Annotated in this window: 60 protein-coding genes and 1 riboswitch (1 of these 61 only partly in view); of the genes, 34 read left to right on the forward strand and 26 right to left on the reverse strand. The window is 69.6% G+C overall.

The window, feature by feature from the left end; translation table 11 throughout:
* Positions 1 to 82: 82 nt before the first annotated feature.
* Together QSV35_RS15535 and QSV35_RS15540 are read right to left on the reverse strand one after the other, a co-directional pair.
* Complete coding sequence (locus QSV35_RS15535) at positions 83 to 979, reverse strand: beta-keto acid cleavage family enzyme (RefSeq protein WP_286289709.1); 897 nt, start codon at positions 977 to 979, stop codon at positions 83 to 85.
* 74 nt (positions 980 to 1,053) lie between these two features.
* Positions 1,054 to 2,274, reverse strand: coding sequence for an ABC transporter substrate-binding protein (locus QSV35_RS15540; RefSeq protein WP_286289710.1), 1,221 nt, complete (start codon positions 2,272 to 2,274; stop codon positions 1,054 to 1,056).
* Between the two features lie 371 nt (positions 2,275 to 2,645).
* Between QSV35_RS15540 and QSV35_RS15545 the strand changes: the two genes are divergently transcribed.
* From QSV35_RS15545 to arr, 4 genes are read left to right on the forward strand one after another with little or no spacing between them, the layout of a single operon-like run.
* Entirely contained in the window at positions 2,646 to 3,695 is a 1,050-nt protein-coding gene (locus QSV35_RS15545) for an alcohol dehydrogenase catalytic domain-containing protein (protein ID WP_286289711.1), read from the forward strand.
* Positions 3,692 to 4,531 (forward strand): sugar phosphate isomerase/epimerase family protein, encoded by an 840-nt coding sequence (locus QSV35_RS15550; RefSeq protein WP_286289712.1) that lies wholly within the window; start codon positions 3,692 to 3,694, stop codon positions 4,529 to 4,531. Before QSV35_RS15545 ends, QSV35_RS15550 begins: the two co-directional genes overlap by 4 nt.
* A gap of 15 nt (positions 4,532 to 4,546) precedes the next feature.
* On the forward strand, positions 4,547 to 5,317 hold the full coding sequence (locus QSV35_RS15555; protein WP_286289713.1) for an IclR family transcriptional regulator: 771 nt from the start codon (positions 4,547 to 4,549) through the stop codon (positions 5,315 to 5,317).
* Between the two features lie 27 nt (positions 5,318 to 5,344).
* Entirely contained in the window at positions 5,345 to 5,755 is a 411-nt protein-coding gene (gene arr / locus QSV35_RS15560) for an NAD(+)--rifampin ADP-ribosyltransferase (protein ID WP_286289714.1), read from the forward strand.
* An 8-nt stretch (positions 5,756 to 5,763) separates the two neighbouring features.
* Here the strand turns inward: arr and QSV35_RS15565 are convergent, their stop codons facing one another.
* The 3 genes from QSV35_RS15565 to QSV35_RS15575 form a co-directional block, all read right to left on the reverse strand.
* Positions 5,764 to 5,967, reverse strand: a complete 204-nt coding sequence (locus QSV35_RS15565; RefSeq protein WP_286289715.1) for a hypothetical protein — start codon at positions 5,965 to 5,967, stop codon at positions 5,764 to 5,766.
* A 261-nt stretch (positions 5,968 to 6,228) separates the two neighbouring features.
* Positions 6,229 to 7,191 (reverse strand): magnesium transporter CorA family protein, encoded by a 963-nt coding sequence (locus tag QSV35_RS15570; RefSeq protein WP_286289716.1) that lies wholly within the window; start codon positions 7,189 to 7,191, stop codon positions 6,229 to 6,231.
* An 18-nt stretch (positions 7,192 to 7,209) separates the two neighbouring features.
* Positions 7,210 to 7,629, reverse strand: a complete 420-nt coding sequence (locus tag QSV35_RS15575; RefSeq protein WP_286289717.1) for a rhodanese-like domain-containing protein — start codon at positions 7,627 to 7,629, stop codon at positions 7,210 to 7,212.
* A gap of 88 nt (positions 7,630 to 7,717) precedes the next feature.
* Here QSV35_RS15575 and QSV35_RS15580 point away from each other — a divergent pair, with 88 nt between their 5' ends.
* From QSV35_RS15580 to QSV35_RS15610, 7 genes are all read left to right on the forward strand, one after another.
* Complete coding sequence (locus QSV35_RS15580; RefSeq protein WP_286289718.1) at positions 7,718 to 8,308, forward strand: hypothetical protein; 591 nt, start codon at positions 7,718 to 7,720, stop codon at positions 8,306 to 8,308.
* 64 nt (positions 8,309 to 8,372) lie between these two features.
* Positions 8,373 to 9,092, forward strand: coding sequence for a YcnI family copper-binding membrane protein (locus QSV35_RS15585; RefSeq protein ID WP_286289719.1), 720 nt, complete (start codon positions 8,373 to 8,375; stop codon positions 9,090 to 9,092).
* Positions 9,089 to 9,679, forward strand: a complete 591-nt coding sequence (locus tag QSV35_RS15590; RefSeq protein WP_286289720.1) for a copper resistance CopC family protein — start codon at positions 9,089 to 9,091, stop codon at positions 9,677 to 9,679. Before QSV35_RS15585 ends, QSV35_RS15590 begins: the two co-directional genes overlap by 4 nt.
* 218 nt (positions 9,680 to 9,897) lie before the next feature.
* The gene (locus QSV35_RS15595; protein ID WP_286289721.1) at positions 9,898 to 11,142 is read left to right on the forward strand and encodes an alanine racemase; all 1,245 of its coding nucleotides are present in this window, start codon (positions 9,898 to 9,900) and stop codon (positions 11,140 to 11,142) included.
* Positions 11,139 to 12,452: a D-arabinono-1,4-lactone oxidase gene (locus tag QSV35_RS15600; protein ID WP_286289722.1), complete on the forward strand. Its 1,314-nt coding sequence runs from the start codon at positions 11,139 to 11,141 to the stop codon at positions 12,450 to 12,452. The genes QSV35_RS15595 and QSV35_RS15600 overlap by 4 nt, the downstream gene beginning before the upstream one ends.
* Positions 12,453 to 12,535: 83 nt before the next feature.
* Positions 12,536 to 13,102: a LemA family protein gene (locus QSV35_RS15605; protein WP_286289723.1), complete on the forward strand. Its 567-nt coding sequence runs from the start codon at positions 12,536 to 12,538 to the stop codon at positions 13,100 to 13,102.
* A 1-nt stretch (position 13,103) separates the two neighbouring features.
* Complete coding sequence (locus tag QSV35_RS15610) at positions 13,104 to 14,189, forward strand: DNA glycosylase AlkZ-like family protein (protein ID WP_286289724.1); 1,086 nt, start codon at positions 13,104 to 13,106, stop codon at positions 14,187 to 14,189.
* On the opposite strand, the gene QSV35_RS15615 is transcribed toward QSV35_RS15610, so the two are convergent.
* Both QSV35_RS15615 and helR read right to left on the reverse strand, forming a co-directional pair.
* Complete coding sequence (locus QSV35_RS15615) at positions 14,180 to 15,430, reverse strand: winged helix-turn-helix domain-containing protein (protein WP_286289725.1); 1,251 nt, start codon at positions 15,428 to 15,430, stop codon at positions 14,180 to 14,182. The genes QSV35_RS15610 and QSV35_RS15615 overlap by 10 nt on opposite strands.
* Positions 15,431 to 15,571: 141 nt before the next feature.
* Positions 15,572 to 17,746, reverse strand: a complete 2,175-nt coding sequence (helR, locus tag QSV35_RS15620) for an RNA polymerase recycling motor ATPase HelR (RefSeq protein WP_286289726.1) — start codon at positions 17,744 to 17,746, stop codon at positions 15,572 to 15,574.
* A gap of 143 nt (positions 17,747 to 17,889) precedes the next feature.
* Here helR and QSV35_RS15625 point away from each other — a divergent pair, with 143 nt between their 5' ends.
* Together QSV35_RS15625 and ilvA are read left to right on the forward strand one after the other, a co-directional pair.
* Positions 17,890 to 19,113 (forward strand): AI-2E family transporter, encoded by a 1,224-nt coding sequence (locus QSV35_RS15625; RefSeq protein WP_286289727.1) that lies wholly within the window; start codon positions 17,890 to 17,892, stop codon positions 19,111 to 19,113.
* 11 nt (positions 19,114 to 19,124) lie between these two features.
* The gene (ilvA, locus tag QSV35_RS15630; RefSeq protein ID WP_419956860.1) at positions 19,125 to 20,354 is read left to right on the forward strand and encodes a threonine ammonia-lyase; all 1,230 of its coding nucleotides are present in this window, start codon (positions 19,125 to 19,127) and stop codon (positions 20,352 to 20,354) included.
* 36 nt (positions 20,355 to 20,390) lie between these two features.
* On the opposite strand, the gene greA is transcribed toward ilvA, so the two are convergent.
* The gene (gene greA, locus QSV35_RS15635; RefSeq protein ID WP_286289729.1) at positions 20,391 to 20,882 is read right to left on the reverse strand and encodes a transcription elongation factor GreA; all 492 of its coding nucleotides are present in this window, start codon (positions 20,880 to 20,882) and stop codon (positions 20,391 to 20,393) included.
* Between the two features lie 81 nt (positions 20,883 to 20,963).
* Complete coding sequence (locus QSV35_RS15640) at positions 20,964 to 21,359, reverse strand: DUF4307 domain-containing protein (protein ID WP_286289730.1); 396 nt, start codon at positions 21,357 to 21,359, stop codon at positions 20,964 to 20,966.
* A 66-nt stretch (positions 21,360 to 21,425) separates the two neighbouring features.
* Between QSV35_RS15640 and QSV35_RS15645 the strand changes: the two genes are divergently transcribed.
* Positions 21,426 to 21,713, forward strand: coding sequence for a hypothetical protein (locus QSV35_RS15645; protein ID WP_286289731.1), 288 nt, complete (start codon positions 21,426 to 21,428; stop codon positions 21,711 to 21,713).
* Positions 21,714 to 21,749: 36 nt separating this feature from the next.
* Here the strand turns inward: QSV35_RS15645 and trhA are convergent, their stop codons facing one another.
* A complete protein-coding gene (gene trhA / locus QSV35_RS15650) occupies positions 21,750 to 22,457 on the reverse strand; it encodes a PAQR family membrane homeostasis protein TrhA (protein ID WP_286289897.1) in 708 nt (235 codons plus the stop codon).
* 123 nt (positions 22,458 to 22,580) lie between these two features.
* On the opposite strand from trhA, the gene QSV35_RS15655 reads away from it, so the two are divergent.
* The 4 genes from QSV35_RS15655 (at position 22,581) to QSV35_RS15670 (ending at position 26,681) form a co-directional block, all read left to right on the forward strand.
* Positions 22,581 to 23,366 (forward strand): isoprenyl transferase, encoded by a 786-nt coding sequence (locus QSV35_RS15655; RefSeq protein WP_286289732.1) that lies wholly within the window; start codon positions 22,581 to 22,583, stop codon positions 23,364 to 23,366.
* A gap of 21 nt (positions 23,367 to 23,387) precedes the next feature.
* Complete coding sequence (locus tag QSV35_RS15660; RefSeq protein WP_286289733.1) at positions 23,388 to 24,509, forward strand: aminotransferase class V-fold PLP-dependent enzyme; 1,122 nt, start codon at positions 23,388 to 23,390, stop codon at positions 24,507 to 24,509.
* Between the two features lie 179 nt (positions 24,510 to 24,688).
* On the forward strand, positions 24,689 to 26,056 hold the full coding sequence (locus tag QSV35_RS15665) for a PhoH family protein (protein ID WP_419956855.1): 1,368 nt from the start codon (positions 24,689 to 24,691) through the stop codon (positions 26,054 to 26,056).
* A 136-nt stretch (positions 26,057 to 26,192) separates the two neighbouring features.
* Positions 26,193 to 26,681 (forward strand): hypothetical protein, encoded by a 489-nt coding sequence (locus tag QSV35_RS15670; protein ID WP_286289734.1) that lies wholly within the window; start codon positions 26,193 to 26,195, stop codon positions 26,679 to 26,681.
* Between the two features lie 67 nt (positions 26,682 to 26,748).
* Here the strand turns inward: QSV35_RS15670 and QSV35_RS15675 are convergent, their stop codons facing one another.
* From QSV35_RS15675 to xseA, 7 genes are read right to left on the reverse strand one after another with little or no spacing between them, the layout of a single operon-like run.
* Positions 26,749 to 27,405, reverse strand: a complete 657-nt coding sequence (locus tag QSV35_RS15675) for a response regulator transcription factor (protein ID WP_286289735.1) — start codon at positions 27,403 to 27,405, stop codon at positions 26,749 to 26,751.
* Positions 27,402 to 28,952, reverse strand: a complete 1,551-nt coding sequence (locus QSV35_RS15680; RefSeq protein ID WP_286289736.1) for a sensor histidine kinase — start codon at positions 28,950 to 28,952, stop codon at positions 27,402 to 27,404. The genes QSV35_RS15675 and QSV35_RS15680 overlap by 4 nt, the downstream gene beginning before the upstream one ends.
* Positions 28,953 to 28,968: 16 nt before the next feature.
* Positions 28,969 to 30,363: a class II fumarate hydratase gene (locus tag QSV35_RS15685; RefSeq protein WP_286289737.1), complete on the reverse strand. Its 1,395-nt coding sequence runs from the start codon at positions 30,361 to 30,363 to the stop codon at positions 28,969 to 28,971.
* A complete protein-coding gene (locus tag QSV35_RS15690) occupies positions 30,360 to 31,037 on the reverse strand; it encodes a carbonic anhydrase (RefSeq protein ID WP_286289738.1) in 678 nt (225 codons plus the stop codon). The genes QSV35_RS15685 and QSV35_RS15690 overlap by 4 nt, the downstream gene beginning before the upstream one ends.
* Positions 31,034 to 31,669 carry a DUF4245 family protein gene (locus QSV35_RS15695; protein WP_286289739.1) on the reverse strand — a complete coding sequence of 212 codons (636 nt, stop codon included), beginning with the start codon at positions 31,667 to 31,669 and terminating at the stop codon, positions 31,034 to 31,036. The genes QSV35_RS15690 and QSV35_RS15695 overlap by 4 nt, the downstream gene beginning before the upstream one ends.
* Entirely contained in the window at positions 31,669 to 31,920 is a 252-nt protein-coding gene (locus QSV35_RS15700; RefSeq protein ID WP_286289740.1) for an exodeoxyribonuclease VII small subunit, read from the reverse strand. The genes QSV35_RS15695 and QSV35_RS15700 overlap by 1 nt, the downstream gene beginning before the upstream one ends.
* A gap of 10 nt (positions 31,921 to 31,930) precedes the next feature.
* Positions 31,931 to 33,226, reverse strand: coding sequence for an exodeoxyribonuclease VII large subunit (gene xseA / locus QSV35_RS15705; RefSeq protein ID WP_286289741.1), 1,296 nt, complete (start codon positions 33,224 to 33,226; stop codon positions 31,931 to 31,933).
* A 93-nt stretch (positions 33,227 to 33,319) separates the two neighbouring features.
* Between xseA and QSV35_RS15710 the strand changes: the two genes are divergently transcribed.
* The 6 genes from QSV35_RS15710 (at position 33,320) to QSV35_RS15735 (ending at position 38,864) form a co-directional block, all read left to right on the forward strand.
* On the forward strand, positions 33,320 to 34,345 hold the full coding sequence (locus tag QSV35_RS15710) for a 4-hydroxy-3-methylbut-2-enyl diphosphate reductase (protein ID WP_419956861.1): 1,026 nt from the start codon (positions 33,320 to 33,322) through the stop codon (positions 34,343 to 34,345).
* Positions 34,342 to 34,872, forward strand: a complete 531-nt coding sequence (locus QSV35_RS15715; protein WP_286289743.1) for a DUF6264 family protein — start codon at positions 34,342 to 34,344, stop codon at positions 34,870 to 34,872. The genes QSV35_RS15710 and QSV35_RS15715 overlap by 4 nt, the downstream gene beginning before the upstream one ends.
* 40 nt (positions 34,873 to 34,912) lie before the next feature.
* Complete coding sequence (locus tag QSV35_RS15720) at positions 34,913 to 35,419, forward strand: sigma-70 family RNA polymerase sigma factor (RefSeq protein WP_286289744.1); 507 nt, start codon at positions 34,913 to 34,915, stop codon at positions 35,417 to 35,419.
* Positions 35,416 to 36,141, forward strand: a complete 726-nt coding sequence (locus QSV35_RS15725) for an anti-sigma factor family protein (RefSeq protein ID WP_286289745.1) — start codon at positions 35,416 to 35,418, stop codon at positions 36,139 to 36,141. The genes QSV35_RS15720 and QSV35_RS15725 overlap by 4 nt, the downstream gene beginning before the upstream one ends.
* Positions 36,142 to 36,185: 44 nt before the next feature.
* Positions 36,186 to 36,737: an MOSC domain-containing protein gene (locus QSV35_RS15730; protein ID WP_286289746.1), complete on the forward strand. Its 552-nt coding sequence runs from the start codon at positions 36,186 to 36,188 to the stop codon at positions 36,735 to 36,737.
* 59 nt (positions 36,738 to 36,796) lie between these two features.
* Positions 36,797 to 36,964, forward strand: a riboswitch (M-box (ykoK) riboswitch).
* Positions 36,965 to 37,223: 259 nt separating this feature from the next.
* Positions 37,224 to 38,864, forward strand: coding sequence for an Nramp family divalent metal transporter (locus tag QSV35_RS15735; RefSeq protein ID WP_286289747.1), 1,641 nt, complete (start codon positions 37,224 to 37,226; stop codon positions 38,862 to 38,864).
* A gap of 64 nt (positions 38,865 to 38,928) precedes the next feature.
* On the opposite strand, the gene fbaA is transcribed toward QSV35_RS15735, so the two are convergent.
* A complete protein-coding gene (gene fbaA / locus QSV35_RS15740; RefSeq protein ID WP_286289748.1) occupies positions 38,929 to 39,960 on the reverse strand; it encodes a class II fructose-bisphosphate aldolase in 1,032 nt (343 codons plus the stop codon).
* Positions 39,961 to 40,151: 191 nt separating this feature from the next.
* On the opposite strand from fbaA, the gene glpX reads away from it, so the two are divergent.
* Positions 40,152 to 41,141: a class II fructose-bisphosphatase gene (gene glpX, locus QSV35_RS15745; protein ID WP_286289749.1), complete on the forward strand. Its 990-nt coding sequence runs from the start codon at positions 40,152 to 40,154 to the stop codon at positions 41,139 to 41,141.
* 96 nt (positions 41,142 to 41,237) lie between these two features.
* On the forward strand, positions 41,238 to 41,450 hold the full coding sequence (locus QSV35_RS15750) for a UDP-N-acetylmuramyl pentapeptide phosphotransferase (RefSeq protein WP_286289750.1): 213 nt from the start codon (positions 41,238 to 41,240) through the stop codon (positions 41,448 to 41,450).
* A gap of 27 nt (positions 41,451 to 41,477) precedes the next feature.
* On the opposite strand, the gene QSV35_RS15755 is transcribed toward QSV35_RS15750, so the two are convergent.
* Together QSV35_RS15755 and QSV35_RS15760 are read right to left on the reverse strand one after the other, a co-directional pair.
* The gene (locus QSV35_RS15755; protein WP_286289751.1) at positions 41,478 to 42,734 is read right to left on the reverse strand and encodes a DNA recombination protein RmuC; all 1,257 of its coding nucleotides are present in this window, start codon (positions 42,732 to 42,734) and stop codon (positions 41,478 to 41,480) included.
* Positions 42,735 to 42,791: 57 nt separating this feature from the next.
* A complete protein-coding gene (locus QSV35_RS15760; protein WP_286289752.1) occupies positions 42,792 to 43,379 on the reverse strand; it encodes an exonuclease domain-containing protein in 588 nt (195 codons plus the stop codon).
* A 63-nt stretch (positions 43,380 to 43,442) separates the two neighbouring features.
* Between QSV35_RS15760 and QSV35_RS15765 the strand changes: the two genes are divergently transcribed.
* The 6 genes from QSV35_RS15765 to QSV35_RS15790 are packed head-to-tail and all read left to right on the forward strand — an operon-like array spanning position 43,443 to position 47,813.
* Complete coding sequence (locus QSV35_RS15765) at positions 43,443 to 44,192, forward strand: class I SAM-dependent methyltransferase (protein ID WP_286289753.1); 750 nt, start codon at positions 43,443 to 43,445, stop codon at positions 44,190 to 44,192.
* Positions 44,189 to 44,896, forward strand: coding sequence for an HAD family hydrolase (locus tag QSV35_RS15770; protein WP_286289754.1), 708 nt, complete (start codon positions 44,189 to 44,191; stop codon positions 44,894 to 44,896). The genes QSV35_RS15765 and QSV35_RS15770 overlap by 4 nt, the downstream gene beginning before the upstream one ends.
* 45 nt (positions 44,897 to 44,941) lie before the next feature.
* Positions 44,942 to 45,553 carry a dihydrofolate reductase family protein gene (locus tag QSV35_RS15775; protein ID WP_286289755.1) on the forward strand — a complete coding sequence of 204 codons (612 nt, stop codon included), beginning with the start codon at positions 44,942 to 44,944 and terminating at the stop codon, positions 45,551 to 45,553.
* Positions 45,554 to 45,608: 55 nt separating this feature from the next.
* On the forward strand, positions 45,609 to 45,989 hold the full coding sequence (locus tag QSV35_RS15780; protein WP_286289756.1) for a VOC family protein: 381 nt from the start codon (positions 45,609 to 45,611) through the stop codon (positions 45,987 to 45,989).
* A gap of 45 nt (positions 45,990 to 46,034) precedes the next feature.
* Positions 46,035 to 47,108, forward strand: coding sequence for a redox-regulated ATPase YchF (ychF, locus tag QSV35_RS15785; protein ID WP_286289757.1), 1,074 nt, complete (start codon positions 46,035 to 46,037; stop codon positions 47,106 to 47,108).
* 57 nt (positions 47,109 to 47,165) lie between these two features.
* The gene (locus QSV35_RS15790; protein WP_286289758.1) at positions 47,166 to 47,813 is read left to right on the forward strand and encodes a YrhK family protein; all 648 of its coding nucleotides are present in this window, start codon (positions 47,166 to 47,168) and stop codon (positions 47,811 to 47,813) included.
* A gap of 52 nt (positions 47,814 to 47,865) precedes the next feature.
* Here QSV35_RS15790 and QSV35_RS15795 read toward each other — a convergent pair whose 3' ends face one another.
* Positions 47,866 to 48,534, reverse strand: coding sequence for a nuclease-related domain-containing protein (locus tag QSV35_RS15795; RefSeq protein ID WP_353618984.1), 669 nt, complete (start codon positions 48,532 to 48,534; stop codon positions 47,866 to 47,868).
* Between the two features lie 318 nt (positions 48,535 to 48,852).
* Between QSV35_RS15795 and QSV35_RS15800 the strand changes: the two genes are divergently transcribed.
* A complete protein-coding gene (locus QSV35_RS15800) occupies positions 48,853 to 49,263 on the forward strand; it encodes a putative immunity protein (protein ID WP_353618986.1) in 411 nt (136 codons plus the stop codon).
* Positions 49,264 to 49,266: 3 nt separating this feature from the next.
* Here the strand turns inward: QSV35_RS15800 and QSV35_RS15805 are convergent, their stop codons facing one another.
* Together QSV35_RS15805 and QSV35_RS15810 are read right to left on the reverse strand one after the other, a co-directional pair.
* On the reverse strand, positions 49,267 to 49,695 hold the full coding sequence (locus tag QSV35_RS15805) for a pyridoxamine 5'-phosphate oxidase family protein (RefSeq protein ID WP_286289760.1): 429 nt from the start codon (positions 49,693 to 49,695) through the stop codon (positions 49,267 to 49,269).
* A gap of 121 nt (positions 49,696 to 49,816) precedes the next feature.
* Positions 49,817 to 50,698, reverse strand: a complete 882-nt coding sequence (locus QSV35_RS15810) for a patatin-like phospholipase family protein (protein ID WP_286289761.1) — start codon at positions 50,696 to 50,698, stop codon at positions 49,817 to 49,819.
* A gap of 188 nt (positions 50,699 to 50,886) precedes the next feature.
* On the opposite strand from QSV35_RS15810, the gene QSV35_RS15815 reads away from it, so the two are divergent.
* Positions 50,887 to 51,270: an MmcQ/YjbR family DNA-binding protein gene (locus QSV35_RS15815; protein ID WP_286289762.1), complete on the forward strand. Its 384-nt coding sequence runs from the start codon at positions 50,887 to 50,889 to the stop codon at positions 51,268 to 51,270.
* A gap of 7 nt (positions 51,271 to 51,277) precedes the next feature.
* On the opposite strand, the gene QSV35_RS15820 is transcribed toward QSV35_RS15815, so the two are convergent.
* From QSV35_RS15820 to QSV35_RS15830, 3 genes are all read right to left on the reverse strand, one after another.
* Positions 51,278 to 51,763, reverse strand: coding sequence for a methylated-DNA--[protein]-cysteine S-methyltransferase (locus tag QSV35_RS15820; RefSeq protein WP_286289763.1), 486 nt, complete (start codon positions 51,761 to 51,763; stop codon positions 51,278 to 51,280).
* 33 nt (positions 51,764 to 51,796) lie between these two features.
* Complete coding sequence (locus QSV35_RS15825; protein ID WP_286289764.1) at positions 51,797 to 52,375, reverse strand: TetR/AcrR family transcriptional regulator; 579 nt, start codon at positions 52,373 to 52,375, stop codon at positions 51,797 to 51,799.
* 73 nt (positions 52,376 to 52,448) lie between these two features.
* Positions 52,449 to 54,520, reverse strand: the 3' portion of a protein-coding gene (locus tag QSV35_RS15830) for an MDR family MFS transporter (protein WP_286289765.1). 7 nt of this gene lie beyond the right edge of the window; the window shows 2,072 of its 2,079 coding nt (coding positions 8-2,079); its start codon lies beyond the right edge, outside the window — the gene reads right to left on this strand; its stop codon occupies positions 52,449 to 52,451.

Raw genomic sequence — 54,520 nt, forward strand, 5'->3', positions numbered from 1 at the left:
CGACGCGGAGGCGTCGGCGCCGACACAGCGGCTGGCGCGGTTCTTTGGAGATCGACCACGGTGTCCATCTTGTTGCCGACAGTCAGCGGGCGACCCTCACCGGGAGGCCGATGATCTCGCGGGCCTCGTCCGGTGTGGCGACTTCGCGGCCCATGAGTCGGGCGAGCTTGACGACCTCTTCGACGAGTTCCGCGTTGGACCGGGAGGGAGTGCCGTCCGGCAGGTAGGGGTTGTCCTCCCAGCCGACGCGGACGTGCCCGCCGATGCTCATCGCGAGGGCGAGGATCCGCCACTGCTGCTGCGAGTTCATCACGCTGCAGTTCCAGTTGACGTTGTCGGGAACGTGCTTGGCAAGGTGGAGCAGGGAGTCCGGGGTCGGGGGAGTCCACGCACCGCCCGGCCACCCCAGGAACAGGGTCGCCCAGACGGGGTCCTGCAGGAGGCCCTGTTCGCGGATGTACTCGAGGTTCCAGAACGCGCCGGAGTAGAAGCACTCGATCTCCGGCTTCACGCCGTGCTCCAGCGCGGCGGCCGAGAACGCCTCGAGCTCGGAGCGCGGGTGGATGGCGTACTGCTCGTTGGCGGGGTAAGCCGGGTCTGGCCGGAAGTACTCGTCGTGCACGTTGAACGCGTAGGACATCATGTCCGGTCCCAGCTTCATCAGCTCGATCTTCTCCTCGAGCCGGGCGCTGGCGATGCCGAACTGGATGATCGCGTCGCGCTCGGACCGGATGGCCTCGGTGAGGTCGGACCAGCCTTGGAAGTCGGTGCGCGAGAGCTGGCGACCGTCCTCCTGGATAGTGTCCTCGAGCCGGTGCACGCCGTGGTGGTGGACCAGCGATGCGCCGGCGTCGATTGCGCGAATGTACTCGTCAGCGACTGTCTCGACATCGTCGATCGCCGGCATCCGGTCGAAACCGGGGTAGGACATCGAGCAGTCGACCGTGACGGTGATGATCACCTTGTCGTTCATATTCATCCGTTTCTCATTCGGGGGTCTGGGGTGCTGAACCGCGGTGGGAGGCGCATGGCAGCGCGCCTCCCACCGGGAGATCAGCGCGTGGCCATGTAGTCGGACCAGTTCTTCTGGATGGACTCGTTGTACGCCTTCGGGGTCAGCTGCCCGCCGAGGAGGAGCTGAGCCTGCGAACCCATGTACTGGAGCATCGTCGGCGTCGGCCAGTCCTCCCAGGTGAACAGGCCCTTGTCGTCGCTGAGCTTCTTGTACTGCTGCACCATCTGGGTCAGCAGCGGGTCGCTGATCTGTGCGTCCGCGCCGGCCTTCGTGGCAGACGGGCGGCCCGAGGCGATCTGCGCATCCACGGCCGCGGAGCTCGTGGTGATGAAGTCGAGCAGCTGCCCGGCGCACGCGGGGTTCTTCGACTTGGTCGACATCGTCCAGGGGAGGCTGTAACCGCCGACGGCCTCGTGCGTTCCGCTGGCACCAGCTGGGAAGAGCATGAACCCCGCGTCGTTGCCGAGCGCCTTCTCGACGTCGCCGAGCGCCCACGTTCCGGTGATGAAGTACGGGGCCTCGCCTTTGCCGAAACGGGCCGTCGCGTCGCTGAAGCTGGTCGCAAGAGCGTCCTTGTTGAAGTATCCGTTCGCCATCCAGTCCTGGAAGTCGGTGGAGCCCTTCAGGTGGCCGGCATCGTCGTAGTTCGATCCCGTGCGGTTGAACACCCACTGGTTGATCTGGGCGGCGGGGACGTACCAGCCGTTGAACAGCGAGAGGTTGTGCAGCGCCGGCCACTTGTCCGAGTCGCCGAGCATGACCGGCGTCATCCCCGCGGCCTTCGCCTTGTCGAGCGACGCGATCAGGCCCGCCTTGTCCAAGGTCGTCGGGTCGGTCACACCGAGCTGGTCGAGGAGCCTCTTGTTGTAGAACACGCCGACGTACTGGATCGCCTGCGGCAGGCCGACGAGGTTTCCTTCGCCGAGCGTCTTGCCGTCTGCGCTGAACCGGTTCACGACCAGGGCCGAGTCGGGGAATTTGTCGAACCAGCCGTAGTGCTGCGCATACGGGTCGAGGTTCGCGATCAGGTGCGCCTTCCACAACGCGCCGTCGATGGACCATCCACTGTTGCCCTGCATGAGGTCGGGCGGATTGTCTCCGGACATCACGAGCTTGATCGTCGACAGCGAGGACGCGAAGTCCTTCGCCTGCACGTCGACCTTGACGTTGGGGTGCTGCTTCTCGAATTCCTGGGTCAGATTCTTGAAGTTGGTGCCGATGACGTCGCCCGCCTCTGACAGGCCGACGTTCAGTGTCACGTTGTGGCCGACGTCACACCCCTTGGCAATGGCTGCCGCGTCAGGAGTGCCGGCGGGTGCACTCGACGTGGGTGAGGAGCATGCAGTGGCGACGGCGGCGACCCCGGCCACTACCCCGACAGCTGCCATGAGCCGATTTCGCTTGTTCATCATGAAACTCCAGATCGCTACTTTGCGATGTTGCGTCTGACGCACCAGTGCGTCAGATCAACGGGAACAAGGTTGAAGCTAGAACACTCTCGCGCGGCATGTCAACAGGCGAATACGGCGATCCGATGGTCTGAACGGATCGTTATCGGCGCGAAATCAGCTGTTGCGAACCACGCAACTTCACGTATCATCTGAGCACAACTACTCCCCCAGGAGGCCCGATGGGCGACGAAGCCCCCACGATGCGTGCCGCACAGCTGACGACGATTCCCGCAGCCGGCCTCGACCTGTCCACGGTCGCGCCCCCGATGATCACCCGTGATGACGACGTCCTTATCGCGGTGTCCGCCTGCGGCGTCTGCGGCACCGATCTGCACATCCTGGACGGACAGGCCTATCGCCCGCAGCTCCCGTTCACGCTGGGGCACGAGCCAGTCGGTGTCGTTGTCGCGGCAGGATCCGCAGCTGCCGAATGGATCGGCCGACGCGTCACGATGACACTCTTCACGGGCGACGGCGCCTGCGAGCTCTGCGAGGCCGGCGACGAACGCCTGTGTCGGCACCTGCGCTCGATCACCGGCGTGCTCGGCGCTCCGGGCGCTTACGCCGGCATCGTCCGCGTCCATGCGGCGCAACTGGTGCCGGTGCCGGACGCCCTGGCAGACGCCGAGGTCGCCTCGCTGGTGGACAGTGGTGCGACGGCTGCGAACAGCGTCCGCCAAGCGCTCGTGCGGGCGCCCGACCGGGTCCTCGTCCTCGGCGGCGGACCCATCGGGCACCTGAGTGCCGAGATGCTGCGCGAGGCCGGGGTCGTGACCGAAGTAGTCGAGCCGAACCCCCAGCGCGCCGGTGCCCTCGCCCAACTCGGCCACCGCGTTGTTCCCAGCATCGACGAGGCGTTGCCCGAGCCGGCGGTCATCATCGACTGCACCGGGGTGGCGACTGCATTCCAGCAGGGCATCAACGCGCTCGCGCCCCGCGGGCTCTATCTGCTTGCCGGCTACGCGACGGTGCCGGACTTCGATTTCGGCGCCGTCTCGCGCAATGAAGCAACCTTGCAGGGGATCCGATCCGGGAGCCGCGCGGACCTCGAGCACATTCTCGACCTCGCCGCATCCCGCGCGATCCGTCTTCCCGAGATCCACCAGTGGCCGCTCGAGCAGATCAACGACGCCTTCACGGCGTTGCGAGCAGGGCGAGTCACCGGCAAAGCCATCATCAGCATCACCGCCACCAACGTCGAGGCGGGCGCGGAAGGACCCAACACATGATCGTCGCCGTAGACATCGGACCCGTCATCGATCGCCCCCTCGGCGACGCTCTGGCACTCGCAGCCGAGACCGGGTACACCGCGGTCGAACTCGGCAACAGAGATGATGTCATCCCCGCGTTCGGCCCTCTGGTCGCATCCCCCGGTGAACTGGCCGACGCGCGCCGGGTCGCCGCCGCCACCGCTGAGATCGCCGCTGTCGCGGTCATCCAGGACTGGGCGGCAACCGACGAGGACGTCCGCAGGAACGCAGTCGAATGGTGGATCGACGGGATACACGCCGCAGCGAGGCTCGGGGTGAGCCGACTGAACTCCGAGCTCGTCGGCTCGCCTCAAGCCCCGATCGAATGTCGGGCGGCGTTCCTCCGCTCGATCGAACAGATCCTGCCCGTCCTCGAGCGCGAAGATATGGAACTCAGCATCGAACCACACCCGGGCGACTTCATAGAGACGACGACCGGCGCTCTCGAACTCTTCGAGGAAATCGGATCCGGCCGGATCCGCTACCTCCACTGCTTCGCCCACTTCGGATACCTCGGCGGGACGACCGCCGAGCAGATCCATGCCGCGGCCGGCCGGTTCGACCACATCCATCTCGCAGACACATTCCGTCCCGAGCGATCCATCGTCAACCCACGTGGCCTGGACTACCGTGTCCATCAGCATTTCGATATCGGTGCAGGGGAGATCGATTGGACGGAAGCGGCGGGTGCCCTCCGCATCGCGGGTTTCGACGGGCTCGCATCCGTGCAGGTCTTCGGATGGAACGAACGGGTCCACGAGTCGTTCCGGCGAAACCGTTCAGTCGTCGCCGGGATGTTCCCGGGTCTCGGGTGAGGAGGAGGACGTGTGATGAGCATTGAGCAGTCTGATGTCCCCATGCCGGCCGGCACACGCGTCCCGGAGACACTCATCGGGCGCATCATGAAGACGTACGAGCTCCTGGCTGTGCGGCCGTACACCGCTGCCGAACTTGCGCGAGAACTCGACATCAATCGCAGCACATCGCTCCGGCTGCTCTCCGAGATGATCACGACCGGCTATGTCGCCCGCGACCCCGACACCAAGCGCTACGCGACGGTGCCCTCCAGGTTCCTCAATCTGGTCGCGCAGCAAGACCCGGGCTCGGACTGGAGCCAGATGATCGACCCGATCCTCGCCCAGATCCGCGACGAGACCGGCGACTCGACGATGCTCGGCGTCCCCGCCGGCACCATGATGATCTACCTGGCCTACTTCCCGACGTTCCACGTGCTCGGCGTATCCGAGCGGCTCGGCGCGACGCGCCCCATGCACTGCTCGGGACTCGGCAAGGCGTACCTCTCCGCACTTCCGGCCGATGCGTTCGAAGAGCTCCTGGGTCGGCTCACATTCGAAGGAGGGAGCGCCCACGCGCTGAAGGATGCGACCGCATTGCGCGCCGACGTGGAGGCCGCTCGCGCAAACGGATACGCGTTCGACCTCGAGGAGACCTACGAGGGCGTGCACTGCGTCGCAGTTCCCCTGCGACTCGGCGGCAACCTCATGGGCGCCGTCGGCATCTCCAGCCCGGCCACGCGCCTCGCGATCCCCAGAATGCGAGAACTCGGGGGATTCCTGAGCCACCGTCTGGGCCGGCTCTAGTCGCAAGCCGACCGACGCGGAGGGCCGATGACCGACGAGCGTGACGAGGGGCCGTTCTTCCACGGCACCAAGGCCGACCTGGGTGTCGGCGACCTGCTGACCGCAGGGTTCCGGTCGAATTATCGGCCCGAGGTCGTCATGAACCACATCTACTTCACGGCGCTGCGCGACGGGGCGGGGATGGCCGCGGAGCTCGCGGCCGGCGATGCGGAGCCGAGGGTGTACGAGGTGGAGCCGACGGGGGAGTTCGAGAACGACCCCAACGTGACGGACAAGAAGTTCCCCGGCAACCCCACCCGCTCGTACCGGAGCACCGAGCCGCTGCGGATCGTCCGCGAAGTGCTCGACTGGACGCGTCTGTCGCCCGAGGCGCTTCAGGATTGGCGCGCGAAGCTGGCCGCGCTCGACGCGGGCGGGCGCGGCGAGATCATCAACTGATCCGGCGCCTACCTCCGCGGCGAGGGGGCGGCGTGCTCGTCCATGGCAGGCGTGCGTCGCGTAGTCATCGTCTCCCACATCGATTCCAGGACGAGGAACACGACCCAGACGAGGACGAACACGGCGCCCACCGCCCACACGGTCCACGCAGCCCTGACACGACTGCGCGCCTCTGCCACGCGATCCCAGGCGTCCAGAACAGAAAAGACCATGCAGGCATGCTAGTTGCTCACGTCGCCTCGGAGGCGCCGATCCCCGAGGTCGGATCGTCGAACCTCAGGATTCCCTCAAGGATGATCCTTGTCCCCCAAATGGGGGACAAGGATCGGTTACAGTGATCAGGACGCAACGCTCTGGGGGCGGAGCGTCGAAGGCACCGGACCCGGTGTGCACCTGGGGAGCACACCGGTCCGTGCCTAACAATCGCTGTCGAGGTCCGCACGGGCTGAGCGATGCCGCGAGTTTCCGCGCTTTCACGCGTCGTTTCCCGTCCAGCCCTTGCGGCGGAAGAACAGCCACATCGAGCCCGCGGCGACGGCCATCGTCCCGATTCCGAGCGCGAAGAACGCCCACGGACCGACCAGGATGTTGGCGATCTCCCACGTGAAGTTCATGCCGAAGAAGCCGGTGAGAAAGCTCAAGGGCAGGAAGATCGACGCGATGATCGCGAGCTGCTTCGACGTCTCGCCCTGCCTGTTCGCGACTGTCGACAGGTAGAGGTCCGTGCATCCGGCCACCATCTCGTGGTACGAGTCGAGTTCGTCCGTGATGCGGATCAGGTGGTCGTAGACATCCCGGAAGTAGTCGTGGCTGTCGGACTCGAGACCGGCGAGATCCGCGATCACCTCGATCTCGCGCGCGAAGACGTCGCGCATCGGCACCACGGCCTTGCGAAGGACGAGCAGCAGGCGCTTGAGGCGGAAGGTCTCTGCGAGCTCCCGGCGCCCGGCGCCCGAAACGATGGCGTCCTCGAGATCGTTGATCTCCTCATCGAGGTCGGCGAGGATCGGGAAGAAGCTGTCCACGATCACGTCGACGATCTTGTACACGTGGTACTGCTCGCTGCGCTTGGTCGTGTGATGCTCGAACAGCGTCCGCAGCGTCTGCAACTCGGGGAACGGGTTGCGGTGCAGCGTGACGATGAAGTCGCCGCTGAGGTGGCAGTGGATCTCCTCCAGCGGATGCGGATTCTCGTCCTCGGGCCTCGAGGCGACGCCGCCCTCGAGCACCAGGAGCGCCGTGTCCCCGTAGGCGTCGAGTTTGGGACGCTGCCCGAACTTGACGCTGTCCTCGATGGCGAGCGGATGCAGGTCGAGAAGCGTGCCGAGGTGCTTGATCTGCTCGGCGGTCAGCCCGGTGGCATCCAGCCAGAAGAACTCGTGGGTCTCACGGAGCTGGGCGATGAGGGCGTCGTCGAAGGTGTCGAGGATGCGCATGGCTGCGGCTCCGAGCGGTCAGGCGACGGGCGCCGTCAGGGGGTCGGCGGCGCGCCGGGTGCGCCCCTCGTCGGTGACGACGGCAAGCCCCTCGCGCGCCCAGTACTCGAACCCGCCGATCAGCTCCTTGACGTTGGTGTAGCCGAGAGAGGTGAGGATCAGGGCGCCGCGCGTGCTGCCGTTGCAGCCGGGACCCCAGCAGTAGACGACGATCTCGCGGTCGAGCCCCGGAGCCACCTCGGCGATGCGCGCCGCCAGCTCGCTGTTCGGGATGTGCACGGCATCCGGGATCCGTCCCTGCCGCCACGATGCCTCGCTGCGCGTGTCCACGACGAGCGGCGGGTTCCCGGAGGCACGCGCTGCCGCGAGGTCGGACGGGTCGGTCTCATACGCGAGCTTCGCGGCGAAGAAGTCGGCCGCGGACAGGGTCGTCTGCATGCGTACATCAAAGCAGGCGCGCGGCGGCTCGACTGTCGGCTCCCGCGCGCGGAATAGACTCGATGGGACGGCATCGAGGGGATCGGACATGGGGACGCGAGCAGCGCGTGCATGGCGGGGCATCCTCGCCGCCGCCTTCGCCGTCTTCGTCGCATCCCTGTCGCACTCCGCTGCAGCCGGCCATGCCGCGCCGCTGCTCGGTGTGCTCCTCGCCCTCACCGTCGCGGTCCCGGTGTGCGTCCTCCTCGCCGGAAGACGGCTCTCGTGGCCGCGCCTCGCCGTCGCGGTGGCGGTGAGCCAGTTCGTCTTCCATGCGCTGCTGCAGGTGGGCGTCGCCGACGTCGGCCGCGTCGTCCCCGGAATGCCCGCCGCGCCCCACATGCACGACGCGATGCCGGCGATGCTCCCGGCCCTCGACGCGCATGTCATGGCGACCCCGGGGATGTGGGTCGCGCACGCGTGCGCTGCGATCCTCACCGTTCTCGCGTTCGGCGCGGGGGAGCGTGCCGTCAAGGCTCTCCTCGACCTCGTCGGCTGGACGTTCCTGGCGCGCCTCGTGCAGGGCTTCGCGCTCCCGCAAGGGCCGCGCATCCTCTTCTCGATCCGGGCGCGCGTCACCGCAGCGCGCCTCCTGCTGCTCTCCGTCGCACCGCGAAGGGGTCCGCCGGTCACCGTGTGACCCCGACCTCCTTCATCCTTCGCGCGCCCGGAGGCGCTTCCGCGCGCAGCACAGAGAGCACGACATGCAGAGAAAACCCCTTGCCCGCATCCTCACCGGCGCCGCCCTCGGAGCAGCCCTCGTCCTCGCGGCGCCCCTCGCGGCCAGCGCCCACGTCACGATCGACCCGAACCAGGGCACGGCGGGCGGATGGGCGTATGTGACCTTCCGCGCGCCCGACGAGTCCACGACCGCCGGCACGACGAAGATCGTCGTCCATCTGCCCGAGGACACCCCGATCACGAGCGTCAGCTACCGCCCGACGCCCGGCTGGACCGCCACGGTCGAGACCGAGACCCTGCCGAAACCCGTGACGGTCTCGGGCAACACGATCACGAAGGCGCCGCGCACGGTCACCTTCCAGGCAGAGCCCGGGCAGGAGATCGCACCGGGGCAGTTCCAGACCTTCACCGTCGCGCTCGGTCCGCTGCCGGACACGGGCCACATCGTCCTGCCCGTCACCCAGACGTACAGCGACGGCAAGGTCGTCGAATGGAAGGCCACGCCCGCGGACGTCGCCAAGGACGACACACTCGAGCCCGCACCTGTCCTGTACATCGGGGAGACCGCTCCGGCGGGCGGTCATGATGCGGCGCCGAGCCCGGCCGCGACGGCCGCGGAGGCACCGGCGGCATCCGCCTCCTCCGACGGCATCGCGCTGGGCCTCAGCATCGCGGCGCTCGTGCTCTCGGTCGGTGCGGTGCTGTCCGCGGCGGTTCTCCTGCGCGGACGGCGACGCGAATGAGCGGCGTGCGCGCCCGCCGCGGGCTGCGGCTGGGCCTCGTCGGAACCGTCGTCGCGCTCGCGGGTGTCCTGACGTTCGCATCGTCGGCATCGGCGCACGACTCCATCGTGTCGACCGATCCGGCCGCCAACGGGACGACCACGGGGGTGAGCGCCGTGACGATCTCGTTCAGCGGCGACCTCATCGGCGGTGAGGGCGCGGAGATCATCCAGGTCAAGGGCCCCGACGGCCGGTACTACGAGACGGCGTGTCCCGCGCTCTCCGGAACGGACATGACGTCGCCCGTGGCGCTCGGGCCGTCCGGAACGTACGAGGTCGAGTGGCGGGCGGTGTCGTCCGACGGGCATCCCGTGTCCGGTTCCTACGTGTTCACGTACGCGCCGGATGCGGCGGCCACCGCAACCCCCGCAGCGGGTTCCGCGAAGCCGGTGTGCGGGGATGCGGCGCCGACCGCCGCGCCCGACTCCGCGGCGCCGGCATCCATCGACCCGGGCGTCTGGGCCGGGCTCGGCATCGGCCTCATAGTGATCGCGCTGGCGGCCATCGGCGCGTGGCTCATCGTGCGCAGGAGCCCGAAACAGAAATGATCGGGGTGTGGGGCCGACTCGGGAGAGCCGGCCCCACGTCTTCCGGGGGTGCACCGGACGCGGCCTCCTCGCGCTTTTGCGGATTCCGCCGTGGCTGTATAAAGTTGCGTGAACTGGGACACTCGTCCCAGTTCACGCAGAGGCCGCTGGACATCGCTGTCCGCGCGAGTGATCAGTGATTCGATGCTCGTACGATGAGGCCCGAGGGAGCGTATTCCATGACGATCGAACTGCTTGCTGCGTCGCCGGCGACCACTGCCACCGGAGGCCGTCCGTGGGACGACCCCGCCGCCTACTGGGGGGCGATGACCCGCGCGATCGCGGACGTCTCGGCCCCCGTCGGTGTCATCAACCTCGCCGCTCTGCGCTACAACGCCCTCGACATGGCGGTGCGCGCGGGCGGCGTGCCCATCCGCGTCGCGAGCAAGTCGGTGCGCGTGCGCGAGGTGATCGACGCTTCTCTCGCACTGCCCGGGTATCAGGGCATCCTCGCGTTCACACTCGCGGAGGCGCTGTGGCTGGCCGAGGAGCGCGACGACGTCGTCCTCGGGTATCCCACCGTCGATCGCGCCGCGATCGCGCGGCTCGCCGCCGACGAGACCGCGGCCGCGCGCGTGACGCTCATGGTCGACGACCTCGCCCAGCTCGATCTCGTCGACGCCGTGGCGCCTGCGACGGCGCGAGCGGAGATCCGCGTCGCGATCGACGCGGACGCGTCCTGGCGCGGCGGTGCGCTCGGCCACATCGGAGTCCGCCGGTCGCCCGTGCACGACGTGGGAGAGGTCGCGAACCTCGCGCGCGCGATCGCCTCCCGCCCGGGCTTCCGCCTGGTCGGCCTCATGATGTACGAGGCGCAGATCGCGGGGCAGCCGGATGCGGCGGGCGCCGATGCGAGCGTCATCCGATGGATGCAGCGGCGCTCCGGACAGGAGCTGCTCGAGCGTCGCGCCGCGATCGTGGCGGCGCTTCGCGAGATCGCGCCGCTGGAGTTCGTCAACGGCGGCGGCACGGGGTCGCTGGAGCTGACCGCATCCGACCAGGCCGTCACCGAGGTGACGGCGGGCAGCGGACTGCTCGCCGGCCACCTGTTCGACGGCTACCGCATCTTCGACCCGGCGCCCGCCGCCGCCTTCGCGATGGACGTCGTGCGCAAGCCGCTGCCGGACATCGCGACCGTGCTCGGTGGGGGATGGGTCGCCTCCGGGCCTCCGCTCGGCTCGCGGCAGGCGAAGGCCGTGTGGCCGCAGGGGCTGCACACGCTCGGCCGCGAGGGCACCGGGGAGGTCCAGACCCCGCTGCAGGGGGAGGCCGCCCGCACCATGCGGGTCGGGGACCGCGTGTGGTTCCGCCACGCCAAGAGCGGTGAGCTCGCCGAGCGCATCGACCGCTACCTGCTCATCGACGACGACCGCATCGTGGGCGAGGTTCCGACGTACCGCGGCGAGGGGAAGGCGTTCCTGTGACTCGACCTGGTGGAGAGTGGCGCAACTGGGGCCGCTCGGCCCGTGTGCGACCGCAGCGCGTGGAGATGCCCGCGAGCCCGAGCGCCGTCCAGCGCTCCGTGCAGGCGGCGGCACAGCGCGGCATGCGCATCAAGGCCGTCGGCGCCGGTCACTCGTTCACGGGCATCGCCGTCGCCCCCGGGGTGCTGCTCGATCTGGCCGCTCTCTCCGGCGTCGTCGCCGTCGATCGCGAGCGGTCACGGGTGACGCTCCTCGCCGGCACCCGGCTGCACCAGGTGCCGAAGCTCCTGGCGCCGTACGGACTCGCGATGCAGAACCTGGGCGACATCGACCGGCAGTCGATCTCGGGCGCCGTCTCGACCGGCACCCATGGGACGGGCGCCGGCTTCGGCGGCATCGCGACGCAGATCGTCGGGGCCACGCTCGTGACCGGAGTCGGCGAGACCCTGACCGTGAACGAGGACGAGAACCCCGAGCTGCTGCCCGCGGTCGCGCTCGGCCTCGGGGCGCTCGGCATCCTCGTGGACATCACCCTCCAGTGCGTGCCGGCGTTCGCGCTGCAGGCCGTGGAGCACCCCGAGCCGCTCGCGGAGGTGCTCGAGACGCTGGATGCGCGCGTCGCCGGCGCCGATCACTTCGAGTTCTACTGGTTCCCGCACACCGACGTCGCGCTGACCAAGACGCAGGCGCGTCTGCCCGAGGACGCGCGCCGGCAGCCGCTGCCGGCCGTCGGCAAGTGGATCGACGAGGAGCTGCTGTCCAACGGCGTCTACCGCATGGTCTGCGGCGTCGGCACGGTGGTTCCCGGCATCATCCCATCGTTCTCGCGTCTGGCGGTCAAGCTCACCGGCAACCGCGAGTACACCGACCTGTCGAACCGCGTCCTCACGCAGAACCGCGACGTGCGGTTCCGCGAGATGGAGTACGCGCTGCCCATCGAGAACGTGCGTCCCGCATTCGAGGCGCTGCGCGCCCTCATCGAGCAGCGAGGCTGGCGGATCTCCTTCCCCGTCGAGGTGCGCTTCGCGGCGGCCGACGACCTGTGGCTCTCGACCGCGCACGGGCGCGCTTCGGGCTACATCGCCGTCCACCGCTACTGGCGGGAGGACCCGACCGAGTACTTCCAGGCCGTCGAGCAGATCATGCTCTCGTTCGGCGGACGCCCGCACTGGGGCAAGATGCACACGCTGGATGCCGGCATCCTGCGCGACCGCTACCCCCGGTTCGACGACTTCGTCGCCCTGCGGGATCGCCTCGACCCGAAGCGTCTCTTCGCCAACACGTACCTCGACCGCGTGCTCGGTGAATAAGGCCTGAGAGTCCGGCTACAGCCTCAGGGAGTGGGGATTCTCCACCATTAGGATTCAGGGAGACCTCGAAGGAGTTCCGCGTCATGGAATGGCTGATCCCTGTCCTCATCGTCGTCGTGCTCGCGCTCGTCGTCGGCATCTACCTGTGGGCGACGTACAACTCGCTGGTACAGCTGAACGTGCGCGTGGACGAGGCGTGGAGCGACATCACCGTGCAGCTGAAGAGGCGGGCCGATCTGCTGCCCAACCTCATCGAGACGGTGAAGGGATACGCCGCGCACGAGAAGGCGGTGTTCGAGAACGTCACCCAGGCGCGTGCCGAGACGCTGTCGGCGACGGGGCCCGCCGAAGCGGGAGTGGCCGAGGGCCACATGCAGCAGGCGCTGCGATCGCTCTTCGCCGTCGCCGAGGCCTACCCGCAGCTCCAGGCGAGCCAGAACTTCCTGCAGCTGCAGCAGTCGATCGTCGACACCGAGGACAAGATCCAGGCCTCCCGGCGCTTCTACAACGGCGGGGTGCGCGAGCTGAACACGAAGATCAAGGTGTTCCCGAACAACATGTTCGCCCGTCGTCTCGGCTTCGCCGAGCGCGAGTTCTTCGAGGTCGTCGACGGGGCCGCCATCTCGGAGCCGCCGCGCGTCCAGTTCTGACGTGCTCTCGCTCGATCGGGACACCGCTCGCCGCGTCGCGGTGACCGCGCAGCTGCTCTCCGCGCGCCGCCCGGCCGACATCGTCGAAACGGTCGACGGGCTCACGATCGTCAACATCGAGCCCACCGCCGCGGTCGCCCCGAGTGCCGACCTCATCCTGTGGAGCCGACTCGGCTGGCCCTACCAGCCCGCCGACCTCGCGCGGATCGAGCAGGTCGACCGCGCCGTGTTCGAGTGGGGCGGCTTCTACCGTCCGATGACCGATCTGCCGCTGCTGCGGACCGACATGCGCCGGGCGCCGCGCTGGCGGGAGACCCGCGAATGGCTCGCCGCCAACGAGGTGTTCCGGCGCGACGTGGTGGCACGGCTGCGCGATGAGGGTCCGCTGCACGCCGCCGAGGTGCCCGACACGGCGCAGGTCTCGTGGCGCTCGAGCGGCTGGACGAACAACCGCAATGCGCAGCAGATGCTCGAGGTGCTGACCGCGTGCGGAGACGTCGCCGTGTGGGGGCGGGACGCCAAGGGGCGGCTGTTCGACCTCTCGGAGCGGATCTATCCCGCGGCTGGACCCGACGTGGCCGACGAGGATGCCGCCCGCGAGCGGGCCGAGCGGCGCCTGGGCGCGCTCGGCATCGCCCGCGAGAAGGGCGTCGCCCAGCCGACGGAGCCCGTCGATGTCGGCGGCGTCGGCGAGCTCGCGACGGTGGACGGCACAGACGGGCAGTGGCGGGTGGATGCGGCGGCCCTCACGGCGGCCGAGGACTTCGAGCCCCGCACCGCGCTCCTCTCGCCCTTCGACCGGCTGGTGTTCGACCGGATCCGCCTCCAGGAGCTGTTCGGCTACGAGTACATCCTCGAGATGTACAAGCCTGCAGCCAAGCGCCGGTGGGGGTACTTCGCGCTGCCGATCCTGCACGGCGACCGGTTCGTCGGGAAGCTCGACGCGAAGGCTGACCGCAAGGCCGGGGTGTTCCGCATCCACGCCGTCCACGAGGATGTCCCCTTCACCCGTGGCATCTCCGATGCGGTCGAGGCGGAGATCGCCGCGCTCGCGGCATGGCTAGGGCTGGAGCCGGTCTACACCTGAGCCGCGAACGTGCGCACGTCGTGCCGTGCGGCCTCGGGCAGCACGTCCGCCAGGTCGTCGGTCGCATCGCCCCACCGCGACACCGAGATGCGCTCGAGACCCCGCCAGGCAGCCGCGAGCCGCAGTTCCTCGGCGAGGCGTGCCGCCGCGTCGTCGGGCCGGCCGTGCTCCCACCACGCGGACTGCACGAGAAGCGTGGATGCGGCCCGATCGGCCTTCAGGTCGACGCGGCCCACGACGTCGTCGCCCACGAGCACCGGAAGCGAGTAGTAGCCGAAGCGCCGCTTGGGCTCCGGCGTGTAGATCTCGATCCGGTACTCGAAGTCGAACAGGCGCTCGGCGCGACCCCGGAACCACACGAGCGGATCGAACGGCGTGAGGATCGCGGACGCGTCGACGCGGCGGGGGAGCACGGCATCCGCGTGCACCCAGGCCGGTGCCGGACGGCCCGCGAGCTCCCAGCCGCGCACCGTCACCGGCTGCAGCACTCCGTCGTCTTCGAGCTCCCCGATCGCCGCCTTGAGCGCGGGCCGGTCGGTGATGCGCCAGTAGTCGGCGAGATCGGAGGCGGTGGCGACGCCGTAGGCGCGCGCCGCGCGGGCGATGAGCTCGCGCAGTGCGTCGGCTCGCGGGACGTCCGCGTCGAGGATGTGAGAGGCGATCACCTGCTCGGCGAGCGCATAGCGCCGCTCGAACCCGCGCCGCCCTGCGATCGCGACCTCTCCGAACAGGAACAGGTGCTCGAGGGCGTTCTTGACGACGTCCCAGTCCCACCACGGGCCGCGCCGCGCCTCTTTGGCGTCGTGGTCGATCTGAGCGGGCCGCAGCGGCCCCCGGGCGGCGAGCTCTGCGCGCACCCAGTCGACGATGTCGCGGTTCTCCGCGTACCAGCTGCCTCCGCGGCCGTACTTGCGACGCAGGTCTTCGCGCCGGAAGCCGAAGAGCCCCCAGTCGCCGACCGGGATGAAGGACGCGACATGCGCCCACGACTCCACGTACGGCGGGCGCCGCGCGAACAGCAGCCGATCGAGTGCCGCCGGGTCGTAGGCGCCTACGCGCGAGAACAGCGGCATGTAGTGGCTGCGCGCGAAGATGTTGACCGAGTCGATCTGCAGCACGCCCATCCGCTCGATCGTCGAGCGGAGATGCCGGGCCGACGCGACCGCCGGCCGCGGCCGCGCGAACCCCTGCGCGGCGAGCGCGATGCGCCGCGCCTCGGGGATGCTGAGGGTCGATTTCACGCGCGCCAGCCTAGCCACGACCCCCGACATCCCCCTCGTCGACTGGCCCCAGATGTACGCGCCCCTCGTTGACTGGCCCCAGATGTACGCGACACGCCCGGCGTGTCCTACTTCTGGGGCGAGTCGACGGAGAGTGACGGCTTACGAGAGCACCACGAGCTCCTGCGTGGCACGGGTCATCGCCACGTAGCGGTCGACGGTCCCCTCCAGACCGGGTGGGAACGCCTCCCCGTCGACGAGCACCACGAGGTCGAACTCGAGTCCCTTCGCGTTCTCGGGGCTCAGCGAACGGATGCGCGCGGTGTCGGGACGAGAGGGGTCGCCGATCACGCACGCGACGCCCTCGTCGTGGGTCGAGATCCAGTCGGCGAGGATCGCATCGGCTTCCGAGAAGATGCCGTACCGCACGGGCACGCCGGTCGACCGCACGGACGTCGGCACGTTCGCGTCCGGGACGACCGACCGGATGACAGGCGCCGCCTCGTCCATGACCTCCGAGGGGGTGCGGTAGTTGACGCGCAGCGAAGCGACCCTGGCCCGGTCGAGGTCGACGCGGGCGAGACGCTCCTCCCACGTCTGCGGGAAGCCGTGCCGGGCCTGAGCGCGGTCGCCGACGATCGTGAGACTCCGCGACGGGCACCGGCGCAGCAGCATGAGCCACTCGGCATCCGTCAGCTCCTGCGCCTCGTCGACGATCACATGCCCGAACGGACCGGCCAGCAGATCGAGGTCGCGGGCCTCCAGCACCGCCTCGTCGACAAGGCTCTCGGTCACGTCCTCGCCGCTGTTGGTGCCTCGCATCATCCAGGACAGCACCGACTCCCCGTCGACGTCGGATGCGACGAGGCTGTCGACGACGTCGGCCATGTACTCGCGTTCGGCGGCGAGGGTCGCGTCGCGTCCGCGCTCGATCTCGGCGGCATCGGGGGCGCCGATCCGCTGCCGCGCCGCGTCGAGGAGGGGGAGGTCGGCGACCGTCCAGGCGTGCCCGTCGGCACGCTGCAGGAGCGCGACCTCCTCCGCGGAGAGCCACGGCGCGCACTCGGTCAGATGCCCGGCATCCGTCAGCAGACGTGCCACGAGGTCGGCGCCCTCCGCGCGCGGCCACGCACGATCCAGGGCCTTGCGCATCGCCTCGTCCCGTGCGAGCGCCCGGTGCAGGGGGCGCGCCTCGAGGCCGAGGCTCGCGGCACGCGACGCGATGATCTGGAGGATGGTCTCCCACACCTGCTCGCGCGCCTCGTTGTGGGTCAGCCCCGGCTCGACGGCCGCGAACGCGGCCGCCCAGTCAGCGGACGAGATCCGGATGTCGGCCCACTCGGTCTGGATGATCATGTCGTATGCGGGCGGCTGCTCGAGGAGCTCGGCGGCGCGCTCGACGGCGCGCACCATGTCCGCTCCGCCCTTCAGACGTGCGACGCTGCGGTCGGCCTCCGGCACGGCTGTCGCGCCCTCGGCGACGAGATCGCGCAGCGTGCAGGTCTGCACGCCGTCCTCGCCGAGGCTCGGCAGGACGTCGGCGACGTACGCGACGTACGCGTTGTGCGGCCCCACGAACAGCACGCCGCCGCGCCTGCGGTCGCCCAGGTGCGGGTCGCTGTACAGGAGGTAGGCCGCGCGGTGGAGCGCGACGACGGTCTTGCCGGTGCCGGGGCCTCCGTCGACGACGAGCGGCCCTCGCGAGCTCGCGCGGATGACGGCGTCCTGATCAGCCTGGATGGTCCCGAGCACATCCCGCATGTGCGCGGTGCGGCTCGTGCCGAGGCTGGCGATGAAGGCCGACTGGTCGTCGAGCGCGGCACGCTCGGCCCTCCACGTGTCGGAGGTCCACGGATCCGGGGCGAACACCTCGTCCCAGTAGTCCACGATCCGGCCGTGCGACCAGCGGTAGCGCCGACGGCTGACGAGTCCCTCCGGGTCGCCGTGCGTGGCGGCGAAGAACGGCTCGGCCGCGGGCGTCCGCCAGTCCACGAGGAGGCGCCGGCCGGTGGCATCCGTCAGCCCCAGCCTGCCGATGTACGTGGGCTCGTCCGCGCCCTCCGCGACGATGCGGCCGAGGCAGAGGTCGAGACCGAACCGTCGCAGCATCCGCAGCGCTGCCGTCAGCCGGTGGATCTCGAGGTCGCGTTCGAGCGCAGCCTGTCCGCCGCCGCCCGGTGCGAGGCGCTCGGCGTCGAGCCGTTCCGACAGCGCGGAGATCTGCTCGTCGAGGGTGGCGGCGATGCGGGCGAAGTGATCCTCGTCGTGCGCGATGAGGGCGGGGGCGGCTTTCGCGTGGAGTCGTTCGGGGAGGTCGAATGCGGTCACTGTCGTCATGTATGCGGCTCCGGTCTCGTGGCAGACCCACGATCTTGCCCCACAGGGGGGCCCTTGCGGCAAGGCCCCCTCCCCGCGTTACAGTGGAAAGGGAAGGGTATTCATCTCCCGTGCGGAATATGTCCGCCCCCTAGACTGGGTTGATGAGCGGCCCCGCCCAGAAGCCCGACGACACGGCCCGCGGCCGGTTCCTCGACGCCTTGCGGATGCGCACGGTCACCACCGACATCTCGCCCTCGATCCCGCACGGTCTGCGCGTGGCGACAGCCTACGCCTGGCGTCTGCTGGTGGTCGCGGCGGCGGTCGGCGTCCTCATCTGGCTCGTCATCCAGCTGAATCTCCTCGTGATCCCGCTCCTGGTCGCGATCCTCATCACCGCGCTCCTGTGGCCGGTGTTCACGTGGATGCTGCGCCGCCACGTCCCGCGGTGGCTCGCGGTCGTGATCGCCGTCGTCGGCACGATCGCGATCATCGGAGGGCTGCTGTGGCTCGTCGTGTGGCAGATCACCGACCAGTGGCCGTCGGTGCAGGAGCGCACCCTCGCCGCGGTCGACGAGTTCCGCCACTTCCTGATGACCGGCCCGCTGCAGCTGAGTGAGAAGCAGATCAACGACTTCCTCGCCGAGGGCCTGAAGCTCCTGCAGGAGCAGGGGAGCGCCCTGTGGTCCGGCGCCCTCTCGATCGGCAGCACGATCGGCCACATCGCCACCGGCACCGTGCTCGCGTTCTTCATCCTGCTGTGCATCCTCGCCGACGGCGCCGGCATCTGGCGCTGGACGACGCACCTGTTCCCGCGGGCCGCCCGTCCCGCGGTGACGGGTGCCGGCGCTGCGGGCTGGGTGTCGGTCGTCAACTACGCGCGCACCCAGCTGCTCGTGGCCACGATCGACGCGGTCGGCATCGGACTCGGCGCGTACTTCCTCGGTGTGCCGCTCGCCATCCCGGTCGCCGTCCTCGTCTTCCTCGGCGCCTTCGTGCCGATCGTCGGTGCCGTCGTGACCGGCACGCTCGCCGTCTTCCTCGCCCTCGTCTACAACGGCCCGTGGATCGCGCTGTGGATGCTCGTCGTCATCCTCGCGGTGCAGCAGCTCGAGGGACACGTCCTGCAGCCGCTCCTCATGGGCTCCGCCGTGAAGGTCCACCCGCTCGCCGTCGTGCTGGTGGTCGCCGGGGGCGCGTTGGTCGCCGGCATCCCGGGTGCGCTGTTCGCCGTCCCCCTCGCCGCCTTCGTCAACGTCGTGGCGGTGTACTTGGCCGACCGCGGCTGGGAGACGGGCGATACGACCGCAGGTGCCGACCTCATCTGGAGCACGGTGCCCGTCGAGCGGCGGCGCAGGAAGACCAGCAGAAGAGAAGAGAGCGCGTGAACAGCAGCATCCTGAGCAGTATCCCCACACTGGCGGAGTTCGAGGATGCGGCGGCCGCGCTGCGCGGACAGATCGCGACGACGCCCGTCCTCGAGTCGCAGCATCTGAGCGATGTCGTCGGCGCCCCGGTGCATCTGAAGCTCGAGAACCTCCAGCGCACCGGCTCCTTCAAGATCCGCGGCGCGACCTACCGGCTCTCCCGGCTCACGGCCGAGGAGCGCGCCCGCGGCGTCGTCGCCGCGTCGGCGGGCAACCACGCTCAGGGTGTCGCCCTCGCGGCCCAGCAGCTCGGCATCCCCGCGACGATCTTCATGCCGCTCGGGGTGCCGGTGCCGAAGCTGCTCGCGACGCGCGGGTACGGCGCCGATGTGGTCCTCGACGGCGCGACGGTCGAGACGCCGCTGCGCCTCGCGGCGGAGTTCGCCGATCGCACCGGGGCCGTCCTCATCCACCCGTTCGACCACCGGGACGTGATCCTCGGCCAGGGCACTCTCGGGATCGAGATCTTCGATCAGGTCCCGGACGTCGAGACGCTGGTCGTCGGCATCGGCGGAGGCGGGCTCATCGCCGGGATCGCCGCGGCGGCCAAGGCCCGCGCGGCGGCCGAGGGGCGCCGCATCCGGATCGTCGGGGTGCAGGCCGAGAACGCCTCGCCGTACCCCGCATCGCTGCGCGCCGGCCACCCGATCGAGGTCGAGACGATGCCGACGATCGCCGACGGCATCGCGGTGGCGCGCCCGGGTGACCTGCCGTTCGCGATCATCAAAGAGCTCGTCGACGACGTCGTGACGGTGACCGAGGATGACATCGCGCGCGCCCTTCTCGTGCTCCTGGAGCGCACGAAGCAGGTCGTGGAGCCCGCCGGCGCCGTCGGGGTCGCAGCGCTCCTGGAGGGGGTCGTGCAGCCGACCGGCCCGACGGCGCTCGTGCTCTCCGGCGGCAACATCGACCCGCTGCTGCTGCAGCGCGTCGTCGCGCACGGCCTCGCGGCATCCGGGCGGTACATGAGCCTGCGGATCCCGCTGCCCGACCGTCCCGGTCAGCTCGCCCGCGTGTCGGAGCTCCTCGCCATCGCAGGGGCGAACGTCATCGAGGTGCTGCACACCCGCCACGGGCAGGGGATGCAGATCAGCGAGGTGATCCTCCAGCTGAGTGTGGAGACGCGCGGCGCGGAGCACCGGGGTCTCGTCATCCGCACGCTCGAAGAGGCCGGATTCCGGCCCACGGTCGTAGAGGACTGAGTGCACGGGGCCGCACAGGCCCCGTGCACGCTCGAATCACTGTCCCGCGTACGTCTCGACCTTCAGGACCTCCACGGCGATCTCGCGGCCGTTGGGGGCCGTGTAGGAGGTCTTCTCGCCCTCCTTGAGACCGAGGATCGCGGAGCCGAGCGGCGAGGCCTCGCTGTAGACGTCGAGCTCGCTGCCCACGGCGATCTCGCGGCTGCCGAGGAGGAAGACCTCTTCGCCGCCGGCGACGACGGCCGTCACGACGGTGCCGGACTCCACGACGCCGTTGCTGACCGGCGCCTCGCCGACCTTGGCGTGCTTGAGCAGCTCCTGAAGGGTGCGGATGCGCGCCTCCTGCTTGCCCTGCTCGTCCTTGGCGGCGTGGTAGCCGCCGTTCTCCTTGAGGTCGCCTTCTTCGCGGGCCGCCTCGATGCGCTTCGCGATCTCCTCGCGGCCGGTCGTCGAGAGCTGCTCCAGCTCGGTGGCGAGGCGGTCGTACGCGTCCTGGGTGAGGAACGTCACCTGGGCGTCATCGGACACGGCGTTCTCCTAACGTCGACGGGGGATATGCCAAGACGCCCCGGCGTTTGCCAGGGCGTCGGTTCGTGCTGTGCTGGAAGACTACGTCACCCAGCAGGTGTTCACCAAACCCGTGATCGCCTGCCCGACCGTCGGCACGATCTCGGTGAACGCGCGATGGTGGGCCGAGGATGCGGGATACTCGACGACCTTCCAGCCCACGATGCCGTGCTGCTCGTCGTCGGCCTCGATGATGCACGCGAGCGCGGATCCCGGGGGAGAGGTGATCTGGAAGGTCACCGACACGGAGTGCTGGTCCGGGATGCTGAAGCCCGTCGCCTCGGCCTCGATGCTGTTGGACGAATCGGTGATCGTGTACCAGCCGAACCAGCCGACGATGACGGCCGCGACCGCGATGACGGCGATGAGCGTGGTGCGCCGCGACCGCGCGGCGCGGCGGCGCCCGTAGCGCTCGTCGAGCATGTCCTGTGTCGTCATACCGGTGTTTCGAGGGGAATAGGCTGGAACTCCAGGCTATGCGCTCCGAGCGCGAAACGAGGACACATGTACGCCGTCACCGCCGCGATCGCACGCGCAGCCGCAGCGACCCCGACGCCGTCGCCGTCGCCGACCGACGTCGACCCGAACCTCGTGACCCCGGGTGTCGCCGGCTTCGCGCTGATCGCCATCCTCTCGGTGGCGGTGGTGCTCCTCGTGTGGGACATGATGCGCCGCATCCGTCGTGGCCGTTATCGCGCCGAGGTGCGCGAGGAGCTCGATGCGGAGGAGCAGGCCGACGCCGCCACGCGCGCGACCGACGTCGACGACGAGGACATCGACCCGCAGCGCTGAGCCGTTTCGGGCGCTTCTTCCCGCGTTCGTCGCGGGTCAGGCGGGCATGCCGAGCGACGGCACGTACGGGTGCAGCGCGATGAGCAGGCACGCCGTCCAGTGGCACAGGAACGCGAGCACCGTGCACACGTGGAAGATCTCGTGGAATCCGAAGGTCCCGGGCCACGGATTGGGCTTCTTCAGCGCGTAGGCGACGGCGCCGAGCGTGTACAGGATGCCGCCGACCGCGATCAGCACCATCATCGCCGCGTTCGCGTGGAACAGATCGACGATGTACATCACGGCGGCCCAGCCGAGGGCGAGATACAGCGCGACGTACAGCCAGCGCGGGGCGTGGATCCAGAAGACGCGGAAGAGGATCCCGAGGAGCGCGCCGGTCCACACGAGGATGAGGAGGATCGCGCCTTCACGCGGAGGCAGGGCGAGCACGGCGACCGGCGTGTACGTCCCCGCGATGAGGAGCAGGATGTTGGCGTGGTCGATGCGCTTGAGGATGGTCTTCGTCCGCGGGCTCCAGTTGAACCGGTGGTACAGCGCCGAGTTGCCGAACAGCAGCAGCGACGTCGCCATGAACACCGCCGAGGCCCACTTGGCGGGCGTGCCGTCCGCGAGGCAGATGAGGACGATGCCGGCCGCGATCGCGACGGGGAACGTCGCGGCGTGGATCCAGCCGCGCCACGTGGGCTTGATGTCTGCCGCGGCCGCATCGGCATCGGCGGCCGCCATCAGGGGCAGCTCGGGCATCTCCGGCGCGCGGACGCTGCGCTTGCTCATTATGCGAGCCTATGGCTCGCCGCATGCCGCAGCGGGTACATAGCGGCATCCTCTCAGGTGCGCGAGCGGGCCCTGGGCGGGTAGTTTTGACGAGTGACGCGCGACCGGGCAGATGAAGGCCAGGGCCCTCTCTACCGGCTCTACATCAATCGTCTGCGCCGCGGTCTGAAGCCCGAGTCGGTGCCCCGCCACGTCGCCATGATGATCGACGGGAATCGTCGCTGGGCGCGCCAGCTCGGCTACGAGTCACCCGCCGACGGGCACCGCGCCGGCGCGGCCAAGATGCAGGAGTTCCTGCGGTGGTGCGACGAGATCGGCGTGAAGGTCGTCTCGCTCTACCTCCTGTCGACCGACAACGTGCGCAAGCGCGACATCGCGGAGATCGCCGATCTGAACGACATCATCGCCCAGCTCGCCGACGACATCTCGCGCGTGCCGGGATGGCGCATCAAGCACGTCGGCCGGGCGGAGCTGCTTCCGCCCGAGCTCGCGCGGGTGCTGCGCGAGGCGGAGGAGCGCACGCAGGGCAACACCGGGATGCATGTGAACCTCGCCGTCGGGTACGGCGGCCGCAGCGAGATCGTCGACGCGGTGCGGAGCATCATCGCCCAGCACGACGCGACCGGCGGGTCGCTCGAGGAGCTCGCCGCGAGCCTCACGCCGGAGCAGATCGGCGAGCACCTCTACACGGGCGGACAGCCCGATCCCGACCTCGTCATCCGCACGTCGGGCGAGCAGCGGCTGAGCGACTTCCTCCTGTGGCAGTCGGCGCACTCGGAGTTCTACTTCGTCGAGGCCCTCGGTCCCGACCTCCGCGAGGTCGACTTCCTGCGGGCGATCCGCGACTACGGGTCGCGCGACCGCCGCTACGGCGGCTGAACGCTCTGCCAGAATGGCGGGATGACCGATCTCGACGTCTACGCCGCTTCTTTCGACGGAGAGCCGGGCTACCTCGACTGGGCCGCCTTCGGTCCGATCTCGCCCGTCGTGCGCGGCGAGGTCCAGGCGGATGCGGATCTCCTCGGCACGGGCCGACGTTCGAGCATCGACCTCGTCTCCGAGCACGAGCGCGAGGCGCGCGAAGCGGTCGCCGCTCTGCTGCGCACCGACGCCGAGCACGTGACTCTTCAGCCGTCGACCACGTACGGGCTGATGCACGCGTTCTACGGGCTCCGGGGCGGGCTGCTGATCTCGAGCGCGGAGTTCCCGGCCCTCACCGTCGCCGGCACGCGCGCGGCCTCCCTCGGACGAGTCGATCTGCAGCTGTTCGACCCTGAGGCCGGCTTCGTGACGCCCGAGGCCGTGCAGGCGGCCCTGACCGACGAGACGACGGCCGTGGCGGTCAGCCTCGTCGACTTCCGCACGGGATACTGCGCCGACCTCGCCGCGATCCGCGACGTCATCGGCGACCGGCTCCTCATCGTCGATGCGATCCAGGGCTTCGGCGTGGTCGACGCGGACTACGAGGCGGCCGATGTCGTCTGCGGGCACGGCTACAAGTGGCTGCGCGCCGGTCGCGGCACCGGATTCGCCTCCTTCTCCGACATCGCGCGCGAGCGCATCGAACCCGTGCTCTCCGGCTTCGCCGCGGTCGAGGGCGGGGCTCTTCCCCTCGACACGGTGCCGGGCCCCGCTCCGTCCGCGCAGGCGTTCGGCGTCTCTGCGCCGGATCACCTCGCCGCGGCGCGCCTCGCCTCGGCGACGCGGGAGATCGCCGACGTCGGCGTCGAGAAGATCGATGCCGCGATCGCGGTCCGCGCGACGGAGATCATCGAGCTCGCCGACGCGCACGGCATCCCCGTCGTGACGCCGCGCGAGCCGGAGCGGCGCGCCGGGATCATCGCCCTCGCGCCGGAGGCGCAGCACGCCGGATCCCTGTCGGCGTCCCTCGCGAACCACGGAGTCGTCTTCACGACGCGCGCCGGCCTCGTGCGTCTGGCGGCGCACGCCGGAACCGGTCCCGACACGATGCAGATGCTGCGCGACGCGCTCGACGCGTTCGCCTCGTCGCACGTCGCCTGACCCGTTCACCGAGCGTTCAGACACGCGAACGCGTGGCGCTACCGATGTCTGCGCGATGTCGTCGTACGTTCATGGCATCGGGCAAGGCGCCCGATCGGGTCGGCCAGCAGGATCGCGACTCGCTAGCCAGTGGTCGACTCGCCTGATGCCGGGAGAGATCCCGGGGCGGGGAGCGGGTTGTGACCACTCGAGCACCACAGCACCAGCAGCAGGCCGACATCGACGACATCCGCGAGGATGCCGCCTCCGTGGACCAGGACCTGCGCACGTACGTCCTCGACACCTCGGTGCTCCTGAGCGACCCGCGCGCGTTCTTCCGGTTCGCCGAGCACTCGGTCGTGATCCCGGTCGTCGTCATCACCGAGCTCGAAGGCAAGCGGCACGACCCTGAGATCGGCTACTTCGCACGCCAGGCCCTGCGCCACCTCGACGAGCTGCGCATCGAGAACGGACGCCTCGACTTCCCCGTGCCCGTCGGTGACGGCGGCACGCTCCGTGTCGAGCTGACGAACACGGATGCCTCGGTCCTCCCCGCAGGGATGCGCCTCGGCGACAACGACTCCCGCATCCTCGCCGTCGCGATGCACCTCATGCAGAACGGGCAGGAGGTCACGGTCGTCTCGAAAGACCTCCCCATGCGGGTGAAGGCGGCGTCTCTGGGCATCAGCGCCGAGGAGTACCTCGCCGAGCAGGCGATCGACTCGGGGTGGACGGGCATCGCGAACATCGACCTGTCCGGGGACGACATGAGCGACCTCTACGAGACCGAGATCGGCACGAGCGCCGATGTCCGCGGCCTGCCGGTGAACACGGGGCTCGTCATCCACTCCGAGCGCGGCTCCGCGCTCGGCCGGGTCACCGGCGAGGGCGAGTACCGGCTCGTGCGCGGCGACCGCGACGTCTTCGGACTCCACGGGCGGTCGGCGGAGCAGCGCATCGCGATCGACATGCTCCTCGACCCCGGCGTCGGCATCGTCTCGCTCGGCGGGCGCGCCGGCACCGGCAAGTCGGCACTCGCCCTGTGCGCGGGTCTGGAGGCGGTCCTGGAGCGTCAGCAGCAGAAGCGGATCACGGTGTTCCGGCCGCTCTTCGCCGTCGGCGGTCAGGAGCTCGGCTACCTCCCCGGCGATCAGGGCGAGAAGATGAATCCGTGGGGCCAGGCGGTGTTCGACACGCTCGGCTCGGTCGTCTCCTCGAACGTCATCGAGGAGGTGATGGCCCGCGGCATCCTCGAGGTGCTTCCGCTGACCCACATCCGCGGACGATCGCTCCACGATTCCTTCGTGATCGTGGACGAGGCGCAGTCGCTCGAGCGCAACGTCCTGCTGACGGTGCTCAGCCGCATCGGGCAGAACTCGCGCGTCGTGCTCACCCACGACGTCGGTCAGCGCGACAACCTGCGGGTCGGCCGCCACGACGGGGTCGCGTCGGTCATCGAGACGCTCAAAGGCCACGATCTCTTCGGCCACGTCACGCTCGTGCGGTCGGAGCGATCGGCGATCGCGGCGCTCGTCACCGACCTCCTGGAGGCCGGGGAGCTGGCCTGAGGGAACTCCCGGCAGAACATGAGAATACTTTCATCCTGAATCGGCACCCACCCGCTCCGAAGCGGGGGACGATAGTTTCAAGAAGACGTCCCCCGCTTCTCTACATCGCGGGGGTCGCGACTGGGGAAGGATGACGATGGCCGGACGCATCGCTGTGACCGCCGTTGCGGCGAGCACTGTGGCGATCGTCGGCGGCATCGTCGGCGTCGTCGCCCTGACCGACGCCGGTGCCCGTGCAGACGACGCCGGGTCGCGCGTCTCCGTTGCGCACATCGATGTCGCGGCCCCATCGCATCCCTCTCCGACCGTGGTGCCGGCGGACGCCGACATCCCGACGCCCGACGCCGGAGCCGTGACCGTCCCCGCCCCCGAGCCCGGTGTGGTGGCGACGAAGCAGCCCAGCCAGGAGAAGACCTCCGGCTCCGCCCACGGGCACGGATCCGCACCCGCTCGCAACGACCAGAATTCCGGGGCCGACCAGAACTCGGGCGGCCAGAACGACCAGGGCGGTCAGCACGCGCGTTCCACCACGCAGTCCGGCCGTGACGGGTGGCTGTCCCACAGCCGCCTGCGCGACTTCCTCAAGACTCAATCGCGGATGTCATCCCCAGACCGTCGCGATTGATCCGGGGCGGTTCATCCCCAGCACCGCCCCCCGGCCCCCGGCGTCCCCCAGCGTCGGGGGCCCTTCTCTACTCCCAGCGGTAGCCGACGCCGCGCACCGTGGCGATCCGCTCGTGCCCGAACTTGGTGCGCAGATACCGCACATAGACATCGACGACGTTCGATCCGGGGTCGAAGTCGAGCCCCCAGACGCGGCTCAGCAGCCGCTCACGGCTGAGGACCTCGCCGGGGTGACGCAGGAACTCCTCCGCCAGCGCGAACTCGCGAGCGGACAGTTCGACTTCGCGCCCCGCGACAACGGCGAGACGTGAACGGATGTCGAGGGAGACGTCGTCACGCGTGAGGACGCCCGCCGATCCCCGTGCGGTCTCACGGAGGCGCGAGCGGACCCGCGCGAGCAGCTCCTCGAAGGTGAAGGGCTTGCGGATGTAGTCGCTCGCGCCTGCATCCAGGCCTTCGACGGTGTCGCGCGTGGAGGTGCGGGCCGTCAGCATCACGACGGGGAGCGCCGCGTCCTCCTCACGGATCCGCCGGAGCACCTCGAAGCCGTCCATCGTGGGCAGGCCCACGTCGAGCAGGACGAGGTCGACATCGCCGGTGAGTGCGATGCGCAGCGCGTCTCCGCCGTCTTCGGCGACGACGGTCTGGTAGCCCGCGTGCTCCAGCCCGCGGCGCACGAACGCGGCGATCTGCGCCTCGTCTTCGGCGATGAGGATGACGGTCACGACGAGCCCTCCCGGATCGCCACGGTGTCGGCGCGGACGGGTGTCGGCACCGAGATCGGCCGCAGGGGCAGTTGGATCGTGAACACGGCGCCCCCGCCTGCCGTGTCTGCGATCGTGCAGCTTCCGTTGTGGGCCTTCGCGATCGCGTCGACGATCGCGAGCCCGAGACCCGAGCCGCCGATCGCACGCTTCCCGCCGGCGCGGTCGAAGCGCCGGAAGACGCGCCGGCGCATGTCCGGCGGGATGCCCTGTCCGTGATCGCGGACCCACAGCCGCGCGAGGCGGTCGTCGCACGACGAACCGAGCTCGATCGGCGAGCCCGACGGTGTGTACTTCGCCGCGTTGTCGGCCAGCTGCAGCCACGCCTGCAGGAGCCGATCGCCGTCGCCGTGGACGACTCCGGTGCCGGTGTGCTCGATGGTCCACACATGCCCGGGGATCACGGCGACGAGATCGCCGATGCGCGAGGTGAGGGCCGCGAGATCGACCGCCCTCATCGTGTACTGATCGCCTTCGACCGCGGCCAGGAGATCGATGTCGTCGACGAGGCGGGTCATCCGGTCGAGCTCGGCGATGCCGAGCTGACGCGTCGCGTCCACGTCTTCGGAGTCCGCCGGATCCATCAGCTCGAGGTGTCCGCGCACGATCGTGATGGGAGTCTTCAGCTCGTGACGCACGTCGTCGAGGAGCTGACGCTGCACGTCGACCGAGGACTCCAGGCGGTCGAGCATCGAGTTGACGGTCCGGGTCATCGCCGAGATGTCGTCGGTGCCCTCGGCAGGGATGCGGGCGCCGAGATCGGTGAGCGTGATCGCATCGGCGGTCTCATGGAGCCGCCGGATGGGGGAGAGGAGTCGGCCCGCGACGAACCATCCCACGAGTCCGATGGCGGCGAGCATCACGACCGCGGCGACCGCGTACGTCGTGATGGACGCGGTGACGGGGGAGAGCTCCGCATCGAGGTTCACGGCGCGGATGTAGAGCCCGGACTCGGGGTCGCCCGTCATCCGCACCGGGATCGCGATGTAGCGCAGCGCCCCCTGCGGCGTCGACGCCGTGCCCATCACGGTGCCGTGGTCCTTCTGCGTCTCCGACACGGCGCGATCGATGAGGGCCGTGTTCTGGGAGAGGTCGAACCCGGAGAGGGTCGAGGGCCGGAACCTTGCGCGGCCGTCGATGACCGCCACCGAGCCCTCGTTCTGGGCGGGTACGAGACGGGCGACGACAGCATGCAGGTAGTCCGACACGTTGGAGAAGTCGTCGGGGGAGAGCTTCTCCGTGGCGGTGGTCGCCGAGTCGCTGCCCGTCGTCGCCGCCGGCGCCGGCGTCGCGACGGTCTGGAGACTCCCCACCTGCGCGCGCAGTCGCGCATCCACCTCGGACAGCACGCGGTCGCGCTGCACGAGGAACGTGACGCCGCCGACGACGGCGAGTCCCACGCAGGCGACCGCGAGCATCGCGCCGAGGATCCGCGCCCGCGTCGAGAGCGGGCGCGGATTCGTGGTGCGCGGGCGGCGGAGCGCCGACGGAATGCGCGGGAGGCGCATCTTCAGGCGGATCTGATCAACCCGGGTGGGTCATGGAGAGCAGGTCGAGCTTGTCGTCGAGCTGCTCCTCGGTGATCTCGCCGCGCTCGACGTATCCGAGGTCGATGACGGCCTCGCGGACCGTGATGCCCTTGGCGACGGCGTGCTTGGCGATCTTGGCTGCGGCCTCGTAGCCGATGACCTTGTTCAGCGGCGTGACGATCGACGGGGACATCCCCGCGAAGGCGGCCGCGCGCTCGACGTTGGCCTGGAGGCCGTCGACCGTCTTGTCGGCCAGGACGCGCATCGCGTTCGAGAGGAGGCGGATCGACTCGAGGAGAGCGGTGCCCATGACCGGGATCGCGACGTTCAGCTCGAACGATCCGGATGCGCCGGCCCACGCGACGGTCGCGTCGTTGCCGATCACCCGCGCGCACACCATGAGGGTCGCCTCCGGAACGACGGGGTTGACCTTGCCCGGCATGATCGACGAGCCCGGCTGCAGATCGGGGATGTGCAGCTCGCCGAGGCCCGTGTTCGGGCCCGAGCCCATCCACCGCAGGTCGTTGTTGATCTTGGTGAGCGACACCGCGATCGTGCGGAGGGCGCCGGACGCCTCGACGAGGCCGTCACGGTTGGCCTGCGCCTCGAAGTGGTCCTTCGCCTCGGTGATCGGCAGCTCGGTCTCCGCCGCGAGCAGCGCGATGACCTTCTGCGGGAAGCCGAGCGGCGTGTTGATGCCGGTGCCGACGGCGGTGCCGCCGAGGGGGACCTCGCCCACACGCGGGATGGAGGCGCGGACGCGCTCGATCCCGAGACGGATCTGGCGGGCGTAGCCGCCGAACTCCTGGCCGAGCGTCACCGGCGTGGCATCCATCAGGTGCGTACGGCCGGACTTCACGACGTCCTTCCACAGCTCCGCCTTGGCCTCGAGGGCGACGGCGAGGTGGTCGAGCGCGGGGATCAGGTCGTCGATGAGGGCCTGCGTGACGGCGATGTGCACCGAGGTCGGGAAGACGTCGTTGGACGACTGCGACGCGTTGACGTGGTCGTTGGGGTGCACAGGCGCGCCGAGGTGCTTCGTCGCGAGGGTCGCGAGCACCTCGTTCATGTTCATGTTCGAGGACGTGCCCGAGCCCGTCTGGTACGTGTCGACCGGGAACTGGTCGTCGTACTCGCCGGTCGCCACCTCGTCCGCGGCGGCGGCGATCGCGTCGGCGATGGCGCCGTCGAGGACGCCGAGCTCCCTGTTGGCGAGCGCAGCGGCCTTCTTGATACGGGCGAGCGCCGCGATCTGCGCCGACTCGAGGCCCTTGCCCGAGATCGGGAAGTTCTCGACGGCGCGCTGCGTCTGAGCGCCGTACAGGGCGGATGCGGGGACCCGCACCTCACCCATCGTGTCGTGCTCGATGCGGTATTCGGTGTCGGTCACTGCTGCTCCTCCGGGTGTGACAGGTGACGGGTGTCGGCGTCGCCGAGGCCCACGGTGACGATGGGCACCGCGGTGCCCTCGGCCAGTCTGTAGTTGGCGCCCACGATGCCCAGGCGCCCCTCGGCGACGGCGGCGCTGATGAGCTCCGACGAGTGCAGGATGTCGGCGACGGTGTTGCGCAGGTGCTCCATGCCGACGAGCTCGGCGTCGATGTCGTCAGGGCGCGAGCCGCCGGTGGAGGCGAGCACCTTCCGCGCGGCCGGGACGATCGGGGCGATGAGCTTCCAGATGTGCGAGGGGAGCGGAGCCGCATCGATCGCCGTGCCGTCGATCGCGGCGCGCACGGCGCCGCAGCTGTCATGGGCGAGCACGACGATGAGCGGCACGCCGAGGATCGCCACCGCGTATTCGAGGCTCGCGACGATGGACTCGCCGATCACCTGGCCTGCGTTGCGCACGACGAAGAGATCGCCGAGTCCCTTGTCGAAGATGATCTCCGCCGCCAGACGCGAGTCCGAGCATCCGAACAGAGCCGCACGGGGGTTCTGGATGTGGGCGAGCTCGGCGCGCCGGTCGACGTCCTGACGCGGGTGGCTCGGCTCACCGGCGACGAAGCGGGCATTGCCCCGCTGCATCTCGGCCCAGACGCGCGCGGGGGTGGGTGGTTCGGTCACCTGCTGGCTCCGTTCATCGAGCGGATCTGGTCGGCGAGGCCCTTGGCAGCGATGGCCGTCGTGGCCGGAGACGCCGAGCCGTAGATCAGGATGCGGTCCTTGCCCGCCTGGGTGCCGATCGCGTACGACACGTTCCCGGCGCGCGCGGGGTCCGGGATGTCGTACACCGTCCACGTGATGCCGTCGATGTCGGTCGTCCCGGAAGGGGCTGCGCCCTTGAGCAGCTGCGCATCCCATGCCGTGTCGGCGCCGAAGCCCTGCGAGACGCGCACGAACCCGGGATCGGTCTTCGGCGCGTACGCGACCGTCCACGTCTCGTCGCCGTCGACGGCGGCGGAGTTCACTCGCCACGACGCGGGGACCTTGGCCACCACGACCGGGCGGTCGTAGCTGCCCTGGACCTGCTTCGCGACCGCGACGGCATCGACCGGCGCCGTCACGCCCGGATCGCCCCGGGGAACCGAGAGTGCGATGACCAGCACGACGCCGAGGGTCGCGAGGAGAGCCGCGATGAGGTTCCGGAACGTCTGGCTCGACCGGTAGATGCGGGAGGACTCTGCCTTACGAGCGGCGGTCTCGTCGGGCGTCTCCGGTCGGCCGAGCTCGGCGACGATGCGCGGTCCGGACGCCATCACGCCTCCGCCCCGGAAGCGGCCGCACTCGACTCGGCGGCGCCGCGGGCGGCATCCAGTCGTCGCTTGGCGCCCAGCAGCCACTCCTCGCAGCGAGCGGCGAGCGCCTCGCCGCGCTCCCACAGCGCAAGGGAATGCTCGAGTGTCGGGGCGCCCTGTTCGAGCTCGCCGACGACGCGCACGAGCTCGTCGCGGGCCTGCTCGAAGGAGAGGGACGCCACGTCGGGAAGGCCCTCGGTCGACGCGGTCATGGGTTCCATTCTAGTTCGGCGCCGCGGGGTCCCCCGCCTCGCCGATCTCGCCCTCGGACAGGGCGGCCAGCGACCCGCGGCCGACGGTCACGACCAGCTGCGAGCCCGCCGGAGCCTGCGTCGCGTCGCGGACGATGACGTCGCCGTCGACGAGTGCGATCGCGTACCCGCGCGCCAGCGTTGCCCCGGGGGAGAGAGCTCGGAGAGCAGCCCGCAGTTCGGCCGTGCGGCGGGAGCCGGCATCCAGTCCCCGCTCCACGAGGTCGCGTCCGCGTGCGGTCGCCATCAGGACCTCGTGCTCGCGCGACGTCAGTATCGACTCCGGGGTGCGCAGGGACGGGCGGGAGCGCAGCTGCTCGAGCTGCGCGATGTCGTGGTTCACGCGCTGCGTGAGGCGCGAGGTGAGCCGGGCGCGCAACTGAGCGACGAGCGCGCGCTGCTCGGCGACGTCGGGCACGATACGTTTCGCCGCATCGGTCGGGGTCGAGGCGCGGAGATCGGCGACGTCGTCGAGGAGGGGGTGGTCGTTCTCGTGGCCGATCGCGCTCACGACGGGGGTGGATGCCGCGGCGACGGCGCGCAGCATCCTCTCGTCGCTGAAGCCGAGGAGGGTCTGCGGGTCGCCGCCTCCGCGTGCGATGACGATGACGTCGACCTCGGGGTCGGCGTCGAGGATCTTGAGCGCGGCGATCGTCTCGGGGACGCACCGATCGCCCTGCACAGCCGCGTGGATGGTGCGGAACCGCACCTGCGGCCAGCGCAGCTCGGCGTTGCGGTGGACGTCGCGCTCGGCGTCGGAGAGTTCGCCCGTGATGAGCCCGATGCAGTGCGGGAGGAAGGGGATCGGCTTCTTCCGCGCCGCATCGAACAGTCCCTCGGCACGCAGCGTCGCGCGCATGCGCTCGAGCTTCTCCAGCTGATCGCCGAGACCCATGTGCCGCATGGCGGAGACCGTGAAGCTGAAGTCGCCGCCGCGCGCGTAGTAGTCGGCCTTGACGCACGCGATGACGTGGTCGCCGACTTTCAGGTCATCGGGGAGGCGCCGCAGCGTCGACGACCACAGCCGGAACGACAGGGCCGAATCGACCGCGAGATCCTTGATGCGCCCGTAGACGTTGCCGCTGCGCTCGTTCCACGACGTGATCTCGCCCTCGACCCAGACCGACCCCCACCGCTCGACGAAGCCGTGGATGGTGTCGTTGAGGCGCGACACCGACGTGGGTGCATCCGGCGTCGAATCGCGGGGCGCGACCGAATCGCCGGGCGGCGCCTGCCCGGGGACGGCGTCGGGGCGGAACGTGGTCATGGATGCCTCCGGGCGCTCTCCGGGTCAGGCCGGGCGCCCGACCTTTAGAATCGAGGGGTGAGCACCCCCGCTGTGAAGCTGCCCGTCCCCCGAGTGCCGGGGCGCCGCGGGCGCCTTCAGGATATCCCGGTGGACGGACGCAAGCGCGTCCTGCTGGCCTCTCCGCGCGGCTACTGCGCCGGCGTCGACCGCGCCGTGATCGCCGTCGAGAAGGCACTCGAGCGCTACGGCGCGCCCGTCTACGTGCGCAAGCAGATCGTCCACAACATCCACGTCGTCACCGAGCTGGAGGCCCAGGGCGCGATCTTCGTGGACGAGGTCGACGAGGTCCCCGAGGGCGCGCACGTCGTGTTCAGCGCGCACGGAGTGGCGCCTGCCGTCGTGAACGCGGCATCCGCCCGCGGCCTGCACGCGATCGACGCGACCTGCCCCCTTGTGACCAAGGTGCACCGCGAGGCGGTGCGATTCGCCCGCGACGACTACGAGATCCTCCTCATCGGCCACACGGGCCACGAAGAGGTCGAGGGGACGGCGGGCGAGGCCCCCGACCACGTCACGATCGTCAACTCTCCTGCCGAGGCCGACACCGTCGAGGTGAAGGACCCGTCGAAGGTCGTGTGGCTGTCGCAGACCACGTTGTCGGTCGACGAGACCATGGAGACCGTGTCGCGGCTGCGGACGCGATTCCCGGAGCTCCACGATCCGCCGTCGGACGACATCTGCTACGCGACGCAGAACCGCCAGGTGGCGATCAAGAAGGTCGCGAAGGATGCGGATCTCGTCATCGTCGTCGGCTCTGCGAACTCGTCCAACAGCGTGCGGCTCGTCGAGGTCGCCCTCGAGCACGGCGCGAAGGCCGCCTACCGCGTCGACTACGCGCCCGAGGTGCAGCAGGAGTGGCTCGACGGGGTCGCGACCGTCGGCGTCACGAGCGGCGCATCCGTCCCCGAAGTGCTCGTGCAGGAGGTGCTCGAAGAGCTCGCGGGCGCGGGCTACCGCGATGTCGAGCAGGTGCGCACCGCGGAGGAGGACCTCATGTTCTCCCTCCCCAAGGAGCTGCGCCAGGATGCCACGGGTCGCCGTGACGATCGCGCACTCGGCGGGCGGGGGCGCCCGTGAGTACTCCCGACGAGCGACCGCGTCCCGCGTACGGCGAGTACGCGACGCCGGAGGAGCAGCGGGCCCGCATCCAGCAGCCCGATGCATTCCACACGCCCGCGCCTGCGCCCGCTCCGGCTCCGATGGCGGCGCCGGCGACGACGGTGCCCCGCGTGGGCCCGATAGACCGTGTCGTGACGATCATCCTGCTCGCCTACGGCCTGTATGTCGTCGTGACAACCGCGGTCGAGCTCACCGACTTCCCGTCGTTCGCGGACATGTGGATGAAGACGATGGGCATCCCGGGCACGTTCACGCCCTCCGCCTCGGCGCAGACCTGGGCGATCGTGGGGATCGTGCTCTTCTCGATCGGGTGGCTGGTCGCGGCGCTCCTGTCGTGGCGCGCGATCGCGCGCGGCCGGCGCGCCTGGTGGATCCCGGTCGTGGCGGCTCTCGTCAGCTGGATCGCGCTCGCGATCTGCCTCACGATCCCGCTGATGGCCGATCCCGCCGTCGTGCACTGGATCAGCACCCAGTCGGGCCAGTGAACCGGCTCGGCATCCTTCTCGTGATGACAGAGTGCAGAGGATGCGGAGCGCAGACGAGGCACGGCTGACGGCGCTGTTCGACGCCCACGCCGCGCCGTTGCGGCGGTATGTCGTCTCGCTGACCGGCGACGACGGCTCCGCCGACGACGTCGTGCAGGAGACGCTGCTGCGCGCCTGGCGCACGCCGCACATCCTCGCCGAAGATCCCGAGACGCTGCGGGGTTGGATGCTGACCGTCGCGCGGCACCTCGTGGTCGATGATGTGCGCAGCGCCCGCCGCCGGCACGAGATCGTCGTCGACGAGCTGCCCGAGCGCGCGGGCGCGGACGATGCAGAGACGCTGCTGGACGGCATCCTCATCGAGGACGCGCTGCGGACGCTCACCCAGGACCACCGTGCGGTCATCGTGCACGCGTACTACCTCGGGCGGAGCGTCGCGCAGACCGCGGACGCGCTGGGGATTCCCGAAGGGACCGTCAAGTCGCGGCTGCACTACGGGATGCGGGCCCTGCGGCTCGCGCTGCAGGAACGGGGGGTGACGAGATGACGGATGCGTTCGCGGACTGGGATGCGGCGTACCTCATCGGCGCCCTGTCTCCCGCCGAGCGGGCTCAGTTCGAAGAGCACCTCGGCGAGTGCCCGTCCTGCCGCACCGCGGTCGCGGAGCTCGCCCCGACCGCGGGCCTGCTGTCGCGTGTACCCGCCAGCGTCCTGCTGGAGGGGGAGGACCTCACGCCTGCCGCCGTTCCCGCGCCCGTGCCGGATGTCGCACCCCGAGCGGCCCGGGAGGCGCTGATCCGGCGCGTCCGGCGCAGCGATCGCCGCCGGCTCGGTGTCCGCGTCGGCCTCGTCACGGCGGGCTTCGCGGTGATCGCGGCGGCGATCGTCGTGCCGATCTCCGTGTGGGGTCCGAGCGCCCCGACCGTCGTGGCTCCGTCCCCGAGCATCTTCGCAGCTCTGCCGCCCGCCGAGGCCATGACCCCCGTGACACGGCTGCCGCTGACGGCATCCGTCCGTCTCGTCGGGGTCGGATGGGGCACGAGGATCGACCTGTCGTGCCGGTACACGTCGTCGTACGGCGCGTCCGATGCGGTGTACTCGCTCGCCGTCGTCGACGAGAACGGTGCTGCGACCCAGCTGTCGACGTGGCGTGTCGTCAACGGTGCCGACGCGCACATCAGCGCGGGGACGGCGCTCGATGCGGCATCCATCCGATCCGTCCAGATCCGGGACGAGTCGGGCGCCGTGATCATGACGTACTCGCCCTGACGTCGCGGGCGTTCTGCGGCGCGCCGCGTCGATAGGCTGGCCGGATGCCTCAGCTCGTCGCCGTCTGCGCCGTCCGCCAGCTGCGTCCCGACGCGGGGAGCGTCGGCGTCACCGCGATCGACAAGATCGCCGTCGATGGACCTGTGCGCATCGGCGCGTATGGGGCGTACGGGGACGTGCAGGCGGACCGCAAGCATCACGGCGGGCTGGACAAGGCGCTCTACGCGTACGCCGAGGAGGATGCCGACTACTGGGCGGCGCAGCTCGGTCGCGAGCTCGCGCCGGGATGGTTCGGCGAGAACCTCCGCGTACGCGGCTTCGACGTCAACGCCGCGCGCATCGGCGACCGCTGGCGCATCGGCGACCGGGCGGAGGTCGAGGTCACGATGCCGCGCACCCCGTGCCAGACCTTCGCACGCTGGGTCGGCGGCGACGACGAGCGCGGTTGGGTGAAGCGCTTCTCGAGCGCGCGCCGGCTCGGCCCCTACCTCCGCGTGGTGACCGCGGGGCGGATCCAGGCGGGCGACGAGATCGTCGTGACACCCGCACCGGACGGTGCGCCCGGGCTCCTCGACGCGTACCGCGACCCGGAGTAGACGGCTCGCTGTGCGTCGCGTTGCGATGCGCAGCTCGGACGCGTAACATCGTCCCGTTAGGCGCCGATCGTTAGCTGAGGCTCCTTCGTGAACACATGCCAGCGACCCCACACGTCGAGAGACGCTCCGGGTCAGGACAGGCTTCCCCGGCTTAAGGGGTCGCCCCGATTGGCTCCCGATCCCGGGTGACGTCACGAAGTGCTGAAGGTCTTACGTGGAGAGGCTGAGTTCCTGTGGGACGAGCCTTCAGGCGCGCGGAAGCACGACCGGGGAGGTGAAGCGATGAGCGACCACGATAGTAGGGCGTTCCGCACGCCCCCCTTCGCCATCTAGGAACCGTTCGAGTTCCTCGGGCGCCGTTCCGGCCGCCCGGGCAGGCGATTCGGCCTGCCGTCTTCTCATGCGCCCTTTGCGCTGCCGACGCTATCGCGGACGCGCCACGGGGTCCGTTGTCATGCCCGCCGCCCGGCGAGAAAGCGAATCATCATGACGTCCACCATCAACATCCCCACGCAGCAGAACGCCGTCCTGGACTCGGCACACGTCGGGAACATCGAAGGCGCCTTCGGCACCATCCGGCTCGATGACGACGCGCCCCGCACGAAGCTGTCGGCGAAGCTGCGCACCCTTGTGGCGATCGTCGGCCCCGGCCTCATCGTCATGGTCGGCGACAACGACGCCGGCGCGTTCGGCACCTACACCCAGGCCGGGCAGAACTACGGCACCGCTCTACTGTGGACGCTGCTGCTGCTCGTCCCCGTTCTGTACGTGAATCAGGAGATGGTGCTGCGTCTGGGCGCCGTCACCGGAGTGGGGCACGCGCGGCTCATCCTCGAGCGGTTCGGGAAGTTCTGGGGCGCGTTCAGCGTGATCGACCTCTTCATCCTCAACGCACTGACGATCATCACCGAGTTCATCGGTATCAGCCTGGGCCTCAGCTACCTCGGCGTCCCGCAGATCCCGGGCGTCATCGTGGCAGCGGTCTTCATCATCGCCGCGGTGACCACGGGCTCCTTCCGGCGGTTCGAGCGCCTGTGCATGGTCCTCATCTTCGGTTCGCTCATCCTGGTCCCGCTCGCGGTGATGGCTCAGCCGTCGGTGGGGGACATCGCGCGCGGATTCCTCGTCCCGGGTCTTCCTGCGGGTGCGGACCTGTCGACGGTCATGCTGCTGATCATCGGCATCGTGGGAACCACGGTCGCGCCGTGGCAGCTGTTCTTCCAGCAGTCCTACGTCATCGACAAGCGGATCACCCCGCGGTTCATGAACTACCAGAAGGCCGACCTGTGGATCGGCATCCTCATCGTCGTCATCGGCGGCACGATCCTCATGTCGGTCCCGGCCGCGGTGTTCGCCGGCACTCCGCTGGCCGGCACGTTCACCGACGCGCTGGGCGTGGCCGAAGGCCTCGGGACGTACGTCGGCCACATCGCCGGCATCCTGTTCGCGATCGCCCTCATCGACGCGTCCATCATCGGCGCCGCGGCCGTCGGCCTGTCCACCTCGTACGCGCTCGGCGACACGCTCGGACTCAAGCACTCGCTGCACCGCAAGGTGTCGGAGGCGAAGGGCTTCTACGCCACGTTCGCCGGCATCCTCGTCGTCGCCGCCGTCATCGTGATCATCCCGGGAAGCCCGCTGGGCCTCATCACCGTCGGTGTGCAGGTCCTCGCGGGCGTCCTCCTCCCGTCGGCGAGTGTCTTCCTGCTGCTGCTGTGCAACGACAAGGAGGTGCTCGGTCCCTGGGTGAACCGCCGCGGGCTCAACATCTTCACGTCCGCCGTGATCGCGGTGCTCGTGATCCTGTCGCTCGTCCTCACGGCGAGCGTCATCTTCCCGGACATCACGGGACCGCAGATCGAGCTGATCCTCGGGATCGGCGCGGGGGTCTCGCTGCTCGTCGGGGTCGTCTTCGGCATCCACCGCCTGCGTCACCCGGCTCCGGTCGACCCGGATGCCGTGCCGCGCAGCGAGCGGGCGACGTGGCGGATGCCTCCCATCGCGCTGCTGAAGGCGCCGAAACTGTCCACCGGTCGGCGGCTCGGGCTCAGCGTGCTGCGGATCTACCTCCTGATCGCGATGATCCTCGTGGTGGTCCGCGTCATCCAGCTCGCCCTCGGGCACTGACCTTCGGCGCAGACGAGGGATGCCGCGACCCCGATGGGGGCCGCGGCATCCCTCGTCGGCGGGATTACGCGCCGAGCGACTTGCCGGCGGAGCCCAGCTGCTGGGTCGCCTCGACGACGCGGGCGGCCATCGCGGTCTCCGCGATCTTGCCCCACGCGCGCGGGTCGTAGGCCTTCTTGTTGCCCACCTCGCCGTCGACTTTGAGGACGCCGTCGTAGTTCTGGAACATGAAGCCGGCGACCGAACGGGTGAACGCGTACTGCGTGTCGGTGTCGATGTTCATCTTGACGACGCCGTTGGCGACCGCCTCCGCGATCTCGGCGTCCGACGACCCGGAGCCGCCGTGGAAGACGAGGTCGAGCGGCTTCGCGCCGGTGCCGAACTGCGACGCGATGCCCGCCTGGATCTCGCCGAGGAGCTCGGGCTTGAGCTTGACGTTGCCCGGCTTGTACACGCCGTGCACGTTGCCGAAGGTGAGCGCGGCGATCCAGCGGCCCTGGTCGCCGAGGCCGAGCGCCTCGACGGCCTTCGCGACATCGCCCGTCGTCGTGTAGAGCGCGTCGTTGGTGCCCTCGTGCTTAACGCCGTCCTCCTCGCCGCCGACGACGCCGATCTCGACCTCGAGGATGGCGTTGATCGCCTTGAGGCGGGGGAGGAGCTCCTTGGCGATCTCGACGTTCTCGTCGAGGGGAACGGCCGAGCCGTCCCACATGTGCGACTGGAAGATCGGGTTGCGGCCGGCCCTGACCTCCTCCTCGGAGGCTTCGATGAGCGGCAGCACGAAGTCGGCGAGGGCCGGCTTCGGGCAGTGGTCGGTGTGCAGCGCGATCGTGATCGGGTAGTTCTTCGCGACCTCGGTGGCGAACTTCGCGAACGCGAGTGCGCCGGTGGCGCGGCCCTTGACCGTGTGGCCGGCGAAGTAGTCGGCACCGCCGGTCGTCACCTGGATGATGCCGTCGGAGCCTGCCTCCGTGAGGCCCTGGAGGATCGCGTTGATGCTCTGCGAGCTCGCGGCGTTGATGGCGGGGTATGCGAAGCCGCCCGCCTTGGCGCGGTCGAGCATGTCGGCGTACTGTTCGGGGGTGGCGACGGGCATTCCGGCTCCTCGATAAGGGGTGGGGTTTCAGGACTCACCTTACCGAGGGGCGGAAGATCCACGATGTCGTGAGGGACGCGGTGTTACGCGAAACCGCGGGATCTGACCGGACCGCAAGAATGGCTGTTCTTTCGCGCGTCTGCGCGTGGGGAACCCCTGTTTTCAACGAGGCCGCGGCATACCATCAAGGCATGGTCAGCCTTACCGCCGAGATGAGCCCGCTCCGCCCCGATCGCAACCTCGCCCTGGAGCTCGTCCGGGCCACCGAGGCGGCGGCGATCCGCGCCGTCCCGTTCATCGGTCGCGGTGCGAAGGAGGCCGCTGACGGTGCGGCCGTCGACGCGATGCGCGCGTTCCTCGGCACTGTCGACTTCGACGGCACCGTCATCATCGGCGAGGGCGAGAAGGACAACGCGCCGATGCTCTTCAACGGCGAGCGCGTCGGAACCGGCCGCGGACCGAAGTGCGACATCGCCGTCGACCCGATCGACGGCACATCGCTCACGGCCGCCGGCCGCAACAACGCGCTGTCGGTCATCGCGGTCTCGGACAGCGGCGCGATGCTCGACGCCTCCAGCGTCTTCTACATGGACAAGATCGTCACGGGGCCCGCTGGAGTGGGCGTCGTCGACATCCGGCTCCCCGTCAAGGAGAACATCCATCGCCTCGCGAAGGCGCTCGGCAAGCCCGTCGAGGAGATCGTCGTCTCCGTTCTCCACCGTCCGCGTCACGAGCAGCTCATCGCGGAGATCCGGGAAGCCGGCGCCGGCACCCGTCTCATGAGCGACGGCGACGTCGCCGGCGGCATCAACGCGGCCCGTCACGGCGCCCGCACCGACATGTGCATCGGCGTCGGCGGCTCGCCCGAGGGCATCGTGACGACCTGCGCCATCAAGGCGCTCGGCGGACACATCCAGGGCCGTCTCTGGCCGCGCGACGACGACGAGAAGCAGCGCGGCATCGATGCGGGACTGAAGCTCGACGGACACGTCTACGAGGCCGACGACATGGTGCGGGGCAACAACACGATCTTCGTGGCCACGGGTGTCACCGACGGCGCGCTCGTCGCCGGCGTCCGCCGCGAATCGGACTACGTGTACACCGAGAGCGTCGTGCTGCGCGGTGTCTCCGGAACCCTGCGGCGCATCTCCTCCGAGCACCTCGTCTCGAAGTGGCTCTGATCCGAGTTCGCCATGGATGAGAGCGCCCTCACGCGCTCCCACCCCATTCTCTGGCAGAATCGTAGGGTCCCGCAGGCAGCATGAGAGGGGACCGTCATGTCAGGTACCTCCGGCGAACCCTCGACCCGCACGGGAGCGCACGCGGTCGTCGCCAACGCCGTCGACCCGGCCCGGCGACCCGATGTGCTGTTCCGGGTGCGTCGCGAAGAGGGTCACCAGGTCAGTGTGTGGTGGATGGTGGGAGCCTTCGTCGGCGTCACGCTGGCAGTCATCGCGCTCATGAACTTCATCCCCACGGGATCGGCCTGAGTCTTCAGCTGCAGCGGCCCTTGACTTTCACTCGATCCGGTCGCGGAGTTCTCCGACGTCTGCGCTGAGCGACAGCTCGTCGGCGATGAGTCGGCGCGGCGTCTTCTCGATCGTCGCGGGGACCGTGAGGGCGTCGAGCTTCGTCTCATCGATGCCGGGGAACCGCCGCGCCGTCACGAGCACGCGCGACTCCAGTGCGCCGGCGAAGCGGTTGTAGGAGTCGACGGTCCGCTCGATGGAACGCCGCATCTCGTCCGCGTGGCCGGCGAGCGTGCCGAGCCGCTCGTACAGCTGGGTGCCGAGCTCGAACAGCTGCCGTGCCTCCTGCGTGACGTCCTGCTGCGTCCATGTGTAGGCGACGGTCTTCAGCACCGCCCACAGGTTGACGGGGGAGGCGAGCGCCACGCGCTTGCCGAACGCGTAGTCGAGCAGCGACGGATCCTCCTCGAGCGCGGCGGACAGCAGCGACTCGCTCGGGATGAAGCAGATCACGAACTCGGGGCTCGCCCCGATGCCGGCCCAGTAGGTCTTCTTCGCGAGAGCATCGATGTGCGCGCGGACCGCCTTGACGTGCTTCGCGAGCAGGGCGCCGCGCCGGGCGCCCTCATCACCGGCAGCCGTCAGCGGGATCGCGCTCGCCTCGAGGTATGCGTCGAGCGGCACCTTCGCATCGACGGCGAGCGCGCGCCCGCCGGGGAGACGCACGACCATGTCGGGGCGCCCGGCGCCTGCATCCGTCGTGATCGATGTCTGCGTGTCGAAGTCGACGTACCGGGTGAGCCCTGCGGCCTCGACGACGCGGCGCAGCTGGGTCTCGCCCCACACACCGCGCGTGGCGCCCGAGCGCAGTGCGCTCGCGAGTGACTCGGTCGTCGCCCGCAGCGCTTCGCCGTTCGCACGCGTCTGCCGAAGCTGCTCGGCGACCATGCCGTACTGGTGCTGCCGGTCGCGCTCGAGGTCGTCGACCTTGAGCTGCATGGTCTCGAGCGTCTCGCGGACCGGCGCCAGCGCCCGGAGCACCACCTGCTCGCGACGCTCCCGCTCCTCGCGGGCCGCCTGATCGTCGCGCGCCTGGACCACGAGCTCGCGGTAGAGGGCCACCTGACGATGAAGCTCGGCCTGCGCCGCATCCCGAGCGGCCTCGGCGGCGGCCGCACGCGCCGTGAGCTCCGCACGCGTCGCGCTCTCGCGGTTCGCAGCTCGCGCGGCACCGGCGAACCAGCCCGCGAGCGCGCCGACCGCGATGCCGATGACGGCGATGAGGGCGAGGGTCACTGCATCCATACGAGAAGGATGCCGGTGCCCTCCGACATCCGGCGGTTCCGACGCGGCCTTCGCGGGTCAGGCCGCCAGCGGTGCAGGGACCTTGATGCGACGCACTTCGACGCCTGCGGCCTCGGCGAGCTCCGCCATGTCAGACGCTCCGGTGCGGCGCGCCGCGTCGATGACGATGTGCGCGCAGGCGAGGGCGTCGGCCGCCGCATCGTGGTGTGCGAACCCGCTGAAGCCGGCCGCGGCGGCCACCGAGGGCAGGCGGTACGAATCGAGGTCGTAGAGGCGCCGGGCCATCTGCAGGCTGCATGCGTAGCGGTACGGCGGGCAGGTGTCGCCCGTCACATCGCACGCCGCGCGCAGCACGGCCATGTCGAAGCCCGCGTTGTGCGCCACGAGGACGTCCGCGCCCGCGAAAGCCGAGAGGTCGTCGAGCTGAGCGCTCCAGGTCGGGGCGTCGCTGACGTCTTCGGGGTGGATGCCGTGGATCCCCATGTTGACCTCGAAGAACGCGTCGTGCCCGGGCGGAGGCTGGATGAGCCATCCCGCCCGCGCCACGATCCTCCCGTCGCGCACGCGCGCGAGGCCCACCGCGCACGCGGACGCGTTGCTGGAGTTCGCCGTCTCGAAGTCGATCGCGGTGAAGTCCAGTCCCACGCATCCAGCGTCGCCCGGGCGGTGCCGGTCCGGCGGGAGGCGCGCCGGGCGTAGGGTCGGCACATGGCCACACGAGATGAGATGGCGCGCTCGTTCGGGGCCGCCGCATCCACGTACGAGTCCGGACGCCCCGAGTACCCGGCTGACGCCGTGCGGTGGATGCTCGCCCCGATCGCCGCCGCGGACACGTCGATCCGGGTCGCGGACGTCGGGGCGGGGACGGGCAAGCTCACCCGCGTCCTGGAGACGCTCGGCGCGCAGACGGTCGCGATCGACCCGGACCCAGGCATGCTCGCAGCGCTGCACCAGGAGCTGCCTGCGATCCCGACGTTCGTCGGCGCCGCCGAGCAGCTCCCGCTCCCGGACGCGAGTGTGGACGCCGTCGTCCTCGGGCAGGCGTGGCACTGGGTCGATGTCCCCGTCGCGTCGAGAGAAGTGGGCCGTGTGCTCCGCTCCGGCGGGGTCCTGGGGCTCATCTGGAACTTGCGGGACGACAGCGTCGACTGGGTCGCCCAGATGACCGAGATCATGCACGGATCGAACGCCGAGATCATGATGGCGGAGGGCGGACCGACCGTGGACACGCCTTTCGACGGCATCGAGAAGAAGACGTGGGAGTGGATGCGCCCGATGACCCGCTCATCCCTGCTGGACATGGTCCGCTCCCGCAGCTACTTCATCACGGCCGATGACACGGAGCGCGTTCGCGTCGAGGCGGAATTGGGGACGTTGTTCGACCGGATCGGCGCCGTGGGCGAGGCGTCCGTCGACCTCCCGTATCTCACCCACGCGTTCCGAGCGGTGCGCATGTGAGTGCGGACATCCGGGCGGTCTGCTTCGACCTCGACGGCACGCTGCTGCGCGACGACCACGTCGACGGCGTCGTGCGCGCCGTCGCCGACGAGCTGGCGATGCGATATCCGGGAGTGGATGCGGCCGCGCTCGCGGAGGCGAACGAGAACGTCTGGTGGGACTACTGGCCCGCCGTCGGCGACGCGTGGATGCGCGGCGAAGTCCCCGGCGACGAGGTGCCGACGGAGGTCTGGCGGCGCTCTCTTGCCCAGGTCGGGGTGACCGACGCCACAGCGGCGACCGAAGCGTTCGAACTGCACACGGCGCTCGAGGGCAACGCCTTCGCTTTGTACCCCGAGGCGATGGACGTGCTCGCCGCACTCAGGGATCGCGGCATCCGCACCGCCGTCATCACGAACGGACCGAGCGGGCTGCAGCGCAGCAAGCTCATGGCCGTCGACCTCGCCGAGGGATTCGACGCCGTGCTCGTGTCGGGGGAGGTGGGCATCCAGAAGCCGGATGCTGCGATCTTCGCGCTCGCGGTGGAACGGCTGGGCGTGTCGCCGGGTGAGGCGCTGCACATCGGCGACAACCAGGTCGCGGATGTCGGGGGAGCCCGTGGCGCCGGCCTCACGGCGGTATGGATCGACCGGAACGGAGCCGCGCTGGCGAGCGAGCCGCATCACGTCGTCGACGATCTGCGCGGACTCCTGCCGCTCGTCTGACGGCACCGCGCAACACTGTCCGAGGGACGGCGTACCGTGGCCGGCGTGCGCACCCTCACCGTCTGCAACTTCGTGACCGTCGATGGACGATACGAGGACGATCACCACGACATCGGCTCGTTCTTCGAACATTGGCATCCCGACTACCACGGGGCGGACTCGTTCGACTTCTACACGACCGAGCTCATGCACGGATCGGACACGCTGCTGCTCTCGGGGAGGCGGTCGACGCTCGGGAACCTCGGGTATTGGGCAGGCGTGCGGGAGGATGCGGATGCCACCGCCATCCGCCGCGAGTTCGCCGACCTCATCCTCGGGGTGGAGAAGCTCGTGGTCTCCGACACCATCACCGAGGACGACCTCGCACCGTACGACAACGTCCGCATCGTTCGGATCGCGGATGCGCGGGCCGAGGTCGCTGCTCTGAAACACCGCGAGGGACGCGGCATCCTGGTCCTGCTCGGGCGTGTGCTGTGGAACGACCTCATGCGGGCGGGGCTCGTCGACGAGCTGCACCTCGTGACCTTCCCGCTGATCGCGGGTTCAGGGGTTCCGCTGTTCGATGCGAAGCCGGCGGTCGCGCTCAAGCTCCTCGAGACGCGCGTGTGGGAGGAGTCGGGCAACGTCCTGATGCGGTGGCGGGTCGACCCCGACTGAGGGTGCGGGTCCGACCTCCTTGCGGGTCTCATGACCCCGCGCCTAGCCTGCCGACATGATCATCGTCGGATCGATCGTGATTCGCGTGGACGACCTGGAGGTGCAGACCCGCTTCTGGACCGCGGCGCTCGATTACGTCGTCCGAGAGCCGGCTGAAGACGACTTCGTCCTCCTGCGCCCGCGTGACGCAGCCGCCCCATGCGTCTCCCTGGATGCCGTCCCCTCCGAGCGCGTCCTGCCGCCGCGGATCCACCTGGACCTCTACGCCCAGGACCAACAGGCCGAGGTCCGCCGGCTCCTCGCGCTCGGAGCGCGGAAGGTCGACTGGGATCGACAGCCCGCCGACGCCGACTACGTCATCATGGAGGATCCCGAGGGCAATCGATTCTGCGTGGTGGACGCGGACGGATGGTCCGGGTGGGATCCATCGACGTGATGCCCCGAAAGGCCGCGGCGCCGCCGCCACGTAGACTGGATGCCCGTGGCTCTCACCATCGGAATCGTCGGACTGCCCAACGTCGGCAAGTCCACCCTGTTCAATGCCCTGACCAAGAACCAGGTGCTCGCGGCGAACTACCCGTTCGCGACGATCGAGCCCAACGTCGGGGTCGTGAACCTGCCCGATCCGCGGCTGCAGCAGCTCGCCGACGTGTTCGGCTCCGAGCGTCTCGTGCCCGCGGTCGTGTCGTTCGTCGACATCGCCGGCATCGTCCGCGGCGCGTCGGAAGGTGAAGGGCTCGGCAACAAGTTCCTCGCGAACATCCGCGAGGCCGACGCGATCGCCCAGGTCGTGCGCGGCTTCTCCGACGACGACGTCGTGCACGTCGACGGTGCGGTCGACCCGCAGAACGACATGGAGACGATCAACGCGGAGCTCATGCTCGCCGACCTCGAGACGCTCGAGAAGGCCATCGCACGCTACGAGAAGGAAGTCCGGGGCAAGAAGACCGACCCGGTCGTGCTGTCGACAGCAATCGAGGCGAAGGATGCGCTCGAGCGCGGCGTCCTGCTGTCGGCGTCCGGGATCGACCTGACCCCCATCCGCGAGCTCGGCCTGCTCAGCGCCAAGCCCGTCATCTTCGTCTTCAACGTGGATGAGGCGGTCCTGACCGATGCCGACCGCAAGCAGGCGCTCGCGGCGCTCGTCGCGCCGGCGCAGGCCGTGTTCCTCGACGCGAAGATCGAGTCGGAGCTCATCGACCTCGACCCTGCCGACGCAGCCGAACTGCTCGCCTCGACCGGTCAGGACGAGTCGGGCCTCGACCAGCTCGCCCGCATCGGCTTCGACACGCTGGGCCTGCAGACCTACCTCACGGCCGGCCCGAAGGAGGCCCGCGCCTGGACGATCGGCAAGGGATGGAAGGCCCCGCAGGCGGCCGGCGTCATCCACACCGACTTCGAGCGCGGCTTCATCAAGGCCGAGGTCATCTCGTTCGCCGACCTGATCTCCCTGGGCTCGGTCGCCGAGGCGCGAGCACACGGCAAGGCCCGCATGGAGGGCAAGGACTACGTGATGCAGGACGGCGACGTCGTGGAGTTCCGCTTCAACGTCTAGTCCCGACGAGGAGTCCGGGCGACGTCGAGGCCGTCAGCGGGCCGGTAGGCTCGGGAGGTGCACAACCCTCGCCCTCGCGTCACCCGTCTGCGCCGGGAATCGTGGGGTTTCGCGATCGGATCGGCGTTCTTCGCCCTCGGCGTCATCCCGTGGTACGCGGACGCGGTGGGCGGGGTCGCTGACGCCGCAACGTTCTTCATCGGCTCGCTCTTCTTCACCGCCGCCGGCTTCATCCAGCTCGCGTTGAGCGGCCGGCGGCCGCCCAAGCGGACGTCCTCGATCGCCGACGTGTGGGACTGGTGGGCGGCGGCCGTGCAGTTCGTCGGCACCCTGCTGTTCAACGTGAGCACCGGGGCGGTGCTGCTGCGGACGATCCAGGATGCGGCGACGGCCTCGACGGGGTGGGTTCCGGATGCCTGGGGCTCGATCGCGTTCCTCATCTCGAGCTGCTTCGCGCTTGTCGCCGCCTATCGGCAGGACGAGCTGTGGGACCGCAATGCCCGCACAGCGCACGGTGTCTGGCTGAACATGGCGGGGTCGATCCTCTTCGGGTTCTCCGCCATCGGCGCGATCGTGCTGACGTCCGGCCAGCTGTACAACATCGCGTGGGTGAATGTCGGCACGTTCCTCGGCGCGGTCTGCTTCTTCCTCGCGGCCGTGCTCGCGCGCCGCGAACTGAACGCGGCCCAGCTCCAGCACGCCTGACGCGCGCGGCTCCGGCGTCGCGGACGATGCCCGGGTCGTCGCCGAGATCAGATCAGGCGTGCGGGAATCGCGCGGCGAGGAGTGCCACTGTCCGCGCGACGTCGATCGGGACCGTCGCAGAGTCGATCATCCGCTTCACCAGCAGCCTCGGCCACAGCACCTCGATCTCGTTCACGCGGAACGAACCGCCGATGAGCGGCCAATCGCCATCCAAGAAGCAGAGTGCACCCGTGACGGGAACTGCGGAGTCGTCGATCGTTCCGACCACGAGCGCGACCTGACCGCGCACTCCTTCGATGAGCTTCGTGCGGTCTCGTCCGCCGATCCGCAAGGATTCGACGCGCGGACGGAGGATCCCACCTTCGACGTCGAGGGAGGGACGCTGCCCGACGTAACGCTTCGCGTCGACCACCCACACACCTCCGGGGCCGACGACGAGGTGATCGATGTTCGCGCGGGTCCCGGGGATGCGGCGATCGTGGAGCACGCGGAAGGAATCGGGGAGGTCTCTGAGGCGCTCGGCCAAGAGCTCCTCGCCGATCGCGCCACGCTCCCACGCGCGCGTGCTCTGCGGTTCTTCGGACAATGCGAGGATGAGCCCGCCGATCCTCGGATGCGCCGCCCGGATCCGCGCATCTCGCGCCGTCGATCGCCGCTCGTACTCGCGGCGGGCCGATGCGCCCGCGATGCCGGGCTGGTGGGCGTCACCGGAAGATGACATGCACTGGACGCAGCGGACCGTGCGGGACGCGCGCTCGTAGATCGCATCCGCTCCAGGAGGAAGCGAAACGCCGCACAGCCTGCACACGCCGGCATAGCGAAGCATCATCCGTCTGTCGTCTGGCCCCAGCTCCAGAGTCATGCCGTCACCCTAGCGAACCGACACCGTCGCATACGCGATCGGGTGGCAGGATCGCAGGATGGCATCGATCCAGACACTCGACGACTCCGATCGGCGCATCCTGGCTGTATGGGCCGCGGACTGCGCGGAGCGGGTCCTGCCTCTGGTCGACGGCGAAGCACGATCGGTGGCGGTGTGGTGCAGGATGCACTCGCCCGCACCCGTGCCTACGGGCGCGGTGAGAGCACCGCGAGCGAGGAGATCGCGAAGCGGCTGCGTGCGGTGAAGGCCGCGACCGCGGCCGCGACGCCCGCCGGTGCGGCCGCCGCGCGCTCCGCCGCACAGGCATCCGCGGTCGCCCATATGGGTGCCCACGCACTCGGCGCAGCCGCATACGCGGTGAAGGCGGTCTCCCTCGCGCATCCAGACGAAGACGCGGTGGGGGCGGAGATCCGCTGGCAGACCGATCAGCTCACCGACGCGCAGCGCGCGGCGCTCCGACGGCTGCCGTTGCTCGGCACAGACCGATCGGGACCTCTCGGGACGGGGCTCCTGTCCAAGGGGATCCTGGGGTCGACGATCCGCGATATCCAAGCGCGGATCACGTGAGGCTCACGCCGTCCCATAGATCCGGACCGGCGTGAACTCGTAGACCAATCGTCGTTCTTGGACCATCCGCGCAAGGAATGCCTCCTCGTCGAGCTCTTCGCCGTACCAGGCGAGTGGTCCGGACGGGCGGTTCTGCATGACGCGGAAGAGCGCGAGGTTGAGCTCGGGGGCGTCGTCGCCGTCGAGGATCGTCACGGCGGATTCGATGGTCAGATACCGGACGCCGGGATCGAAGACGAACAGAGTGCTGCGCGGAACGCGTCGCAGCCGTTTCGTGCGGGCGCGGTCGGCGGTGCCGCTGCTGCGCAGGTGCCCGTCGACGAGCGCGACCCCCACCCGGACCGCCTTCGCGGCTCCGTCGCGACCGGTCGTGATCATGGCCGCGGCATGGTGATCCTGCAGGAATGCGCGCTGGTCGTGGTTCAGCTCCATCGGTGACCTCCGTCGGTCGAGGACGTGCCCACTCTCGCAGAGGGGTCCGACATGGGCGAGGAATGGATGCAGCGGTCCGCGACCAGCCCGCCGGGTCGCTGACGACCCGGCGGGCAGACCGTCAGCCCCAGAACTCGGCGAGTTGGCCGCCGAGTACGCGCCCCTGCTCGTATCCGCCGCGCGCGGCCGGCAGTCGCGTCGCGGGATCGAGAGCATTGGCGTCGAAGACCTCGCCGGCGCCTGCATCCGGGACCACGGTCTGAACGCGGCTCCCGCCCGCCTCGAGCTCGGCGATCTGGGCGGGGAGGTCCATGCCGAGGGTGTCGGGCATCCGCGTGCGGCCCCCGAACGGCACGAGCATGAGCACGCGGTCGTATCCGGCGGCGAGGTCGGCGTTCTCGCCGCGCCGGTAGCTGCCGTTGAGGTAGCGGTCCTCTCCGATCGGGTAGGGGATCATCGCGGACGTGCTGGCTGCGACGGCATCGACCAGCTCGACGCCGCTGTCGCGGTCGAAGACGACGGGCTCGCCGGTTCGGGCGTCGAGCGCGGTGATGAGCACACGCTGCTCCGGCCACGTGACACCTGGCAGGCGTGACGTCGTGATCTCACGCCACCGCATCCCGTCCGCGCCGTCCGACGCGTCTCGTTCGAGCGCGGCAGCGCCCATCTTGCGGCGCATGTCCGCGGCGTCTTCGGCGGATGCGATGATCGCGTTCGACCAGTCCAGATAGTTCTGGCCGGAGATTCCGCGGGCAGGTCCCCGGCGCGCTCCGGCGGGCTGAGGAGGCTCGCCGAGGATGGATGCGTAGAGCTCCGGGGGAGCTGTGTTCGTGATCTGCGCGGCCACCGTGGAGCCAGATGAGGTGCCGATGATCAGATCGGCACGGGAGACGTCGACGCCGGCATCGGCGAGACCGGCGACGAGGCCGATCGCCCAGGCGTTGCCGGCGGCGCCGCCGCCGGCGATGACGAGGGCGCGGGTGTTGTGAGGTGTTGTGTTCATGGGAGTCGCCTTTCGCGATGGTGCGTCTTCGGCGCTCCCGATGTGCGACTACCTGCGTCGCGCGATCGTGGACGGCGAGGGAGCGCCCACTGCGGATACTGCGTACATGGGTCTCACCTCCGTCCGGTCGAACACGATCGGGGATGACGTTAGCACGGGTGTCCGACCCCGCGCCTAATGTCGGAGGCATGCCGACGCTCGACGACCTGCGGAGCATCGCGTCCGCGTTGCCCGGCAGCGAGGAGCGTGCGATGACGCGCGGGGCGGCCTGGTTCGTGCGCCGCAAGCCGTACGCGTGGGAGTGCTATCCGTGGCCCAGCATCCCGGACGAGGTGCGCAGCATCGTCGCGGCGGAGCTCGTCGTGGGCATGAAGGTCGCGGACAGCATCGACGCTCTCGCTCTGGTCGAGATGGCTCCGGATGTCTTCCTGCCGCTCACATCGCACTGGTTGCAGCCCAAGATCGCTCTGCGCATGGATCGCATCGCTTCCGACCACCTCGAGGAGCTCGTGACGGAGGCGTGGCGTGTCCAGGCGCCGAAATACCTGCGACGCGAGTTCGACGAGCGATAGCCGCCGCTCAGAAGAGAGCCGGCGGGAGGACGCCCTCGTGCTCGAGGAGCCAGCGTTTCGTGGCGAGGCCCTGGCCCGGTGCGCCGCCGGAGAAGCCCCCGAGCCCGTCGGACGCGACGACCCGGTGGCAGGGCACGATGATCGGGATGGGGTTCGCCCCCATGATCGAGCCGATCGCCCGCGCCGGCACGTCGGTGCCACTGCGGTCCGCCAGTTCGCCGTACGTCACCGACTCGCCGAAGCCCACGGTCTCGTGGAGGGTGCGCAGCACCGCGTGGGTCGACTCCGGTCGATCAGGAACCGCGATCGGCACGTCGAACACCGTCAACGCGCCGGCGAAGTACGCCTCGAGCTGCCGCAAGGCTTCGACGAGCAGCGGATCATGCGGGGGAGCGGCGGGGGCCCGCATCCATCCCACACGCCTGATCGCCTCGCCGTCGCTCTCGACGCCGAGCACCCCGACGGGTGACGCGAGGGTGCCGAAGAACGTCATACCGGCACGCTACGCGCGGGCACCGACATCCGATCAGGCCGTCTCGCGGTCGGCGAGGAGCGCGGCCAGCCGACCGAGGGCCTTGTGGACCTCGTCCACGATCGTCTCCGCGCTCAGCTCGTTGCCCTCGAACGCGGCATCGCCGAACGACAGCATGACGGCCCCGACGGCGAGACGCGCGGATGACGCGTCGGTGCGCTGCTCGACGATCGAGAGCAGGTCGCTGCGGTGGCGGCTGCCCCACTCCATCAATGTCGAGGCGAGTTCCGGATGCCGCTTGATGATCCCGTGCTTCTGCTTGTTCGGGATCTCGATGCCGAAGCTCGTGATGAGCTTCACGATGTCCTCGATGAGGGGGCCGTCGCCGGCCAGGAACGCCTCGCGCGCGCCATCCGGGATCACGAGGGCGGGAAGCCCCAGGATCGCCGCGTTCTTGCTCGGGTAGTAGTTGAAGAACGTGCGCACCGACACATCCGCGGCGGCGCAGATCTCCTCGACCGTCGTGTCCGCGATGCCCTTGGCATCCGCCAGTTCCAGCGCGGCCTCACGGATCCGCTCCCTGGTGTCGCGCTTCTTGCGCTCGCGGAGGGAATCCGGATGCGGGTTCGTCATCGTCTCTTTCCGTTTCCTGCGGGTGTGCACCGACCGGACCGCGTCCGACCGGTGCACACCCATTCTGGCGCCGTCAGCTCTTGACGCGCTCCTCGAGTTCGGCGATGACCTCGTCGTCGGTCTTGTCGAGCTCCTCGAGCTCGGCGACGACGTCGTCCTCCGACATCTCACGGTCTGCGCCTTCGGCGTCGAGATCGGCGCGCTCCTGCAGGGCCGACCGCTGCCGCAGCGGCGGGGCCTTGAAGAAGAACGACAGCACCAGTGCGATCAGCATCACCGTGAGGCCCGTCCAGTAGACGATCCCCGTCGAGGAGGTGAAGCCCGTGAGGAACTGCACCGACAGCGGCTTGTCCGCGCCGTTCAGGAACGACGTGTCGCTGATGCCCGAGCTGTTCGACGCGCCGTCGCTGCTCTTCAGCTTCTGCTCGATGGTCGGCTCGACCTTGTCGACGACGGCCTTGCGCTGGTCGGCGTTCGAGTAGTCCACGGCGAGCTTGCCGTCGACCACCGAGACGCCGGCCTTGTCGGCGGCCTGCTGCAGGGCTGCGGCGGTCGCGTCCGGGAGCGCCTTCGCGACCTGACCCTGGATGACGGTGTCCGCTGCTGCGGCCGGGATGCGACCCGCTGCGACCTGCTGGTCGACCGCCGCGGTCACCTTGGCCGTCACGGCCGTCTTGACGCCGGCGCTGACCTGAGCGGTCGCCTGGTCGAGGCCTTCCTGGGTGCCCTTCTCGATGGGGCCGGTGATCTTCGACCACATCTGGTCCATGATCGGCTTGTTGTTCGCCTTGTCCGCGACCGCCGGGTTCATGGCCGCATCCAGCGCGGCCGTCAGCTGGGCCTTGTCGGTCATCGCCGTGTTGATGTGCGTCGGCATGACCGAGAACAGGATCGACAGCAGCACCGCGGTGCCGAGCGTTCCGCCGATCTGACGGAAGAACGTCGACGCGCTCGTGGCGACACCCATGTCACGCGGATCGACCGCGCCCTGGGTGGCGAGCGTGAGGGCCTGCTGGATCATGCCGAGCCCGAGGCCGACGAGCACCATGATCCCCGCGAGGAACCAGATCGACGAGTCGACCTTCAGCATCGTGAGGAGGCCGTAGCCGACCGCGACGAGGGCGATGCCCGCCGTCGGGAACCAGCGGTACTTGCCCGTCTTCGAGATGAAGACACCCGAGCCGATCGAGGCCACCATGAGCCCGCCGATCATCGGCAGCATCGCGAATCCGGATGCGGTCGGGTCGAGGCCGACCACGATCTGCAGGTACAGCGGGATCGTCAGCATCGCGCCGAACATGCCGAAACCGACGAGGAAGCCGAGGACGGTCGCCATCGAGAAGGTGCCGGAGCGGAAGAGCTTCAGCGGGATGATGGCATCCTCGCGCATGCGCCATTCGATGAGGAGGAACGCGACGAGCCCCAGGCCGCCGATCACGTAGCAGGCGATGGATGCCGTCGACGTCCAGCCCCACACGCGCCCCTGCTCCGCCACCAGGAGGAACGGGACGAGCGCGACGATGACTGCGGCTGCGCCGAACCAGTCGATGCGCGGCTTGGCGTGATCCTTGCCGAACGTGGGCAGGTGCAGGAATGTCCACACCATGATGAACGCGACGATGCCGATCGGCACGTTGATGAGGAACACCCAGCGCCAGCCGGTGATGCCGAGGATCGTGTCGGCACCGGCGAAGACGCCGCCGATGAGCGGACCGATCACCGACGAGATGCCGAAGACCGCGAGGAAGAAGCCCTGGTACTTGGCGCGCTCGCGGGGAGCGAGCATGTCGCCCATGATCGCGAGGGGGAGTGACATCAGGGCGCCGGCACCGATTCCTTGGAAGGCGCGGAACGCGGCGAGCTCCACCATCGACGTGGAGAAGCTGGACAGGAGCGACCCGACGACGAAGATCGCGATGCCGAGCAGGTACAGCGGACGGCGTCCGAAGATGTCGGACAGCTTGCCGTAGATCGGCACCATGATCGTCGAGGTGATCATGTATGCGGTCGTGACCCAGGCCTGCTGGTCGAGACCGTGGAGATCGTCGCCGATGGTGCGGATGGCGGTCGACACGATCGTCTGATCGAGCGACGCGAGGAACATGCCGGCCATGAGGCCGACGACCACCAGCATGATCTGCCGGT

Source organism: Microbacterium candidum (assembly GCF_030315975.1).
Taxonomy (GTDB): domain Bacteria; phylum Actinomycetota; class Actinomycetes; order Actinomycetales; family Microbacteriaceae; genus Microbacterium; species Microbacterium candidum.

Excerpts from the sequence above, each read along its gene's own strand:
- QSV35_RS15795 (WP_353618984.1), bottom strand. The coding sequence starts at position 48,534 with ATGTCATCTTCCGGTGACGCCCACCAGCCCGGCATCGCGGGCGCATCG.
- QSV35_RS15680 (WP_286289736.1), bottom strand. The coding sequence starts at position 28,952 with ATGCGCCTCCCGCGCATTCCGTCGGCGCTCCGCCGCCCGCGCACCACG.
- QSV35_RS15590 (WP_286289720.1), top strand. The coding sequence starts at position 9,089 with ATGAGCGGCGTGCGCGCCCGCCGCGGGCTGCGGCTGGGCCTCGTCGGA.
- QSV35_RS15765 (WP_286289753.1), top strand. The coding sequence starts at position 43,443 with ATGGCCACACGAGATGAGATGGCGCGCTCGTTCGGGGCCGCCGCATCC.
- QSV35_RS15750 (WP_286289750.1), top strand. The coding sequence starts at position 41,238 with ATGTCAGGTACCTCCGGCGAACCCTCGACCCGCACGGGAGCGCACGCG.
- QSV35_RS15605 (WP_286289723.1), top strand. The coding sequence starts at position 12,536 with ATGGAATGGCTGATCCCTGTCCTCATCGTCGTCGTGCTCGCGCTCGTC.
- QSV35_RS15670 (WP_286289734.1), top strand. The coding sequence starts at position 26,193 with ATGGCCGGACGCATCGCTGTGACCGCCGTTGCGGCGAGCACTGTGGCG.
- QSV35_RS15550 (WP_286289712.1), top strand. The coding sequence starts at position 3,692 with ATGATCGTCGCCGTAGACATCGGACCCGTCATCGATCGCCCCCTCGGC.
- QSV35_RS15625 (WP_286289727.1), top strand. The coding sequence starts at position 17,890 with ATGAGCGGCCCCGCCCAGAAGCCCGACGACACGGCCCGCGGCCGGTTC.
- QSV35_RS15805 (WP_286289760.1), bottom strand. The coding sequence starts at position 49,695 with ATGGAGCTGAACCACGACCAGCGCGCATTCCTGCAGGATCACCATGCC.
- xseA (WP_286289741.1), bottom strand. The coding sequence starts at position 33,226 with ATGACCACGTTCCGCCCCGACGCCGTCCCCGGGCAGGCGCCGCCCGGC.
- QSV35_RS15660 (WP_286289733.1), top strand. The coding sequence starts at position 23,388 with ATGACCGATCTCGACGTCTACGCCGCTTCTTTCGACGGAGAGCCGGGC.
- QSV35_RS15575 (WP_286289717.1), bottom strand. The coding sequence starts at position 7,629 with ATGCAGACGACCCTGTCCGCGGCCGACTTCTTCGCCGCGAAGCTCGCG.
- QSV35_RS15720 (WP_286289744.1), top strand. The coding sequence starts at position 34,913 with ATGCGGAGCGCAGACGAGGCACGGCTGACGGCGCTGTTCGACGCCCAC.
- QSV35_RS15555 (WP_286289713.1), top strand. The coding sequence starts at position 4,547 with ATGAGCATTGAGCAGTCTGATGTCCCCATGCCGGCCGGCACACGCGTC.
- QSV35_RS15645 (WP_286289731.1), top strand. The coding sequence starts at position 21,426 with ATGTACGCCGTCACCGCCGCGATCGCACGCGCAGCCGCAGCGACCCCG.
- QSV35_RS15535 (WP_286289709.1), bottom strand. The coding sequence starts at position 979 with ATGAATATGAACGACAAGGTGATCATCACCGTCACGGTCGACTGCTCG.
- trhA (WP_286289897.1), bottom strand. The coding sequence starts at position 22,457 with ATGCCCGAGCTGCCCCTGATGGCGGCCGCCGATGCCGATGCGGCCGCG.
- glpX (WP_286289749.1), top strand. The coding sequence starts at position 40,152 with ATGGTCAGCCTTACCGCCGAGATGAGCCCGCTCCGCCCCGATCGCAAC.
- fbaA (WP_286289748.1), bottom strand. The coding sequence starts at position 39,960 with ATGCCCGTCGCCACCCCCGAACAGTACGCCGACATGCTCGACCGCGCC.
- QSV35_RS15695 (WP_286289739.1), bottom strand. The coding sequence starts at position 31,669 with ATGGCGTCCGGACCGCGCATCGTCGCCGAGCTCGGCCGACCGGAGACG.
- QSV35_RS15755 (WP_286289751.1), bottom strand. The coding sequence starts at position 42,734 with ATGGATGCAGTGACCCTCGCCCTCATCGCCGTCATCGGCATCGCGGTC.
- QSV35_RS15780 (WP_286289756.1), top strand. The coding sequence starts at position 45,609 with ATGATCATCGTCGGATCGATCGTGATTCGCGTGGACGACCTGGAGGTG.
- QSV35_RS15815 (WP_286289762.1), top strand. The coding sequence starts at position 50,887 with ATGCCGACGCTCGACGACCTGCGGAGCATCGCGTCCGCGTTGCCCGGC.
- QSV35_RS15730 (WP_286289746.1), top strand. The coding sequence starts at position 36,186 with ATGCCTCAGCTCGTCGCCGTCTGCGCCGTCCGCCAGCTGCGTCCCGAC.
- QSV35_RS15570 (WP_286289716.1), bottom strand. The coding sequence starts at position 7,191 with ATGCGCATCCTCGACACCTTCGACGACGCCCTCATCGCCCAGCTCCGT.
- QSV35_RS15825 (WP_286289764.1), bottom strand. The coding sequence starts at position 52,375 with ATGACGAACCCGCATCCGGATTCCCTCCGCGAGCGCAAGAAGCGCGAC.
- QSV35_RS15580 (WP_286289718.1), top strand. The coding sequence starts at position 7,718 with ATGGGGACGCGAGCAGCGCGTGCATGGCGGGGCATCCTCGCCGCCGCC.
- QSV35_RS15545 (WP_286289711.1), top strand. The coding sequence starts at position 2,646 with ATGGGCGACGAAGCCCCCACGATGCGTGCCGCACAGCTGACGACGATT.
- QSV35_RS15640 (WP_286289730.1), bottom strand. The coding sequence starts at position 21,359 with ATGACGACACAGGACATGCTCGACGAGCGCTACGGGCGCCGCCGCGCC.
- QSV35_RS15735 (WP_286289747.1), top strand. The coding sequence starts at position 37,224 with ATGACGTCCACCATCAACATCCCCACGCAGCAGAACGCCGTCCTGGAC.
- QSV35_RS15810 (WP_286289761.1), bottom strand. The coding sequence starts at position 50,698 with ATGAACACAACACCTCACAACACCCGCGCCCTCGTCATCGCCGGCGGC.
- QSV35_RS15595 (WP_286289721.1), top strand. The coding sequence starts at position 9,898 with ATGACGATCGAACTGCTTGCTGCGTCGCCGGCGACCACTGCCACCGGA.
- arr (WP_286289714.1), top strand. The coding sequence starts at position 5,345 with ATGACCGACGAGCGTGACGAGGGGCCGTTCTTCCACGGCACCAAGGCC.
- QSV35_RS15725 (WP_286289745.1), top strand. The coding sequence starts at position 35,416 with ATGACGGATGCGTTCGCGGACTGGGATGCGGCGTACCTCATCGGCGCC.
- QSV35_RS15565 (WP_286289715.1), bottom strand. The coding sequence starts at position 5,967 with ATGGTCTTTTCTGTTCTGGACGCCTGGGATCGCGTGGCAGAGGCGCGC.
- QSV35_RS15820 (WP_286289763.1), bottom strand. The coding sequence starts at position 51,763 with ATGACGTTCTTCGGCACCCTCGCGTCACCCGTCGGGGTGCTCGGCGTC.
- helR (WP_286289726.1), bottom strand. The coding sequence starts at position 17,746 with ATGACGACAGTGACCGCATTCGACCTCCCCGAACGACTCCACGCGAAA.
- QSV35_RS15585 (WP_286289719.1), top strand. The coding sequence starts at position 8,373 with ATGCAGAGAAAACCCCTTGCCCGCATCCTCACCGGCGCCGCCCTCGGA.
- QSV35_RS15700 (WP_286289740.1), bottom strand. The coding sequence starts at position 31,920 with ATGACCGCGTCGACCGAGGGCCTTCCCGACGTGGCGTCCCTCTCCTTC.